The organism is Clavibacter sp. A6099 (genome assembly GCF_021919125.1).
Lineage (GTDB): Bacteria > Actinomycetota > Actinomycetes > Actinomycetales > Microbacteriaceae > Clavibacter > Clavibacter seminis.
In genome coordinates, this window is sequence record NZ_CP083439.1 from 2,882,970 (window position 1) to 2,940,170 (window position 57,201).

Annotated in this window: 49 protein-coding genes and 1 pseudogene (2 of these 50 running past the window's edge); 27 read left to right on the forward strand and 23 right to left on the reverse strand. The window is 71.3% G+C overall.

Annotation, left to right across the window (positions count from 1 at the left end):
* The 7 genes from KYT88_RS13640 to rpoB form a co-directional block, all read right to left on the reverse strand.
* Positions 1–629 carry the 5' portion of a hypothetical protein gene (locus KYT88_RS13640; protein WP_043584330.1) on the reverse strand. It extends 370 nt beyond the left edge of the window, so 629 of the gene's 999 nt are visible here — the first part of the coding sequence; it begins with the start codon at positions 627–629; its stop codon lies off the left edge, out of view.
* Between the two features lie 73 nt (positions 630–702).
* Positions 703–1,542 (reverse strand): amino acid ABC transporter ATP-binding protein, encoded by an 840-nt coding sequence (locus KYT88_RS13645; RefSeq protein WP_043584331.1) that lies wholly within the window; start codon positions 1,540–1,542, stop codon positions 703–705.
* Positions 1,529–2,194: an amino acid ABC transporter permease gene (locus KYT88_RS13650; protein ID WP_012039316.1), complete on the reverse strand. Its 666-nt coding sequence runs from the start codon at positions 2,192–2,194 to the stop codon at positions 1,529–1,531. The genes KYT88_RS13645 and KYT88_RS13650 overlap by 14 nt, the downstream gene beginning before the upstream one ends.
* A gap of 44 nt (positions 2,195–2,238) precedes the next feature.
* Positions 2,239–3,087, reverse strand: coding sequence for an amino acid ABC transporter substrate-binding protein (locus KYT88_RS13655; protein WP_043584333.1), 849 nt, complete (start codon positions 3,085–3,087; stop codon positions 2,239–2,241).
* A 205-nt stretch (positions 3,088–3,292) separates the two neighbouring features.
* Complete coding sequence (locus KYT88_RS13660) at positions 3,293–3,778, reverse strand: hypothetical protein (protein WP_237583843.1); 486 nt, start codon at positions 3,776–3,778, stop codon at positions 3,293–3,295.
* Between the two features lie 206 nt (positions 3,779–3,984).
* Complete coding sequence (locus KYT88_RS13665) at positions 3,985–7,884, reverse strand: DNA-directed RNA polymerase subunit beta' (protein WP_012039319.1); 3,900 nt, start codon at positions 7,882–7,884, stop codon at positions 3,985–3,987.
* Between the two features lie 48 nt (positions 7,885–7,932).
* A complete protein-coding gene (gene rpoB / locus KYT88_RS13670) occupies positions 7,933–11,421 on the reverse strand; it encodes a DNA-directed RNA polymerase subunit beta (protein ID WP_015491202.1) in 3,489 nt (1,162 codons plus the stop codon).
* 305 nt (positions 11,422–11,726) lie between these two features.
* On the opposite strand from rpoB, the gene KYT88_RS13675 reads away from it, so the two are divergent.
* Genes KYT88_RS13675 through KYT88_RS13700 form a run of 6 tightly spaced genes read left to right on the forward strand, consistent with a single transcriptional unit; the run spans position 11,727 to position 16,283 of the window.
* A complete protein-coding gene (locus tag KYT88_RS13675) occupies positions 11,727–12,395 on the forward strand; it encodes an MBL fold metallo-hydrolase (protein WP_043584337.1) in 669 nt (222 codons plus the stop codon).
* A 53-nt stretch (positions 12,396–12,448) separates the two neighbouring features.
* Positions 12,449–13,306 carry a spermidine synthase gene (locus KYT88_RS13680; RefSeq protein ID WP_043584338.1) on the forward strand — a complete coding sequence of 286 codons (858 nt, stop codon included), beginning with the start codon at positions 12,449–12,451 and terminating at the stop codon, positions 13,304–13,306.
* A 40-nt stretch (positions 13,307–13,346) separates the two neighbouring features.
* Positions 13,347–14,531 carry a PQQ-dependent sugar dehydrogenase gene (locus tag KYT88_RS13685; RefSeq protein WP_043584342.1) on the forward strand — a complete coding sequence of 395 codons (1,185 nt, stop codon included), beginning with the start codon at positions 13,347–13,349 and terminating at the stop codon, positions 14,529–14,531.
* A 10-nt stretch (positions 14,532–14,541) separates the two neighbouring features.
* Positions 14,542–15,072, forward strand: coding sequence for a hypothetical protein (locus KYT88_RS13690; protein ID WP_043584343.1), 531 nt, complete (start codon positions 14,542–14,544; stop codon positions 15,070–15,072).
* 36 nt (positions 15,073–15,108) lie between these two features.
* A complete protein-coding gene (locus KYT88_RS13695; RefSeq protein WP_043584344.1) occupies positions 15,109–15,609 on the forward strand; it encodes a SprT-like domain-containing protein in 501 nt (166 codons plus the stop codon).
* On the forward strand, positions 15,606–16,283 hold the full coding sequence (locus tag KYT88_RS13700; protein ID WP_119374024.1) for a CGNR zinc finger domain-containing protein: 678 nt from the start codon (positions 15,606–15,608) through the stop codon (positions 16,281–16,283). The genes KYT88_RS13695 and KYT88_RS13700 overlap by 4 nt, the downstream gene beginning before the upstream one ends.
* Before the next feature lie 28 nt (positions 16,284–16,311).
* Here the strand turns inward: KYT88_RS13700 and KYT88_RS13705 are convergent, their stop codons facing one another.
* The 3 genes from KYT88_RS13705 to KYT88_RS13715 all read right to left on the reverse strand — a co-directional run bounded on the left by KYT88_RS13705 (position 16,312) and on the right by KYT88_RS13715 (position 17,802).
* On the reverse strand, positions 16,312–16,662 hold the full coding sequence (locus tag KYT88_RS13705) for a DUF427 domain-containing protein (RefSeq protein WP_505542360.1): 351 nt from the start codon (positions 16,660–16,662) through the stop codon (positions 16,312–16,314).
* 65 nt (positions 16,663–16,727) lie between these two features.
* Positions 16,728–17,318 (reverse strand): 2-phosphosulfolactate phosphatase, encoded by a 591-nt coding sequence (locus KYT88_RS13710; RefSeq protein WP_043584346.1) that lies wholly within the window; start codon positions 17,316–17,318, stop codon positions 16,728–16,730.
* Positions 17,302–17,802 (reverse strand): EVE domain-containing protein, encoded by a 501-nt coding sequence (locus KYT88_RS13715; RefSeq protein WP_012039329.1) that lies wholly within the window; start codon positions 17,800–17,802, stop codon positions 17,302–17,304. Before KYT88_RS13715 ends, KYT88_RS13710 begins: the two co-directional genes overlap by 17 nt.
* 69 nt (positions 17,803–17,871) lie before the next feature.
* Between KYT88_RS13715 and KYT88_RS13720 the strand changes: the two genes are divergently transcribed.
* The gene (locus KYT88_RS13720) at positions 17,872–18,426 is read left to right on the forward strand and encodes a hypothetical protein (RefSeq protein WP_043584347.1); all 555 of its coding nucleotides are present in this window, start codon (positions 17,872–17,874) and stop codon (positions 18,424–18,426) included.
* A gap of 8 nt (positions 18,427–18,434) precedes the next feature.
* On the opposite strand, the gene KYT88_RS13725 is transcribed toward KYT88_RS13720, so the two are convergent.
* Positions 18,435–18,902 carry a hypothetical protein gene (locus tag KYT88_RS13725; RefSeq protein WP_156032183.1) on the reverse strand — a complete coding sequence of 156 codons (468 nt, stop codon included), beginning with the start codon at positions 18,900–18,902 and terminating at the stop codon, positions 18,435–18,437.
* Between the two features lie 161 nt (positions 18,903–19,063).
* Between KYT88_RS13725 and KYT88_RS13730 the strand changes: the two genes are divergently transcribed.
* From KYT88_RS13730 to KYT88_RS13740, 3 genes are all read left to right on the forward strand, one after another.
* Complete coding sequence (locus tag KYT88_RS13730; RefSeq protein WP_043584350.1) at positions 19,064–19,711, forward strand: DUF1684 domain-containing protein; 648 nt, start codon at positions 19,064–19,066, stop codon at positions 19,709–19,711.
* 235 nt (positions 19,712–19,946) lie between these two features.
* A complete protein-coding gene (locus tag KYT88_RS13735) occupies positions 19,947–21,488 on the forward strand; it encodes a DEAD/DEAH box helicase (protein ID WP_043584351.1) in 1,542 nt (513 codons plus the stop codon).
* 179 nt (positions 21,489–21,667) lie between these two features.
* The gene (locus KYT88_RS13740; protein WP_043584355.1) at positions 21,668–22,291 is read left to right on the forward strand and encodes a TetR/AcrR family transcriptional regulator; all 624 of its coding nucleotides are present in this window, start codon (positions 21,668–21,670) and stop codon (positions 22,289–22,291) included.
* Between the two features lie 57 nt (positions 22,292–22,348).
* Here KYT88_RS13740 and KYT88_RS13745 read toward each other — a convergent pair whose 3' ends face one another.
* Complete coding sequence (locus KYT88_RS13745) at positions 22,349–22,903, reverse strand: NUDIX hydrolase family protein (RefSeq protein WP_012039335.1); 555 nt, start codon at positions 22,901–22,903, stop codon at positions 22,349–22,351.
* A 193-nt stretch (positions 22,904–23,096) separates the two neighbouring features.
* On the opposite strand from KYT88_RS13745, the gene KYT88_RS13750 reads away from it, so the two are divergent.
* The 4 genes from KYT88_RS13750 (at position 23,097) to KYT88_RS13765 (ending at position 30,660) form a co-directional block, all read left to right on the forward strand.
* Positions 23,097–23,738, forward strand: coding sequence for an alpha/beta hydrolase (locus KYT88_RS13750; RefSeq protein WP_043584357.1), 642 nt, complete (start codon positions 23,097–23,099; stop codon positions 23,736–23,738).
* Positions 23,739–23,941: 203 nt separating this feature from the next.
* A complete protein-coding gene (locus KYT88_RS13755; RefSeq protein ID WP_255720126.1) occupies positions 23,942–24,814 on the forward strand; it encodes an HD domain-containing protein in 873 nt (290 codons plus the stop codon).
* 101 nt (positions 24,815–24,915) lie between these two features.
* Complete coding sequence (locus tag KYT88_RS13760) at positions 24,916–29,751, forward strand: DNA glycosylase AlkZ-like family protein (protein WP_043584359.1); 4,836 nt, start codon at positions 24,916–24,918, stop codon at positions 29,749–29,751.
* A 105-nt stretch (positions 29,752–29,856) separates the two neighbouring features.
* A complete protein-coding gene (locus KYT88_RS13765; protein ID WP_043584361.1) occupies positions 29,857–30,660 on the forward strand; it encodes a DNA-formamidopyrimidine glycosylase family protein in 804 nt (267 codons plus the stop codon).
* 18 nt (positions 30,661–30,678) lie between these two features.
* Here the strand turns inward: KYT88_RS13765 and KYT88_RS13770 are convergent, their stop codons facing one another.
* Complete coding sequence (locus KYT88_RS13770) at positions 30,679–32,211, reverse strand: amino acid permease (protein ID WP_043584363.1); 1,533 nt, start codon at positions 32,209–32,211, stop codon at positions 30,679–30,681.
* A 254-nt stretch (positions 32,212–32,465) separates the two neighbouring features.
* On the opposite strand from KYT88_RS13770, the gene KYT88_RS13775 reads away from it, so the two are divergent.
* Positions 32,466–33,491, forward strand: coding sequence for a sigma-70 family RNA polymerase sigma factor (locus KYT88_RS13775; protein WP_043584365.1), 1,026 nt, complete (start codon positions 32,466–32,468; stop codon positions 33,489–33,491).
* Between the two features lie 102 nt (positions 33,492–33,593).
* Here KYT88_RS13775 and KYT88_RS13780 read toward each other — a convergent pair whose 3' ends face one another.
* Positions 33,594–34,172 carry an ANTAR domain-containing protein gene (locus KYT88_RS13780; protein WP_043584366.1) on the reverse strand — a complete coding sequence of 193 codons (579 nt, stop codon included), beginning with the start codon at positions 34,170–34,172 and terminating at the stop codon, positions 33,594–33,596.
* Positions 34,173–34,358: 186 nt separating this feature from the next.
* Positions 34,359–35,171, reverse strand: a complete 813-nt coding sequence (locus tag KYT88_RS13785; RefSeq protein WP_043584368.1) for a hypothetical protein — start codon at positions 35,169–35,171, stop codon at positions 34,359–34,361.
* A 116-nt stretch (positions 35,172–35,287) separates the two neighbouring features.
* Between KYT88_RS13785 and KYT88_RS13790 the strand changes: the two genes are divergently transcribed.
* Both KYT88_RS13790 and KYT88_RS13795 read left to right on the forward strand, forming a co-directional pair.
* Complete coding sequence (locus KYT88_RS13790; RefSeq protein ID WP_012039344.1) at positions 35,288–35,470, forward strand: PspC domain-containing protein; 183 nt, start codon at positions 35,288–35,290, stop codon at positions 35,468–35,470.
* Positions 35,471–35,557: 87 nt separating this feature from the next.
* A complete protein-coding gene (locus KYT88_RS13795; protein ID WP_051629250.1) occupies positions 35,558–37,447 on the forward strand; it encodes an amidase family protein in 1,890 nt (629 codons plus the stop codon).
* 20 nt (positions 37,448–37,467) lie between these two features.
* On the opposite strand, the gene KYT88_RS13800 is transcribed toward KYT88_RS13795, so the two are convergent.
* Positions 37,468–38,979, reverse strand: coding sequence for an acid phosphatase (locus KYT88_RS13800; RefSeq protein ID WP_051629251.1), 1,512 nt, complete (start codon positions 38,977–38,979; stop codon positions 37,468–37,470).
* Between the two features lie 1,067 nt (positions 38,980–40,046).
* Complete coding sequence (locus KYT88_RS13805) at positions 40,047–41,429, reverse strand: serine hydrolase domain-containing protein (protein ID WP_043584370.1); 1,383 nt, start codon at positions 41,427–41,429, stop codon at positions 40,047–40,049.
* Positions 41,430–41,768: 339 nt separating this feature from the next.
* Between KYT88_RS13805 and KYT88_RS13810 the strand changes: the two genes are divergently transcribed.
* Positions 41,769–42,176 (forward strand): hypothetical protein, encoded by a 408-nt coding sequence (locus KYT88_RS13810; RefSeq protein ID WP_043584372.1) that lies wholly within the window; start codon positions 41,769–41,771, stop codon positions 42,174–42,176.
* 97 nt (positions 42,177–42,273) lie between these two features.
* Here KYT88_RS13810 and KYT88_RS13815 read toward each other — a convergent pair whose 3' ends face one another.
* From KYT88_RS13815 to KYT88_RS13825, 3 genes are all read right to left on the reverse strand, one after another.
* Positions 42,274–42,879 carry a nitroreductase family protein gene (locus KYT88_RS13815; protein ID WP_043584373.1) on the reverse strand — a complete coding sequence of 202 codons (606 nt, stop codon included), beginning with the start codon at positions 42,877–42,879 and terminating at the stop codon, positions 42,274–42,276.
* 114 nt (positions 42,880–42,993) lie between these two features.
* Positions 42,994–44,151 carry a Gfo/Idh/MocA family protein gene (locus KYT88_RS13820; RefSeq protein ID WP_237583685.1) on the reverse strand — a complete coding sequence of 386 codons (1,158 nt, stop codon included), beginning with the start codon at positions 44,149–44,151 and terminating at the stop codon, positions 42,994–42,996.
* Positions 44,148–44,879, reverse strand: a complete 732-nt coding sequence (locus KYT88_RS13825; RefSeq protein WP_043584374.1) for a ThuA domain-containing protein — start codon at positions 44,877–44,879, stop codon at positions 44,148–44,150. The genes KYT88_RS13820 and KYT88_RS13825 overlap by 4 nt, the downstream gene beginning before the upstream one ends.
* A gap of 176 nt (positions 44,880–45,055) precedes the next feature.
* Here KYT88_RS13825 and KYT88_RS13830 point away from each other — a divergent pair, with 176 nt between their 5' ends.
* From KYT88_RS13830 to drt3b, 3 genes are all read left to right on the forward strand, one after another.
* On the forward strand, positions 45,056–45,874 hold the full coding sequence (locus KYT88_RS13830) for a sugar phosphate isomerase/epimerase family protein (protein ID WP_043584376.1): 819 nt from the start codon (positions 45,056–45,058) through the stop codon (positions 45,872–45,874).
* Between the two features lie 106 nt (positions 45,875–45,980).
* The gene (gene drt3a / locus KYT88_RS13835; RefSeq protein WP_081840901.1) at positions 45,981–47,306 is read left to right on the forward strand and encodes an antiviral reverse transcriptase Drt3a; all 1,326 of its coding nucleotides are present in this window, start codon (positions 45,981–45,983) and stop codon (positions 47,304–47,306) included.
* The gene (drt3b, locus tag KYT88_RS13840) at positions 47,299–49,377 is read left to right on the forward strand and encodes an antiviral reverse transcriptase Drt3b (RefSeq protein ID WP_081840902.1); all 2,079 of its coding nucleotides are present in this window, start codon (positions 47,299–47,301) and stop codon (positions 49,375–49,377) included. The genes drt3a and drt3b overlap by 8 nt, the downstream gene beginning before the upstream one ends.
* 289 nt (positions 49,378–49,666) lie before the next feature.
* Here the strand turns inward: drt3b and KYT88_RS13845 are convergent, their stop codons facing one another.
* Positions 49,667–51,574, reverse strand: a complete 1,908-nt coding sequence (locus KYT88_RS13845; RefSeq protein WP_043584378.1) for an ABC transporter ATP-binding protein — start codon at positions 51,572–51,574, stop codon at positions 49,667–49,669.
* A 350-nt stretch (positions 51,575–51,924) separates the two neighbouring features.
* On the opposite strand from KYT88_RS13845, the gene KYT88_RS13850 reads away from it, so the two are divergent.
* Complete coding sequence (locus KYT88_RS13850; RefSeq protein WP_237583686.1) at positions 51,925–52,743, forward strand: ferritin-like domain-containing protein; 819 nt, start codon at positions 51,925–51,927, stop codon at positions 52,741–52,743.
* A 113-nt stretch (positions 52,744–52,856) separates the two neighbouring features.
* Here KYT88_RS13850 and KYT88_RS13855 read toward each other — a convergent pair whose 3' ends face one another.
* Positions 52,857–53,135, reverse strand: coding sequence for a GlsB/YeaQ/YmgE family stress response membrane protein (locus KYT88_RS13855; protein WP_043584380.1), 279 nt, complete (start codon positions 53,133–53,135; stop codon positions 52,857–52,859).
* 124 nt (positions 53,136–53,259) lie between these two features.
* Here KYT88_RS13855 and KYT88_RS13860 point away from each other — a divergent pair, with 124 nt between their 5' ends.
* The 3 genes and pseudogenes from KYT88_RS13860 to KYT88_RS13870 form a co-directional block, all read left to right on the forward strand.
* Positions 53,260–53,928: a response regulator transcription factor gene (locus tag KYT88_RS13860; RefSeq protein WP_119374044.1), complete on the forward strand. Its 669-nt coding sequence runs from the start codon at positions 53,260–53,262 to the stop codon at positions 53,926–53,928.
* Between the two features lie 68 nt (positions 53,929–53,996).
* Positions 53,997–55,079 (forward strand): hypothetical protein, encoded by a 1,083-nt coding sequence (locus tag KYT88_RS13865; protein WP_147362333.1) that lies wholly within the window; start codon positions 53,997–53,999, stop codon positions 55,077–55,079.
* 19 nt (positions 55,080–55,098) lie between these two features.
* Positions 55,099–55,311: pseudogene (locus KYT88_RS13870) on the forward strand (response regulator transcription factor); the annotation flags it as partial.
* Between the two features lie 51 nt (positions 55,312–55,362).
* Here KYT88_RS13870 and KYT88_RS15935 read toward each other — a convergent pair.
* A complete protein-coding gene (locus tag KYT88_RS15935) occupies positions 55,363–55,533 on the reverse strand; it encodes a type II toxin-antitoxin system ParD family antitoxin (protein WP_119374043.1) in 171 nt (56 codons plus the stop codon).
* A gap of 89 nt (positions 55,534–55,622) precedes the next feature.
* On the opposite strand from KYT88_RS15935, the gene KYT88_RS13875 reads away from it, so the two are divergent.
* Together KYT88_RS13875 and KYT88_RS13880 are read left to right on the forward strand one after the other, a co-directional pair.
* Entirely contained in the window at positions 55,623–56,687 is a 1,065-nt protein-coding gene (locus KYT88_RS13875) for a S66 family peptidase (protein ID WP_043586271.1), read from the forward strand.
* Between the two features lie 85 nt (positions 56,688–56,772).
* Positions 56,773–57,201, forward strand: partial view of a hypothetical protein gene (locus KYT88_RS13880; protein WP_147362332.1) — the 5' portion only. The gene runs 165 nt beyond the window's last position; only the first 429 of its 594 coding nucleotides appear in the window; its start codon is at positions 56,773–56,775; the stop codon falls past the right edge of the window.

Here is a 57,201-nt window from a genome sequence, read left to right on the forward strand (position 1 = left end):
GACGCGATGTAGCGGCCGAAGACGTCGCCGAACGCGTCGGGGTTGCGCACCGAGGCGAGGAGCGCGGTGCCCAGCGAGTAGAGCAGGGCGAAGAGGATGGCGGCGACGATCGCGATGAGCACGCCGAAGCCGCGGTTGCCGCGCTTCTCCGGCGGGACGGGGGCCTGCACGTAGATGGGCTGCGACTGCGACTGGCGCGCGGTCTCCTCGTCGCGGGCGCGGCGGTCGCGCTCCTCGCGCTCGCGGGCGTCGGCCTCGCGAGCCTCACGCTCGCGGCGCTCCCGGTCCTCGACGTCGCGCTGGCGGGCCTCGGCCTCACGGGCCTCCGCCTCACGCGCCTCCGCCTCACGCGCCTCCGCCTCGCGGGCCTCGCGCTCGCGGTCGTCGCGCGCTCGGGCCTCCGCCACGCGGGCCTCGGACTCGCGTCGCTCGCGCTCGCGCGCGTCGTGGTCCTCGTCGACCGGGGCGGCGAACGCCGTCTGGTCGAAGGTCGAGGTGTCGGAGTCGGCGCCCCGGTCGGCGGGGCCGTCGTCGAAGGCGGCTGCGGCGCGCTCGTCCGGGGTGCGGGGATCCAGCGGCTGGTCGGCCTCGTCGGGCTGTCGGTGCGGGGCGGGCCTGTCGTCGGTCATGGCACGAACCTACCTCGGCGGCGCTCCGCTGCCCGGGCGGCGTGCCGGGGAGGGGCGAGATGGGAGCGAGCGGCTAGAAGGGCTCGAGGAGCCGCTGCAGGAAGCGGCGCGTGCGCTCCTCGGTCGGGTGCTGCAGGACCTCGGACGGGTGCCCGCGCTCGACCACCACGCCGCCGTCCATGAACACGACCTCGTCTGCCACCTGGCGGGCGAAGGCCAGCTCGTGCGTGACGATCACCATCGTCCACGCCTCGTCGGCGAGCTCCTTGATGACGCTGAGCACCTCGCCCACGAGCTCGGGGTCGAGGGCGGACGTCGGCTCGTCGAACAGGAGGATCTGCGGCCGGAGCGCCAGCGCGCGCACGATCCCCACGCGCTGCTGCTGCCCGCCGGACAGCTGGAACGGGTGCTGGTCCCGCTTGTCGGCGAGGCCGACGCGCGCGAGGAGCTCCTCAGCCTCCCGGGTCGCCTCGGCGACGGGTCGTCGCTGGACCTGCACGGGGCCCTCGATGACGTTCTCCAGGACGGTCTTGTGCGGGAACAGGTTGTACTGCTGGAAGACCATCGCCGAGCGGTCGCGCAGGGCGAGCAGCTCGCGGTGCCTCGGCTTCGCGGCGAAGTCGACGCGGAGGGGGCCGGTCGTGCGGGATCGGGAGTCGGCGTCGGCCGCGGCGACCTCGACGACGCCCTCCTCGGGCACCTCGAGGCCGTTGAGGGAGCGCAGGACCGTCGTCTTGCCGGATCCGCTCGGGCCGATGAGCGCGGTCACGCCGCCGCGGCGGACCTCGAGGTCGATGGAGCGGAGGACCTCGTTGTCGCCGAACGACTTGCGGAGGCCGCGGACGGTGAGGACGGGTTCGCCGGGCGTCCGGTGCGGGGCGGGCGCGGGATCGACGGGATCAGTGGGCGACATACCGGTCGAGCCTCCTCTCGAGTCGGGTCTGCGCGAACGACAGCACGAGGCAGACGAGCCAGTAGATCAGCGCCGCCTCGAGGTACAGCAGCATGTACTCGAAGGTGGACGACGCGATGAGCTGCGCCTGCTTGAAGAGCTCGGTCACGAGGATCACCGAGGCGAGGGACGTGTCCTTCACCAGGCTGATGAACGTGTTCGACAGCGGCGGCACGGACACGCGGGCGGCCTGCGGCACGATGATGCGGCGCAGCGTCAGGGCGCGGGACATGCCGATGGTGTGGCCGGCCTCCCACTGCCCGCGCGGCACCGAGAGGATCGACGCGCGGATGATCTCCGCCGCGTACCCGCCGACGTTCACCGACAGGGCGATGACCGCGCTCGGCCACGGCGGCAGGACCACGCCGATGGACGGCAGGCCGTAGAAGATCACGAAGAGCTGCACCAGGAGCGGGGTGCCGCGCACGACCGAGATGTAGAAGCGCGCGATGCCGGACACGAGCCGGTTGCCGTAGAGCCGCATGAGCGCGAGGCCCAGCGCGATGGCGAGGCCGAGGGCGAAGGTGACGAGGGCGAGCGGGATGGTGCCGCGGATCGTCTCGAGCGCGAGCGGCCCGAAGGACGACCAGAACAGGTCCCACTCCCTCGACATGCGATCCCCTCGTCTCGTCCTCGTCCGTCAGCGTACGCGGCGGACTACTGCGAGACGTCCGCGCCGAAGTACTTCTCGGAGATCGACGCGAGCGTGCCGTCGGCGCGCAGGTCGGCGAGGGCCTGGTCGACCGCGGTCACGAGGTCGTCGCTGCCCTTGCGGAAGACGAGCGCGCTGAGCGACGGGTCGTCGGTCTCCGCGGCGACCTCCAGGTCGGAGTCGCCCTGCTGCTTCTGGTAGTCGAGCAGCGTCAGGCGGTCGTTGATCGTCGCGTCGACGCGGCCCTGCTGGAGGAGCGTCACCGCCTGCGCGAAGCCCTCGACGGCCTCGACCTTGGCGCCGCTCTGGGTCGCGAGCTCGTTCCAGTTGCTCGTGAGCGACTGCGCGGTGGTCTTGCCGGCGAGGTCGGCGAACGAGCTGATGCCCGAGTCGGAGCCCTTGACGATGATCACGCCGGGCGAGACCGTGTACGGCTCGGAGAAGTCGTAGACCGTCTTGCGCTCGTCCGTGATGGAGATCTGGTTGGCGATGACGTCCCAGCGCCCGGCCTCGAGGCCCGCGAAGATGCCGTCGAACTGGGTCTCCTCGAAGACCGGCTTCACGCCGAGCTCGTCGGCGACGGCCGTCGCGACCTCGACGTCGTAGCCCGTGAGGGCGCCCGAGCCGGATCCCTCGTGGAAGGAGAAGGGCGAGTACGTGCCCTCGGTGCCGATGACGAGCTCGCCCTTGGCCTTGACGTCGGAGAGGCTCGTCGCGGCGGCGGGGGTGCCGGAGGTGCCGCCAGCGGATCCGGTGCCCGCGTCGCCCGAGGCGCAGCCCGCGAGGCCGAGGGCGGCCACGGCCAGGAGGCCGGTGAGGGCGAGGGAGGGACGGATGCGGGAGCGGAGCGTCATGGGGGTCCTTGCGGTCACGGCGGATCCCCGGTGCGGGATCGCCTCGTGCGGGTGCTGGTGCTTGTGCTGTGTTCGCGGTGATGCGGCGCCCGATGCCCGGAACCCGTCCGGGTGCGCCGACCGCCATGGTCTCAACGCCCTCGCCGTGTCGGTATTCCCGTGTCGCCGGATGACGGACGGCGTCCGCCGGCCGCGCGCGCCGTGCCTAGAAGAGCGGCTCGGGTTCGGTCCCGTCGCCGCCGTCGGGGACCGGCCCGATCTCTCCCTCGAGCTCCTGGAGGCGCAGGGCCACGACCCGGTCGAGTGCCTGGCGGATGACGGGCGCGAGCGGGGCGAGCTCACGAGCCATCGCGTCGTCCACGACCCGCTGGATGTCGTCCTCGCGCTCCCCGTAGTCGACGAACGCGGGCATGCCGAAGGGGTGGTCGCGGTAGAGGGGGCCTCGGGTCTCGCGGTAGAGGCGCTCCGCGGCATCGCGGGCCGCCTCGGCGCGTGCGGCCTCGAGCGCGGCGACGAGCGGGTGGATCGCCGTGTGGGGCGCGTCCCGCGGGATCGCCTCCTGATCCGTGAACGGCGATGCGTCGCAGGCCGGGCAGGATCCGGATCCGGACCCGCTGCCCGACGAGGTCGAGGTGTCCGTGGCGTGGCGGAGCGCGTGCGCCCGCCATGCCAGGACCACGTCCTCCAGCATCCGCACGACGCCTCCTCGGGTCCCCGGGCGTCGGCCGGCACCGGGTCCGCCCACTGTATCGCCGGGAGGGGGCCCGGTCCGGGAGCCCGGCGGTGCGGGACGGGGGCGCGCGGCCCGCGCCCCCGGAGACGAGACGCCCCCCTGGGACGAGGAAGGGCCCCGCCGGAGCGGGGCCCTTCTCATCGTGCGCTCACGCGCCGGCGGTCCTAGTTGTAGGTGCCGGGCGTGTAGTCGTCCGAGCTGAAGCTGTCGAAGTCGACGAAGCTCAGGTCGGACTCGTTGAACACCGACTCATCCGTGAAGATGCGGTTCGGGTAGCGCTCGGCCTTGGCCTCCTCCGTCGCGGTGACGGTGACGTCGCGGTACTTCGCGAGCCCCGTGCCGGCCGGGATCAGCTTGCCGATGATGACGTTCTCCTTGAGGCCCATCAGCGGGTCGGACTTGCCCTCCATGGCGGCCTGCGTGAGCACGCGGGTCGTCTCCTGGAAGGACGCGGCCGACAGCCACGACTCGGTCGCGAGCGAGGCCTTGGTGATTCCCATGACCTCCTGGCGGGCGGAGGCGGTCTTCTTGCCCTCCGTCAGCGTGGCGCGGTTGACCTCGTTGTAGCGGGCCCGGTCGACGAGCTCACCGGGGAGGAGGTCCGTGTCGCCGTGCTCGACGACCGTGACCTTGCGCAGCATCTGCCGCACGATGACCTCGATGTGCTTGTCGTGGATCGGGACGCCCTGCGAGCGGTAGACGCCCTGGACACCGCCCACGAGGTGCTTCTGCACCTCGCGCACGCCCTTGACCCGGAGGACCTCCTTCGGGTCGATGGCGCCGACGTGCAGCTGCTGCCCGAGCTCGACGTGCTGGCCGTCCTCGACGAGGAGGGTCGCGCGCTTGAGCACCGGGTAGATGTGCGGCTCGTCGCCGTTGTCCGGGGTCAGGATCACCTTGCGGCTGCGATCCGTGTCCTCGATCGTGATGCGACCGGCGGCCTCCGCGATGGGCGACGCACCCTTGGGGGTGCGGGCCTCGAAGAGCTCCTGCACGCGGGGCAGACCCTGCGTGATGTCGTCCGCCGATGCCACACCACCGGTGTGGAAGGTGCGCATCGTGAGCTGCGTGCCGGGCTCGCCGATCGACTGGGCCGCGATGATGCCGACAGCCTCGCCGATGTCGACGAGCTTGCCCGTGGCGAGCGAGCGGCCGTAGCAGGCCGCGCACACGCCGACGGCGGACTCGCACGTGAGGACCGAGCGCACCTTGATCTCGTGCACGCCGGCAGCGATCAGGTGGTCGATCATGACGTCGCCGACGTCGCTGCCCGCGGGGGCGACGACCTCGCCTGCCTCGTTGACCGCGTCAGCGGCCAGCGAGCGGGCGTACACCGAGTTCTCCACGTTGGAGTCGCGGACGGACGAGCCGTCAGCGCCCTTCGTGGCGATCGGCAGGTCGAGCCCACGGCCGGTGCCGCAGTCGTCCTCGCGGATGATGACGTCCTGCGACACGTCCACCAGACGACGGGTGAGGTACCCGGAGTCGGCGGTGCGCAGCGCGGTGTCGGCCAGTCCCTTGCGAGCACCGTGGGTGGAGATGAAGTACTCCGCCACCGTCAGGCCCTCGCGGTACGAGTGGACGATCGGGCGGGGGATGATCTCGCCCTTCGGGTTCGACACGAGGCCGCGCATGCCGGCGATCTGGCGGACCTGCATCCAGTTGCCTCGTGCCCCGGAGGACACCATGCGGTTGATGTTGTTGTCGGCGGGGAGGTTGTCCTCCATCGCCTTGGCGACCTCGGCGGTGGCCTTGTTCCAGATCTCGATGAGCTCCTGACGACGCTCGGCGTTCGTCGTGAGTCCCTTCTCGAACTGGCCCTGGACCTTGGCGGCCTGCTTCTCGTAGCCCGACAGGATGGCCGCCTTGGTGGGCGGGGTCAGCACGTCGGAGAGGGCGACCGTGACGCCGGAGCGCGTGGCCCAGTAGAAGCCCGCGTCCTTGATCCGGTCGAGCGCTGCCGCGACCTCGACCTTGGGGTACCGCTCCGCGAGGTCGTTGACGATCTCGGAGAGCTTGCCCTTGTCGGCGACGGCCTCGATGTAGGGGTAGTCGACCGGCAGGGTCTCGTTGAACAGCGCGCGACCGAGGGTGGTCTCGAGCAGCACGGGGCCGACGGTCTTGCCCTTCTCGTCGAGCTCGACGCCCTCGGGCGCCTCGCCCTCGCCGAAGTAGATGTCGTGCAGGCGGATGCGCACCTTGGCGTTGAGGTCCAGCGAGAGCTGGTCCTTCGCCAGGATGGCCTCGGCCACCGAGCTGAACGCGCGACCCTCACCGGCGACGCCCTCCTTGAGGGTGGTCAGGTGGTGCAGGCCGATGATCATGTCCTGCGTGGGCAGGGTGACCGGGCGTCCGTCCGACGGCTTGAGGATGTTGTTCGAGGCGAGCATCAGGATGCGCGCCTCGGCCTGGGCCTCGACCGACAGGGGCAGGTGGACGGCCATCTGGTCGCCGTCGAAGTCCGCGTTGAACGCGGCGCAGACGAGCGGGTGCAGCTGGATGGCCTTGCCCTCCACGAGCTGGGGCTCGAACGCCTGGATGCCCAGGCGGTGGAGCGTGGGCGCGCGGTTGAGCAGCACGGGGCGCTCGCGGATGATCTCCTCGAGCACGTCCCAGACCTGTCCGCGGCTGCGCTCGACCATGCGCTTGGCGGCCTTGATGTTCTGGGCGTGGCTCAGGTCGATCAGGCGCTTGATGACGAACGGCTTGAACAGCTCGAGCGCCATCTGCTTGGGCAGACCGCACTGGTGCAGCTTGAGCTGCGGCCCGACGATGATGACCGAGCGGCCCGAGTAGTCCACGCGCTTGCCGAGCAGGTTCTGGCGGAACCGGCCCTGCTTGCCCTTCAGCATGTCGCTGAGGGACTTGAGCGCGCGGTTGCCGGTGCCCGTGACGGGACGACCGCGGCGGCCGTTGTCGAACAGCGCGTCGACGGCCTCCTGCAGCATGCGCTTCTCGTTGTTGACGATGATCTCGGGGGCGCCGAGATCCAGCAGACGACGGAGGCGGTTGTTGCGGTTGATGACGCGGCGGTACAGGTCGTTCAGGTCGCTGGTCGCGAAGCGGCCGCCGTCGAGCTGCACCATCGGGCGCAGCTCCGGCGGGATGACCGGGACGACCTGCAGCACCATCGCGGCCGGCGAGTTGCCGGTGGCGAGGAAGGAGCTGACGACGCGCAGGCGCTTGATGGCGCGGATCTTCTTCTGTCCCTTGCCGGTGGCGATCTGCTCGCGGAGCAGCTCCCCCTCGGCCTCGAGGTCGAAGGCCTCCAGGCGCTTCTGGATCGCCTCGGCGCCCATGTGTGCCTCGAAGTAGATGCCGAAGCGGTCCTGCAGCTCGTGGAAGACGGCGTCCTCGGGCTTGAGCTCGCCGACCTTGAGGCTGCGGAACTCCTCCCAGACGCGCTCGAGACGGGAGATGTCCTCGTCGAACGCCTTGCGCGTCTGACCCATCTCCTTCTCGGCGCCGTCCTTCGCGCGGCGCTTCTGGTCGCTCTTGGCGCCCTCGGCCTCCAGCGCGGCCAGGTCGGTCTCGAGACGCCCGAGGCGCTCGGCGATCTGGCTGTCGCGCTGGTCCTGCAGGGTCTTGATCTCGAGCCGGAGCTCGTTCTCGAGGCCCGGCATGTCCTCGTGGCGAGCATCCTCGTCCACGCTGATCACCATGTAGGCGGCGAAGTAGATGACCTTCTCGAGGTCCTTCGGCGCCATGTCGAGCAGGTAGCCGAGGCGCGACGGGACGCCCTTGAAGTACCAGATGTGCGTGACGGGCGCGGCGAGCTCGATGTGGCCCATGCGCTCGCGGCGGACCGCGGACTTGGTGACCTCCACGCCGCAGCGCTCGCAGACGATGCCCTTGAAGCGCACCCGCTTGTACTTGCCGCAGGAGCACTCCCAGTCGCGGCTGGGCCCGAAGATCTGCTCTCCGAAGAGGCCGTCCTTCTCGGGCTTCAGCGTGCGGTAGTTGATGGTCTCGGGCTTCTTGACCTCACCGTGCGACCAGCGGCGGATGTCGTCGGCCGTGGCCAGGCCGATCCGCAGCTCATCGAAAGTTGTTACGTCGAGCAATTTTCCTTCTCTCCTTGGAAAGCTTCGAGTCGAAAGTCTTGAGCGGGCTTAGATGTCGTCGATGCTGGACGACTCGAAGCGGGTGGAGATGTTGATGCCGAGCTCCTCCGCCGCGCGGAAGACCTCGTCATCCGTGTCGCGCAGGCTGACCGCCTGGCCGTCGGCCGAGAGGACCTCGACGTTCAGGCAGAGGGACTGCATCTCCTTGATCAGGACCTTGAAGGACTCGGGGATACCCGGTTCCTGGATGTTCTCGCCCTTGACGATGGCCTCGTACACCTTCACGCGGCCGAGGATGTCGTCCGACTTGATGGTGAGGAGCTCCTGCAGCGCGTACGCGGCGCCGTAGGCCTCGAGCGCCCAGACCTCCATCTCGCCGAACCGCTGGCCGCCGAACTGGGCCTTACCGCCCAGGGGCTGCTGCGTGATCATCGAGTAGGGACCCGTCGAGCGCGCGTGGATCTTGTCGTCCACCAGGTGGTGCAGCTTCAGGATGTACATGTAGCCGACCGAGACGGGCTCCGGGAACGGCTCGCCGGAGCGGCCGTCGAACAGGCGCGTCTTGCCACTGGACCCGATGAGGCGGTCGCCGTCGCGGGTGACCGTCGTCGAGTCGAGCAGGCCGGCGATCTCCTCCTCGAGCGCTCCGTCGAACACCGGGGTGGCGACCTTCGTGCCGGCCGGGGCCTGGCGCGCGTGGTCCGGCAGGCGCTCGGCCCACTTCGGCTTGCCCTCGACCTCCCAGCCCTGCTTGGCGATCCACCCGAGGTGGGTCTCCAGGACCTGGCCGAAGTTCATGCGGCCGGGGATGCCGAGCGGGTTGAGGATGACGTCGACCGGGGTCCCGTCGGCGAGGAACGGCATGTCCTCGACCGGCAGGATCTTGGAGATGACGCCCTTGTTGCCGTGACGGCCGGCGAGCTTGTCGCCCTCGGTGATCTTGCGCTTCTGCGCGATGAACACCACGACGCGCTGGTTGACGCCCGAGCCGAGCTCGTCGTCGCCGTCCTGCGAGTCGAAGACCTTGACGCCGATGATCGTGCCCTGCTCGCCGTGGGGCACCTTCAGGGACGTGTCGCGGACCTCGCGGCTCTTCTCGTTGAAGATCGCGCGCAGCAGGCGCTCCTCGGCGCTGAGCTCGGTCTCGCCCTTCGGCGTCACCTTGCCCACGAGGATGTCGCCGGGGCGGACCTCGGCGCCGATGCGGATGATGCCGCGCTCGTCGAGGTCGGCGAGCAGCTCCGGGCTGACGTTGGGGAGGTCGCGGGTGATCTCCTCCTTGCCGAGCTTGGTGTCGCGCGCGTCGACCTCGTACTCCTCGATGTGGATGGAGGAGAGGGTGTCGTCCTTGACCAGGTTCTGGCTCAGGATGATCGCGTCCTCGAAGTTGTGGCCCTCCCACGGCATGAACGCGACGAGCAGGTTCTTGCCGAGCGCGAGCTCGCCGTTCTCCGTGGCGGGGCCGTCGGCGATGACCTCGCCGGCCTCGATGCGGTCGCCGGCCGAGACCAGGACGCGGTGGTTGTAGCTCGTGCCCTGGTTGGAGCGGTCGAACTTGCGCAGGTAGTAGGTCTGCGTGCCGCCCTCGTCGAGCTGGATGGTGACGACCTCGGCCGACACCTCCTGCACGACGCCCGAGGCGTCGGCGGTGAGGACGTCGCCGGCGTCGATGGCCGCGTAGCCCTCCATGCCGGTGCCGACGAGCGGGCTCTCGCTGCGCAGCAGCGGGACGGCCTGACGCTGCATGTTCGCGCCCATGAGGGCCCGGTTCGCGTCGTCGTGCTCGAGGAACGGGATGAGCGAGGTCGCGACCGACACCATCTGGCGCGGGGAGACGTCCATGTAGTGGACGTTCTCCTTCGCGACGAGCTCCACCTCACCGCCCTTGGGGCGGACGAGGACGCGGTCCTCCGCGAAGCGGAAGTCCTTCGTGAGGGGCGCGTTGGCCTGGGCGACGAGGAACTCGTCCTCCTCGCTGGCCGTGAGGTAGTCGATCGTGTCCGTGACCACGCCGTCGACGACGCGGCGGTACGGGGTCTCGATGAAGCCGAACGAGTTGATGCGGGCGAACGACGCGAGCGAGCCGATCAGGCCGATGTTCGGGCCTTCCGGGGTCTCGATCGGGCACATGCGGCCGTAGTGCGACGGGTGGACGTCGCGGACCTCGACGCCGGCGCGCTCACGGGACAGACCACCCGGGCCGAGCGCCGAGAGGCGGCGCTTGTGGGTGAGACCCGCGAGCGGGTTGTTCTGGTCCATGAACTGCGACAGCTGGCTCGTGCCGAAGAACTCCTTGATCGCCGCGACGACGGGGCGCACGTTGATCAGGGTCTGCGGCGTGATGGCCTCGATGTCCTGCGTGGTCATGCGCTCGCGGACGACGCGCTCCATGCGGGACAGGCCGGTGCGGACCTGGTTCTGGATGAGCTCGCCGACCGCGCGGATGCGGCGGTTGCCGAAGTGGTCGATGTCGTCCACGTCGAGGCGCAGCTCGACGGGCTTGCCGTCGCGCGTGCCGTTCATCTTCGTCTCGTTCGCGTGCAGCGAGACGAGGTACTTGATGGTCGCGAGGATGTCCTCGACCGTGAGCACCGAGTCGGTGAGCTGCTTGTCGATGCCGAGCTTGCGGTTGATCTTGTAGCGACCCACCTTCGCCAGGTCGTAGCGCTTCGGGTTGAAGTAGAAGTTGTCGAGCAGCGCGCGGGCGGCCTCGGCGGCGACCTGCTCGCCCGGACGGAGCTTGCGGTAGATGTCCTTGAGGGCCTCCTCCTTGGTGAGGATGGAGTCCTTCTCGAGCGTGAGCTCGATGGACGCGACGCCCTTGAACTCCTCGAGGATCTGCTCGCTGGTGAGGCCGAGAGCCTTCAGGAACACGGTGACCGACTGCTTGCGCTTGCGGTCGATGCGCACGCCGACCTGGTCGCGCTTGTCGATCTCGAACTCGAGCCAGGCGCCGCGGGACGGGATGACGCGGGCGGAGTAGATGTCCTTGTCGGAGGTCTTCTCCTGCTGGCGCTCGAAGTACACGCCGGGCGAGCGGACGAGCTGGGACACGACGACACGCTCGGTGCCGTTGATGATGAACGTGCCCTTCTCCGTCATGAGGGGGAAGTCGCCCATGAAGACCGTCTGGGTCTTGATCTCACCCGTGAGGTGGTTCATGAACTCGGCCTCGACGTAGAGAGGGGCGGAGTAGGTCTTCCCGCGCTCCTTGCACTCGTCGATGGAGTACTTCTGCTCCTCGAGGTACGGGTTCGTGAACCCGAGCTGCATGGTCTCGCCCAGGTCCTCGATGGGGGAGATCTCCTCGAAGATCTCCTCGAGGCCGGAGTTGAGCGCCAGGTCGGTGCGACCCTGCGCGGTGCCCTCCTCGACGCGCTTCTTCCACGCGTCCGAGCCGACGAGCCAGTCGAAGCTCTCGGTCTGCAGGGCGAGGAGGTCGGGGACGGTGAGGGTGTCAGTGATCTTCGCGAACGAGAGCCGCGATGCGTCGCGACCGTTCTGGGGAGTGGGAGTTGCGTTGCGCGCAGCAGCCAAGGAAATTACCTCCGTGGGCCCCGTCGGGCTCCGATGTCGTCGATACGCCGAGACCGACCCGGGACGTGACCCGTGCCGATCCTGATGGAGTTGCTCGCCACACCTCGCGGGATGGGCTCGGGATGGACCCGAGCGCACACGATGACCGACCGCAATATGAAGGCAAAAGGGAGTGGGAGCGCAAAGGATCACCATACGGGTCGCGACGCGCCATGTCCAGCGGAATCTTGCATCCTCGGCGTGTCTCGGTGTATAACGTGCGGCTGCCCTGCCGGGCGACCCCTTCGGCCGCGTAGCGTCGGGGGATGAGCGCACCCTGGCACGTGTCCCCCGGCGGCCCCTCGCACGTGCACGTGGCGGGCGACGTGGAGATCCGGAAGGCGTCCGTCGGGCCCATGGACAACGACGCGTACCTCCTCACCGACCTCGACTCCGGCGAGCGCCTGCTCGTCGACGCGGCGGCCGACGTCGACCGGCTGCTCGCCCTCGTGGAGGAGCCGGATCCCGTGGGCCGCCTCGCCGTCGTCGTCACGACGCACGGGCACGCCGACCACCACGGCGCGCTCGCGGCCGTGCTCGACGCGACCGGCGCATCCTCGGCCGTGGGCGACGCGGACGCGGGCGACCTGCCCGTTGACGCCGACCGGCGGCTCGCGGACGGCGACCGGGTGGCGTTCGGCGGCGTCACGCTCGAGGTCGTCGCCCTCCGCGGCCACACGCCGGGGAGCGTCGCGCTCGTGCTGCAGCCGGGCGACGGCAGCACGCACCTCTTCACGGGCGACTCGCTCTTCCCCGGCGGCGTCGGGAACACACAGGGCGACGCCGGCCGGTTCGCCCAGCTGCTCGACGACGTGGAGGAGCGCCTGTTCGCGCGCTTCTCGGACGACGCGCACGTGCACCCCGGCCACGGCGACTCGACGACGCTCGGGGCGGAGCGCGGATCCCTCGCCGCGTGGCGCTCGCGCGGCTGGTGACGGGTCGCCCGGTGGCCGGGTCCCGGCGCCGGACGGACGCCTAGGCTGAGGAGATGCCCGAGCACCCGTCGACCGTCCTGTCCCTGAGCGGGCACCGGGCCGTCATCGAGCCCGACAGGTTCGTGCCGGGCGCGTACCAGCTCGTGGTCGACGGCACCCCCCAGTCGCACGTCAACATGGACGACCCGGGCGAGCTCTTCTTCGAGTACGTGCAGCGCATGGGGCACGTCATCGACCTCGTCGGGGATCCCGGACAGCCGATCACCGCTCTGCACCTCGGCGCCGGCGCGCTCACCATCCCGCGGTACGTCGAGGCGACCCGGCCGGGATCCCGCCAGCAGGTCATCGAGCTCGAGCAGGACCTCGTGGACCTCGTGCGCGAGCACCTGCCCTGGTCGCGGAAGGCCTCCATCCGGCTCCGCTACGGCGACGCGCGCGAGGTGATGGGGCGGCTGCCGGAGGGCCTCCGCGGAGCCGTCGACCTCGTCGTGGTGGACGTCTTCAGCGGCGCCCGCACACCCGCCCACATCACGAGCCGCGACTTCTACGCGGACGCGGCGGCGTTCCTCGCGCCCGGCGGGATCATGACCGTGAACGTCGCCGACGGCCACGGCCTGCGCTTCGCGCGCGGGCAGGCCGCCACCATCCAGGACGTGCTGCCGCACGTGGCCGCGCTCGCCGAGACACAGGTGCTGAAGGGCAGGCGGTTCGGCAACGTCGTGTTCGCCGCGTCCGCGACGCCGCTGCCCTTCGACTTCGTGCCGCGCCTGCTCGCCGGGGGCCCGCACCCCGCCAAGGTCGTCGAGGGCCGCGAGCTCGCCGACTTCATCGCCGGCGCGTCCGTGGTGACCGACGCCACGGCCGTCCCGTCCCCCTCCCCCGCCCGCAGCGTCTTCCAGACGAAGCCATGACCGGCCGGGCACCGAGGCCCGCCGAACCACCGGAGTCCCCATGAACCGCCGCTCCCGCACCCGCCCGGCGCGCGTCGCCGCGCTCGGGTTCGCCGCCCTCGTCGCCCTGACGGGATGCACGAACGACGACGGCTCGCCCGTGGACATGCGCGCCACCGAGCCGCCAGCGCCCTCCCCCACCAGCACCGACGCCGCGCCGGCCGGCGTCGCGCCGTCGGGCACGCCGACCGCGCTCGCGTCCGACCTCGTCTCGCCGTGGTCCGTCGCCGAGCTGCCGTCCGGATCCCTGCTCGTCAGCGAGCGCGACACGTCGCGCATCGTGGAGGTGCTGGCCGACGGGACGACGCGGGTCGCCGGCACGATCGCGGGCGTCGGGCCGCAGGGCGAGGGCGGGCTGCTCGGGATCGCGGTGCGCGAGGCCGACGGCGGCACGCAGCTCTACGCCTACTTCACGAGCGCCACCGACAACCGCATCGTGCGCATGGACGTGACGGGCGACCCGGGATCCCTCGGGCTCGGCACGGCCGAGGACGTCGTCACGGGGATCCCGCGTGACACGACCCACAACGGCGGCCGCATCGCGTTCGGCCCCGACGGCATGCTCTACGCCACCACCGGCGACGCGAACCTCCGCGACGCCGCGCAGGACCCGATATCGCTGGCGGGCAAGATCCTCCGCCTCACGCCCGACGGGCAGGGGCCGCAGGACAACCCGACGCCGGGGTCGCCCGTGTACTCGATGGGGCACCGCAACCCGCAGGGGATCGCGTGGGACGCCGAGGGGAACCTCTGGGCGGCGGAGTTCGGGCAGGACACCTGGGACGAGCTGAACCTCATCGAGCCCGGCGGGAACTACGGCTGGCCGGTCGTCGAGGGCGCGACGGACGACGCAGCGGACGACGCGTACATCGACCCCGTCCGCCAGTGGGCCACCGACGACGCGAGCCCGAGCGGCATCGCGATCTCCGGCGACACGATCTTCATGGCGGGCCTCGGCGGCCAGCGCCTCTGGGTGATCCGGCCGGGCGCCGTGGTCACCGACCCCATCCCCGACGACCGCGTCACCGAGTTCTACACGCGCGAGTTCGGCCGGATCCGCGACGTGCAGGCCGCGCCCGACGGCTCGCTGCGCATGCTCACCGGCAACACCGACGGCCGCGGGACGCCGCGCGCGGGCGACGACAAGCTGCTCCGGGTCGAGCTCATGCCGATCCAGGCGGGATAATCTCTACCTCGTGACAGGCACCGCGATCATCATCGGCTACGACAGGGACACCCTCCGGGAGAAGGTGGACCTGCGGGCGGCCGGCGAGCGCCTGGACGAGCTGGAGGTGCTCCGGAGCCTCTCCGCGATCACCGAGAAGGTCGCGCTGCTGCGCATGCTGGGCCGGCTCGACGAGGCGTGGGACATGGCGAACGCCGCCGTGCGTCAGGCGCGCTTCACGGGCGACCGGGAGACGCTGCTCGCGTGCCGCATCCGCCGCGCGCAGGTGCAGCAGTACCAGGGCAAGCTCGACATCGCGCTGCAGGACCTCGGCGGCTGCGTCGACGAGGCCCGCGCGCACGAGTGGTACGCGCTCGAGGCGTTCGCGCTGCAGCATCGCGGCAAGGTGCACTTCGACCGGGGCGACTACCGCCTCGCGCTCTCCGACTTCGAGGACGCGTACACGCTGCGCACCCGCGAGGGCCTGCCGAGCGACCAGCTCGAGAGCTCGGCGCTCGCCATCGACGTCGCCAAGGAGCGCATCGCCGCCCAGCCCGCGTGATGGGCCCGCTCGCTCCCCGGCCGACGGCGGCCGGCCGTGGCTGACCTCGCCCGCGTGCGGATCTGGGCCGATGCCCTGATCGCGCTGCACCTCGACCCCTCGTGGACCTTCGCGTTCGACCACGCACGCACGCGCGCCGGCGCCTGCCACTACGGCGACAAGCGCATCACGGTCTCCCGGCACCTGGCGGGGCGGTTCGAGGACGACGAGATCCACCAGGTGCTGCTGCACGAGGTCGCGCACGCGCTCGCCGGATCCCGCGCGGGCCACGGGCCGAAGTGGAAGAAGGTGGCCGCCGAGCTCGGCTACGAGGGATCCCGGCTGCACTCGGGCGCCGTGGCCGAGGAGCTCGCGCCCTGGGTGGGCGCCTGCCCGGCCGGCCACGCGCACTTCCGCTACCGGAAGCCGACGCGGCCGCTCGCCTGCGGGCTGTGCTCGAAGCGGTTCGACAGGGCGCACCTCATCGCGTGGACGAAGCGCGAGGTGCCGTCGGGCGCCGCCGCGTCCGCCGCCGGCCGGCGTGAGGGGGCCGCGTGAGCCGGGCGCCGGGATCCGAGCGGCCCACCGGCCAGTGGATCACCGACCCCGACGGGCTGCGCTGGTTCCTCGACACGGGCGCCGTGAGCCTCGACCTCGCGTACACGGGCGCGCTCGGGGATCCTGAGCCGCGCGAGACGCTGCCCGACGCGGCGGCGCTCGGCGCGTGGCTGAGCGAGCATCTCGCGCCCGTCTCGGAGCCCGGCGAACGCGACCTCGCGGACGCCCGCACGCTCCGGCAGGCGATCGGCGACATCGCGGCGGCCATCGCCGACGGCGGCGAGCCGTCGCCGCGGGACGTCGACGTGCTCAACCTCTACGCGGCCACGCCCGACCTGCCGCCCGCGCTCAGCGGCGGATCCCGCCAGGCCGGCCGCGCGCTCGCCCGGCCCGCGCAGGCGCTCGCGTCGGCGGCGCGCGACGCGGTGGCCGTGTTCGGGGCGGGATCAGAGCGGATCCACCGCTGCTCCGCCGACGACTGCACCGTCCTCTACCTCGACACCACGCGCTCGGGCACCCGGCGCTGGTGCTCGATGCGGCGCTGCGGCAACCGCGCGAAGGTGCGCGCCCACCGCGCCAGGCAGCTGCGGGAGCGGCGCACGGGAATCCCGGCGCGCGTGGCGCCGGTGCGTCCCGCGACCTCCCCCGGGTACGACGACGGCCCGGGAGCCTGAGCTCCCGGGCCGTGCGCGCGGATCCGCGTCACTCGCTGACGCGGACCTCCTTCCAGAACGCGACGTAGCCGCTGTAGTCGCGGCCGACGCGGTCGAACGACGACGGGATGGGCGTCGGGTACGACCAGGCGCGATCCTGCAGGACGGTGTCGCCGTCCTTGACGGAGTAGTACTGCGTGTCGCCCTTCCACGGGCAGTGGTACGGCGTGCTGGTCTCCGCGAGGAGCGACATGTCGACGCTCTGGGGCGGGAAGTACCAGTTGCCCTCGATCTCGATGAGCTCGTCCTCGGGGGCCTCCGCGACGGTGACGCCGTTGATGAGTGCCTTCATGTGATGACCTTCCGGTTGCGTGGCGTCGTCACGGGTGCGGCGCCTGATGCACAGGGGAACACGCGCTCCTGGACGCCCATTCCGCGGGTACGGCGACCGGATCCTGCGCGGACTCAGGCGTCGCGGTGCAGGCGGTGCACGACGACGTCGACGGGGCCTGCGGCGAGCGCCTGGGCGACCAGCCCGTCGTGTCCCGCGGCGTCGAGCCGACGCGCGGAGACGCTCGCGGTGACCAGGTGCCCGACGGCCGGCCGGAGCTGCTGGTACGCGGCGCACGTGACGGCGGCCTCGGGCGACGCGGCGTCGATCCCCAGTGCGGCGAGCGCGTCGACCACGGCGCCCGCGGCGAGCTGGTCCTCGGCGCAGGCGCGCCAGGATCCGTCGGCCTCCACGGCGCCCGCGGCGACGACGGCGACGTACGCGCGGCGGCCGAGCGCGGTCTGGAGGGCGAGGATCCAGTCGGCGACGGCCGGGGCGTCGGCGAGCCCGGCGCTCACGACGGCCGGGCGCGCGGGCATGGTCGCGAGGACCTCGTCGCGTCGGGCGGCCGTGGGCGGCGGGACGGAGGGCAGGGCGTCGACCCAGACGATGACGTCGGCCCCTGCCGCGATGCGGCGGGCGCCGGCCACGCCGCCGTCGAGCCGGACCTGGTAGCGGGCCTGCGTCGACGGGTCGGGGTGCGCGGCGTCAGCGGAGGAGGTCACGATCCGATGCTACGGGCGTCCACGGGCCGGATCCTCCGCGGATGACGCGCCGCGACGGCTCGGGCGCCCCGCGGCGCATCGCCTGGCGGATCACCTCGAAGTCGTCGCGCGTGATCTCGAGGAGCCCCGGCGCGAGCTTCCGGCCCCACTCGAGGGAGTCGCGCGTGAAGTCGAGCACGGGGACGAGCGGGCGGATGGGGGCGTCGACGGCGCCGAGGTCCCAGTCCATCCGCCGTCGCCACGGCCGCCACTCCCCCACGCGACCCTGGTAGGGCGCGGCGTCGGCGACCCGGCCGATCGCGGTGAACGCGCGGAGGAGCTGCCCGTCGGGGTACGACTCGCGCGGCGAGTAGTAGACGAACCCGTCGGCCTCGCCGAGCCGCTCGACCGGCTCGCGCGCGCCGCGGTTGACCTGCGCGATGCCGAGGTCCAGGCCGTCGAGCACGCGGTCGCGCGAGACGACGCCCACCCAGTACCTGATCATGTCCGTCCCATCCTGTCCCACGGCGGGCGGACGCCGGGCACGCCCAGCCGCGCGGAGCACACTGGGGTCATGCGCGTGCTGCTGAAGACCATCCTCGACTGCGATCCCGACGCCGCCTGGCGCGCGCTCCACTCGCCCACCGTGATGCGGGAGGTCGCGGGCCCGCTCGTCGACTTCGTGCCGCTCGAGGACGGCGGCTTCCCCTCCAGCTGGGACGGCCGCGAGCACGTCGCCGCGATGCAGACCGGACCCTTCACGGCGGGACGCCAGAGCATCCGGCTCCGCGACATGAGGCCGCGCGTCGAGGGCGTGCGCATCGTGCGCGACGACGGCCACGGGCTCTCCGGGCTCATGTCGATCCCCACGAGCATGCGGCACAGCATGGCCGTCTCGGCGGATCCCGCCGGCCCCGACGCCGACGGCCGCGTCAAGACCCTCTTCCGCGACCAGCTCGAGTTCGAGGCCGGGCTCCTCGGCCCGGCGATGTGGCCGACCTTCTGGGCCTTCTGGCAGTGGCGCGCGTTCCGCCTGCGCCAGCTCGCGCCGACGTGGGCGTACGACTGGGAGCCGGAGCCGGATGCCTCCGACGACGACGCGGCTGCCGGCAGGACGCCCGCGGCCTGACCCCCGGCTCAGCCCGCGGGCGGGGCGTGCTGCAGGAGCTCCCGGTCGCCGAGGGGCTCGGCCAGCGGGATGCGCGCCGTCCGGAGGCTCTGGGAGTCGCCGCACTCGATGCCGTCGTCGACGTCCGCTCCCTGCTGGAGGTCGACGACGACCCGCGTGGCCGTCTCATCCACGCGCACCCGGTCGACGGCGTGGTCGCATTCGAGGGCGGCGTCCGCCCAGGAGATGTCGACGTGCGCGTCGGCCACGGGGGCGTCCGACGGGGACCACGCGACGAGCGACCCGGGGTCCAGCGGGATCGCCGCGTCCTCGACGGGCAGCGTCTCCGGCGCGTCCTGGTACGCGGGCTCGGCGCCGCGCTCGACGAGCGGCCGCGCCTCATCCGCGGGTGACGTGGGTGACGCGGGTGACGCGGCCGAGCACGCGGCGAGCGCCGCGACCAGCGCCGGGACGAGCAGCAGGCGGGGAGCGCGCATGGCCGGCATCCGATCCGTAGGGCGGCGCCGCGCGGGTCGACGGCGTCCGTGACGACGACGCTACGTCGGCGGGCGCATCCGCGACAGGGCCTGCCCGCATCCGGACATCCGCGGCACGACCTCCCGCGGACCAGCGCCGCCCGTCCGCGTACGGTGGGCGCATGCCCTCCGCCGTCACCGCCCTCCACGTCGCCGACTGGCGCCGCCGCACGCACGAGATGTACGCGGAGGTGCGCTGGGTCGCGCAGACGGATCCGGGCGCCGCGCACGACCTCTGGCGCCGTACGCGTGACGACATGTTCCGCAGCCACCCCGCGACGCCGCTCCTGCCCGAGCACCGCGACGGCTTCGACCGCCTGGACGTCAAGGACTACGACCCGGCCTGGCGGTTCGAGCTGGAGATCCAGGACGACCGCGGCGTCGAGCGCCACGACGTCGAGACCGGCACCGACGGCGTCGTCCCGTTCGAGCTGCTCGGATCCGTGCACCTGCCCGCCACCGAGGGCCGCGACGCCGGCAGCCTCGACGTCTGGCGCCTCGCCAGCTACGGCGGCGGCCTGCACCTGCCCGTCAAGGACGCGTCGCACCGGCGCGAGGGCGGCACCTACGGGGGCGGCCGCTACCTGCTCGACACGGTCAAGGGATCCGACCTCGGCCCGGGCGCGCCGGGCTCGATCGTGGTCGACCTCAACTTCGCCTACAACCCGTCCTGCGCCTACGACCCGGCCTGGGCCTGCCCCCTCGCGCCGGCCGGCAACGTGCTCGGATTCGAGGTCCCCGTCGGCGAGATGGGCTTCTCCCCGGCCTGACCTGCTACGGTGGCACCACTTGCGAGCACATCACCGTGCTCCCTGCGTCGAGAGAACGCGTTCCCTCCTCACCCCGATCAGATCGCCGAACAGGCCGACGGGGTCGAGTGACATCTTTCTTTTGGCGAACGGATGCGCCCATCGGCGCCTTCGCCATCCTCCGCTTCCGTGCGTCGTCGCACATCCCGAGAACGCACACCGGGGCGGACCCCTGCCTGGAAGGCAACTCCCCCGCATGACCACTGACACCTTCGGCGCGCTCGGCGTGCCCGCCCCCCTCGTCTCCGCCCTCACGGCGAACGGCATCACGACGCCGTTCCCCATCCAGGTGGACACGCTCCCCGACACCCTGAACGGCCGCGACGTGCTCGGCCGCGGCAAGACGGGCTCCGGAAAGACGCTGGCGTTCGCCATCCCGATGATCGCGCGCCTCGGCGGCGGTCTCGCCGGCGGCCGTCGTCGTCCGGGCCGCCCGCTCGGCCTGATCCTCGCGCCGACCCGCGAGCTCGCCACGCAGATCACGGCCGCCATGGCGCCGCTGGCCGAGGCGTACAACCTCACCACCACCACGATCTTCGGCGGCGTCTCGCAGCAGCGCCAGGTCGCGGCCCTCAAGGCCGGCGTCGACGTGGTCGTGGCCTGCCCCGGCCGCCTCGAGGACCTCATGAAGCAGGGCTTCGTGAACCTCGACGCCGTGGAGATCACCGTGCTCGACGAGGCCGACCACATGGCCGACCTGGGCTTCCTGCCCGTCGTCACGCGGATCCTCGACAAGACCCCGAACACCGGCCAGCGCATGCTGTTCTCCGCCACGCTCGACAACGGCGTGGACAAGCTCGTCCGCCGCTACCTGCACGACCAGGTGCTGCACTCCGTCGACGAGGCGAACTCGCCCGTCGCCGCCATGACGCACCACGTGTTCGAGGCGACCGACGTCGAGGCCAAGCGCCTCCTCGTCCAGAAGCTCGCCGGCGGCACCGGCCGTCGCATCCTCTTCATGCGCACCAAGCACCACGCGAAGAAGCTCGCGAAGCAGCTCACCGACGCGGGCATCCCGTCGGTTGACCTGCACGGCAACCTGTCGCAGGTGGCCCGCGACCGCAACCTCGCGGCGTTCTCCGCGGGCGACGTCAAGGTCCTCGTGGCCACCGACGTCGCGGCGCGCGGCGTGCACGTCGACGACATCGAGCTCGTGATCCACGTCGACCCGCCGGCCGAGCACAAGGCGTACCTGCACCGCTCGGGACGCACGGCGCGCGCGGGCTCCGCGGGCGACGTCGTCACGATCATGCTGCCGGCGCAGCGCAAGGACGTGCAGCTCCTGATGCGCAAGGCCGACATCCACGTCACGCCGCAGCAGGTCACCGAGTCCTCCCCCGCCGTGGCCGAGCTGACGGGCGCCGTCGCGGCGTACGTCAAGCCCGCGCCGCGCGAGACGAAGTCGGTCCGCGAGTCCACCCAGCGCCAGTCGCAGGGCGGCCGCGCGAACGGCGGCGGACGCTCGCAGGGCGCCAACGCGCAGCGCAAGCGCGCGGCCCGCGACGGCGCGCCCGTCGGCGGCGGCCGTCGCGAAGGTGCCGCATCGGGTCGCCGCGACGGCGCATCGGGCGGACAGCGCGGAGGCGCGCCCCGGAACTTCAGCACCTCGTCCGAGGGCTTCGGCGGCGGCTCGTCCGTCGGCACCGCGCGTCCCCGCCAGGAGCGCCCCGCCGCGTCCGGCGGCGCCTCGGCCGGCGGCCGCGAGCGCACCCACCGCCGCGTCTCCAGCGGACGCTAGACCGCGCGGCGCGCACCGCGCGCCGGCATGACATCGAGGGCCCCCGTCCACGGACGGGGGCCCTCCGTCGTCCCGGGAGGGACACACGACGACGCGTCCGTGCCCCGAGTCTCCACAGCTGAGGCAGTGCCTGTTGACGGTCGCGCGGGCCCTCGGCGGCATCCGGTTACGGTGAGCCAATGACTCGTGCCGCCCTCGCCACCCGTGGCCCGTACCGCAAGGGCGTGGAGCGCAGAGAGCTCCTCATCCGCACCGCCATCGAGGTCTTCGCCGAGCAGGGGTACCGCAGCAGCTCGCTGCGCGAGATCGCGTCCCGGGCCGAGATCACGCCGGCCGGCCTGCTGCACCACTTCAGCGGCAAGGAGGAGCTGCTGCTCGCCGTGCTCGAGCGCCGCGAGGAGCGCCTCGCCGCGGCCATCGAGCTGCACCGGCCGCGGAGCGTCGCCGAGCACGCGGCCGTGGTCATCGCGGACGGAGAGCAGAGCGCCTGCCTCACGCGCGTCATCGCCGTCGTCTCGTCGGAGGCCTCGGCCGCCGGCCACCCGCTGCACGAGCTCTTCCGCGAGCGCCGCGCGCGCGAGCTCGAGCGCATCACCGCGGGCGTCGTCGTCGACCAGGCGCGCGGCCTCATCGACCCCCACCTCGACCCGGAGGCGGCGGCCGCCGTCGTGCTCTCCGCCATGGACGGCCTGCACGTGCAGCGCTGCTACGGCGTCGGCGCGGGCGCCAGCCAGGCCTTCGAGGACCTCCGCCGGCACTACCTCGAGCCGCCGCAGTTCGCGGAGCGGGCCGCGGCCGTCTGACCCGACAGGCCGCGGTCCGCGGTCCGCGCCCGCCGCATCCCGGCTGGCGCGACGCGACTAGGGCAGCACGCCCACCGAGGCGAGGGCCGCGCGGAGCAGCGCGCCCCGGCCGCCCTCCATGTCGGCCGAGACCGCGTCGGACGCCGCCTCCTCGGGCGTCATCCACGTGATCTCGAGCGCGTCCTGGCGCGGATCGCACGTGCCGGTGACCGGCACCACGTACGCGAGCGACACGGCGTGCTGCCGGTCGTCGGTGTACGGGCTCGCGCCGGGGAACGGGAAGTACTCGGCGACCGAGAACGGCGTCGGGCTCGCGGGGAGCTGCGGGAACGCCATCGGCCCGAGGTCCTTCTCGAGGTGACGAAAGAGCGCGTCGCGCAGGGTCTCGCCGTACATCACGCGGCCGGAGACGAGCATGCGGGTCATCTGCCCGGTGACCGTGGCGCGCAGCAGCACGCCGATGTCCTTCACCTGGCCCATGCCGTCGACCCGCACGGGCACGGCCTCCACGTAGAGGAGGGGCAGCCGCTGCCGGATCTGCGCGAGCTCCACGTCCGACAGCCAGCCGGAGTTCGGGTCGGGGATGTTCGGGTCCGGGGTGCGAACGGTCATGGTCCATTGTGACCCACGGCCGGAGCGCGGCCGCCACCCGGCGCGCTGGGCGGGGCGGCGCGTGGCGCCAGCGCGGCCCGTCGACGGGTGCCGCCGGACCGGCGCCGCCCAGGGGCGGATGCGAGGATGGGCGCGCCGGCCGATCCCCGCGTCCGCGCATCCGCCGCCGCCCGGCCCGTCGACGAGGACACCCGTGACCGCTCTCCCGCTGGATCCCGACGCCGTCCTCTGGTCGGCCTCCACCGCCGAGCTCGCCGACCGGCCGCTGCTCGTGCTGCTGCACGGCTACGGATCGCACGAGGGCGACCTCTTCGGGCTGTCGCCGTACCTGCCGCTCGGGCCGGTGGTCGCGTCGCTGCGCGCGCCGATCGCGCTGCAGGGCGGGTTCGCGTGGTTCCCGATCGTGCCCGGATCCACCGGCGACCCGGATCCGGACGCCGCCGACGCCGCCGCCCAGGGCGTGCTCGACTGGCTCGACGCGCTGCCGGTGCCGCCGCGATCCGTCGGCCTCCTCGGCTTCAGCCAGGGCGGCGCGACCGCGCTCCAGCTGCTGCGGCTCGCGCCCGGCCGGTTCTCGTACGCGGTGCAGCTCAGCGGGTTCTCGGTGCGCGGCGAGCACGCGGGGGACGCGACGCTGACGGCCGCGCCGACGCCGGTGTTCTGGGGCCGCGGCACGGCCGACCAGGTGATCCCGGACGCGGCCGTCGCGCGCACGAGCGCGTGGATCGGCACCCACACCGACCTCACCGAGCGCATCTACGAGGACCTCCCGCACTCGGTCTCGGCGCCGGAGCTGCGGGACGTGTCGGCGTTCATCCGGGAGCACGCGGGCTGATCGTGAATCGCGACACGGATGGCGACGGCGCTCGGCTCGCTCGGGAGAACGCGGCGGGCGATGCCGTCATCCCGCGCGCGGACGTGCCATTGCTCGGAGACGCGGACACGTACTTTGACGCCGTCTGGCAGGTGCAGGTCGCGCTCACCCCGCTCGAGTTCGCGCTCCTCCGGCGTCCCGAGATCAGGCGCCTCTTCCGCATCGTGCACGCCGGGGCCTCCTCGATCTACTCCGTCCAGACGTACTCACGACTCGAGCACTCGCTCGGACTCCTCGCCGTGTTCAGCGTCCTGCAACCGCAGCAGCCCCTGCTCCGGATCGCCGCGCTCGTCCACGATGTCGGCCACTCGCCTCTCAGCCACTCCCTCGAACACGCCATGGGCGAGGACCACCATCGCGTCGGCGACAGGATCATCCGGAGCCTGGCCCCTCTCCTCACCGAGCATGGCGTCGACGTGGACGACGTGCTGGCTTCCGTGAGCGGAAGGGGGCCGACGCCCCTCGGGAGGCCGGGTGCGATGCAGCCGGATCATCTCGAGTCGTTCGTGCGGAGCGCGCACGTCCACGGCCGGTCGCGCCTGTGGCCACGCGAGCTGCTGGGCAGGGTGTCCATCGTCGACGGGCAAGTGGCGACCGACCGGGAGACGGCGACGTACCTCATCCACCTGGCGCGGGAGGAGGCGACGCGGCAGACGTCCCCGCAGAACGTGGCGGCGAACGCGGCCGTGCGAGGACTCGCCGCCGCCGGACTGCACGGGTCGACCGCGGCCGGGACCGGGCTGGAGGCCATGACCGATGACGAGCTGTGGGCCCGGCTGCTGCGGCATCCGCGCACCGGTGCGCATGCCGGACTGCTCCTGACGACGCCGGAGGCATGGCGCGCCGATCCGGACACCGGGGCTCCGATTCCGGTTCCGCGGGAAGGGTCCGCGGCGTGGCCGTCGCAGGAGATCACCCGGCTGTACGTCGAGCCGCCCCTGGTGGACGGCCGTCCGGCGGCGCTGCCCGACGAGGTCCTCCGCATGAGGGAGCGGCTGCCCCTGCGATACCGCGTGACCGGACCGCCGGTCCCGTGAGCGTCCCCGCGGCCCAGCCGCGCGGATCCGGCCGTCTCGGCGGTCGTCCGGCGAGCGTCCGGCCAGGCGCGGATGTCGGTGGTCCGGAGGAGGATGAGCAGATGGATCCCGTCCTCGCGCGCTTCTCCCCGGCCACCCGGGAGTGGTTCCAGGGCGCGTTCCCCGGCCCGACCGCCGCGCAGGTGGGCGCGTGGGAGGCCGTGCAGAAGGGGTCGCATGCGCTCGTCGTGGCGCCCACCGGATCCGGCAAGACGCTCGCGGCGTTCCTGTGGTCCATCGACCGGCTCGCGTCGCGGCCCGCGCCGGAGGATCCGATGCGGCGCACGCGCGTCCTCTACATCTCGCCGCTCAAGGCGCTCGCGGTCGACGTGGAGCGCAACCTCCGCTCGCCGCTCGTGGGCATCGTGCATACGGCGAAGCGGCTCGGTGCCGAGCCGCCCGAGGTCACGGTGGGGGTGCGCTCGGGCGACACCCCGGCGGGCGACCGGCGGGCGCTCGCGAAGACGCCGCCCGACATCCTCATCACCACGCCCGAGTCGCTGTTCCTGATGCTCACGTCCGCCGCGCGGGAGACGCTCGCGGGGGTCGAGACGGTCATCGTCGACGAGGTGCACGCGGTCGCGGCCACCAAGCGCGGCAGCCACCTCGCGCTCTCGCTCGAGCGGCTCGACGCGCTGCTGGAGAAGCCGGCCCAGCGGATCGGCCTGTCGGCCACCGTGCGGCCCCCCGAGGAGGTGGCGCGGTTCCTCGGCGGGCGATCGCCCGTGTCGATCGTGTCGCCGAAGAACACGAAGGAGTTCGACCTGCGGGTCATCGTGCCGGTGGACGACATGACCGAGCTCGGCACCACGGCGCCGCTCGAGGGGTCGGCGGCGCAGGGCGACCAGCCGCAGCAGGGGTCGATCTGGCCGCACGTGGAGGAGGGCATCGTCGACCTCGTGCTCCAGCACACGTCGTCCATCGTCTTCACGAACAGCAGGCGGCTCGCGGAGCGGCTCACGGCCCGGCTCAACGAGATCTACACGGGGCGCATCGAGGAGGGGCGGATCGACGCGGAGGGGCGGGCGATCGCGTCCGGCTCCGCGGGGGTGGGGGCGGGGGCGGAGGCCGTGCCCGTGCTCGCGGGGGCCGCGGCGCTCACGTCGGCGACCTCCACCGCATCGGGCGGCGGGGCCGACGCCACCGCCTTCTCCGCCATGCGCCGCACCGCCGCGCGCCCTCCCGCCGAGGTCATGGCGCAGGCGGGGAGCACCGAGGGCGCGGATCCCGTGCTCGCCAAGGCGCACCACGGATCCGTCTCCAAGGAGCAGCGCGCGCTCATCGAGGACGACCTGAAGTCCGGGCGCCTCCGCTGCGTGGTCGCCACCTCGAGCCTCGAGCTCGGCATCGACATGGGCGACGTCGACCTCGTGGTGCAGGTGGAGGCGCCGCCGTCGGTGGCGAGCGGCCTGCAGCGCGTCGGCCGCGCGGGGCACCAGGTGGGCGAGGTCTCCCGCGGCGTCATCTTCCCCAAGCACCGGGCCGACCTCATCCACTCCGCCGTCGCCGCCGAGCGCATGGCGAGCGGGCAGATCGAGTCGCTGCGCGTGCCGGCCAACCCGCTCGACGTGCTCGCGCAGCAGACGGTCGCGGCCGTCGCGCTCGAGTCCGTGGGCGTCGAGGAGTGGTTCGACATCGTGCGGCGGAGCGCGCCCTTCGCCACCCTGCCGCGCTCCGCGTACGAGGCCACGCTCGATCTGCTGAGCGGCCGCTATCCGTCCGACGAGTTCGCGGAGCTGCGGCCCCGCATCGTGTGGGACCGCGACGAGGGCACCATCGAGGGGCGGCCGGGCGCGCAGCGGCTCGCGGTCACGTCCGGCGGCACCATCCCCGACCGCGGCCTCTTCGGCGTGTTCATGGTGGGCGAGAAGGCGTCGCGCGTGGGCGAGCTCGACGAGGAGATGGTCTACGAGTCGCGCGTCGGCGACGTGTTCGCGCTGGGGGCCACGAGCTGGCGGATCCAGGAGATCACGCACGACCGCGTGCTCGTGACGCCGGCGTTCGGCGAGCCCGGCAAGCTGCCGTTCTGGAAGGGCGACGGGCTCGGCCGGCCGCTGGAGCTCGGGCGCGCCATCGGGGCGTTCGTGCGGGAGCTGTCCGGATCCGCGGTGGACGACGCCCGGGCGCGCGCCGGCCGCGTGGGCCTCGACGGCCGCGCCGTGAACAACCTGCTCGCGTTCCTCGACGACCAGAAGAAGGCCACCGGCCACGTGCCGAACGACCGCACCCTCGTGGTCGAGCGCTTCCGCGACGAGCTGGGCGACTGGCGCGTGGTGCTGCACTCCCCCTACGGGATGCAGGTGCACGCGCCGTGGGCGCTCGCGGTCGGCGCGCGGGTCACCGAGCTGTACGGCATCGACGGCGCCACCATGGCCAACGACGACGGCATCGTCGTGCGCATCCCGGAGACCGACGGCGAGCCGCCGGGGGCCGACCTGTTCGTGTTCGAGCCGGACGAGCTCGACGCGATCGTCACGCGCGAGGTGGGCGGATCCGCCCTGTTCGCGTCGCGCTTCCGCGAGTGCGCGGCCCGTGCGCTGCTCCTGCCCCGCTACAACCCCGGCCGCCGCTCGCCGCTCTGGCAGCAGCGCCAGCGCGCGTCGCAGCTGCTCGACGTCGCGCGGAAGTTCCCCGCGTTCCCGATCGTGCTCGAGACCGTGCGCGAGGTGCTGCAGGACGTCTACGACCTGCCCGCGCTCACGTCGCTCGCGAAGGACATCGAGGCGCGGCGCATCAAGATCGTCGAGACCACCACGGAGGACGCGTCGCCGTTCGCGCGCAGCCTCCTCTTCAGCTACGTCGGCGCGTTCATGTACGAGGGTGACAGCCCGCTCGCCGAGCGCCGGGCCGCCGCGCTCTCGCTCGACGCCGGGCTGCTCTCGGAGCTCCTCGGGCGGGCGGAGCTGCGCGAGCTACTGGATCCGGCGGTCATCGCGCGCACCGAGCTGGAGCTGCAGCGCACCGCGCCCGACCGGCGGGCGAAGGGCCTCGAGGGCGTGGCCGACCTGCTGCGGATCCTCGGGCCGCTCGACGCCGAGGAGGTCGCCGCGCGCCTCGAGCCCGAGGAGGCCGGATCCGCGGCAGACCACCTCGACGCGCTCGTCGCGGGCCGACGGGCGCTCCGGGTGTCGTTCGGCGGGAAGCCGCGGGTCGCCGCCATCGAGGACGCCAGCCGCCTGCGCGACGCGCTCGGTGTGCCGCTGCCCATCGGCACGCCGATGGCGTTCGTCGAGCCGGTCGCGGATCCGCTCGGCGACCTCGTCGGCCGGTACGCCCGCACGCACGGGCCGTTCACCATCGCCGACGCGGCGACCGGCATCGGCCTCGGATCCGCCGTCATCGCGGACACGCTCGCCCGGCTCGGCGCGCAGCGGCGCGTGGTCGAGGGCGAGTTCCGACCGGGCGCGTCCGGCAGCGAGTGGTGCGACGTCGAGGTGCTGCGGCGCCTGCGCAGCCGCTCGCTCGCGGCGCTCCGCAGCGAGGTCGAGCCCGTGGAGCGCGCCGCGTACGCGCGGTTCCTCCCGGCGTGGCAGCACGTGGCCGGTGCGGATCGCGAGCGCGGGCTCCGCGGGGTCGACGGCGTGCTGCAGGTCATCGAGCAGCTCGCGGGCGCGCCCGTGCCCGCCTCCGCGTGGGAGACGCTCGTGCTGCCCGCGCGGGTACGCGACTACACGCCCGCCATGCTCGACGAGCTCACGTCGACGGGCGAGGTGATCTGGTCGGGCGCCGGCACGCTCGCGGGCGCCGACGGCTGGGTGAGCCTGCATCTCGCCGACCAGGTCGCGCTCACGCTGCCCGAGCCCGACGCGCACGACACCGACGAGCTGCAGCGCGAGATCCTCACGACGCTCGGCACGGGCGGCGGCTACTTCTTCCGGCAGCTGAGCGACGCCGTGGGGTCCACGGACGACGCGGCCCTCGTCACCGCGCTGTGGGACCTCGTGTGGGCGGGCCTCGTCACGAACGACACCCTGTCGCCGCTGCGGGCGCTGCTCGCCGGCGGATCCACGGCGCACAAGACGCCGCAGCGGGCGCCGCGCGGGCGCATGTACCGCGGCGGGCGCATGCCGCGGCCCGACATGCCCACCCGCACCGGGCCACCGACCGCGGCCGGGCGCTGGTCCATCGTGCCGCTCGCCGAGACCGACGCCACCGTGCGCGCGGCGGGCACGGCCGAGCTGCTGCTCGAGCGGTACGGCGTCGTCACGCGAGGATCCGTCATGACCGAGCGGGTGCCCGGCGGCTTCGCGCTCACCTACAAGGTGCTCGCCGGGTTCGAGGACACCGGGCGCGCGCGCCGTGGCTACTTCATCGAGACGCTCGGCGCGGCGCAGTTCTCGACCGGCGGCACGGTCGATCGGCTGCGCGGCTTCACGCGGGATCCGGACGCGGGCGAGCGGCCGCTGGTCGCGCTGACGCTCGCGGCCACGGATCCGGCGAACGCGTACGGGGCGGCGCTGCCCTGGCCGCGGCTCGACGGGTCGTCGCCCGACGGGGACGGCGGCGCGGTCACGGGCGCTGGCACGGAAGTGACCGGCGACGCGGGAGTCAGCGATGCGGCGTCCGCGATCGCGGAGTCCGGCAGCGTCGACGCGCGCGGCGAGCGCCCCACCGGGCATCGCGCGGGCCGCAAGGCGGGCGCGCTCGTGGTGCTGGTCGACGGCGAGCTCGTACTCTACGTGGAGCGCGGCGGCAAGACCGTGCTGCTCTTCGACGACGACGAGGCGGTCATCCGCGCGGCGGCCGAGTCGCTCGGCGGCGTCGTGCGGCGCGGCGGGGTCGCGAAGCTCGCGATCGAGAAGGTCAACGGCGCCTTCATCCTCGGCACGCCGCTCGGCACCGCGCTCCAGGAGCACGGGTTCTCGGCGACGCCGCGCGGGCTGCGGATGCGGTCGTGAGCGCACGCAGCGAGGCGCGCACCGGCACCGCGGCGCGCACGGGCACCACGGCGCGCACGGCCGCGAGCGCGGACGGCCGTTCCGCCCCCGCGCCGGGATCCGCCCGTGCCTGAGGGCGACACCGTCTGGCGCACCGCGTCGCACCTGCACGAGGCCATCGGCGGCCAGGTGCTCACGCGCAGCGACTTCCGTGTGCCGAAGTTCGCGACGCTGGATCTCGCGGGCCAGGAGGTCGACGAGGTGGTGAGCGTCGGGAAGCACATCCTGCACCGCGTCGGCGACCTCACGATCCACAGCCACCTCAAGATGGAGGGCTCCTGGCACATCTACCAGCACGGCACCGCGTGGCGGCGGCCGGCGTTCGAGGCGCGCGTCGTGCTCGAGACGGCGGAGCGCGTCACGGTGGGGTTCTCGCTGGGGGTGCTCGAGGTGTTCCCGCGCGACCAGGAGCACACGGTCGTCGGGCACCTGGGGCCGGACATCCTCGGGCCGGACTGGGGCGACGCGGCGGCCGAGGAGATCGTGCGCCGCATCTCCGCGCAGCCGGAGCGGGCGATCGGCCTGGCGCTGCTGGACCAGCAGAACGCCGCCGGGATCGGCAACGTCTACCGGGCCGAGCTCTGCTTCCTCCGCGGGGTGCTGCCCACGCGGCCCGTCGCCGAGGTGCCGGACCTGCCCGCGATGGTCGCGCTCGCGCGTCGCACCATGCGCGCCAACCGCGACCGCATCGAGCGCACCACCACGGGCGACCTCCGCCGCGGCCGCACCGACTGGGTCTACGGGCGCAAGGGCAAGCCGTGCCTGCGGTGCGGCACCAGGATCCAGCAGGGCCAGCTCGGCGACCCGGTGCGCCCCGGCATGGGAGCGCAGGACCGGGTCACCTACTGGTGCCCGCGCTGCCAGACCTGACGCGCGGGCACCGGGGGATCAGTCCCGCGGCGTCGATGCCGACGGCAGCTCGGGCGCGGGTGCGCCGCCCGCCGCGATCCGCGCCTCCTCCTTGCCGACCAGCGAGTGGCGGCGTCCGTAGAGGAAATAGACCGCGAAGCCGAGCGCGAGCCAGACGACGAAGCGGACCCAGGTGAGGGTCGTGAGGTTGAGCATCAGCCACACGCAGAGCACGGCCGAGAGGATCGGCAGCCACGGCATGAGCGGCACGCGGAACGACGCGCGGATGTCCGGGCGCTTCTTGCGCAGCACGATCACGCCGATGCTCACGAGCACGAACGCGGACAGCGTGCCGATGTTGATCATCTCCTCGAGCACGCCCACGTCGGTGAACCCGGCGAGGGCCGCGACGACCACGCCCGCGATGATCTGCACGCGCACGGGCGTGCGGCGCTTCGCCGAAGTGCGGCTGAGGCCGCGCGGCAGCAGGCCGTCGCGGCTCATCGCGAAGACGACGCGGGCGAGGCCGAGCAGCAGCACCATCAGGACGGTCGTGAGGCCGAGCAGCGTGCCGATGGAGATCACCTGCGCCGCCCATCCGGCGCCGACCGCGGTGAAGGCGGTCGTGAGCGACGGCTCCTCCGCATCCGCGAGCACCGTGTAGGGGACCATGCCGGTGAGCACGAGGGTCACGAGCACGTAGAGCACGGTGACGACCGCGAGGCCCGCGAAGATGCCGCGCGGCAGCGTGCGCTGCGGGTCCTTGACCTCCTCGGCGCTCGTGGCGACCACGTCGAAGCCGATGAACGCGAAGAACACGAGCGACGCCCCGGCGAGCAGGCCGTAGAGGCCGTACTGCGTGGGCTCCTGGCCGCTCGCCCAGGAGAAGAGGGACTGGGTCCAGACGTCGGCGGATCCGCCCTCGGTCGGGCGCTGCGGCGGGATGAACGGCGAGTAGTTCTCCGCCTTCACGTAGAACGCGCCGACGACGATCACGAACAGGACGACCCCGACCTTGAGCACGGTGAAGACGCTCGAGACGCGGCTGGACAGCTTCGTGCCGAGCACGAGCAGCACCGTGAAGATCGCGGTGATGAGGACGGCGCCCCAGCTGATCCCGAGGCCGAAGACCGTGATGGTGGACGGGATGTCGAGCCCGGCGAGCTCGAGCGCCGACTCCAGGTAGATGCCCCAGTACTTCGCGATGACCGCGGCCGCCGTGAGCATCTCGAGGATGAGGTCCCAGCCGATGATCCACGCGAGCAGCTCGCCCATGGTCGCGTAGGTGAACGTGTACGCGCTGCCCGCGACGGGCACGGCGGAGGCGAACTCGGCGTAGCACATGATCGCGAGGCCGCACGTGACGGCGGCGAGCACGAACGCCAGCGTGACCGACGGGCCCGCGTAGTTGCCGGCGGCCTTCGCGCCGACGGAGAAGATGCCGGCGCCGACCGCGACGGCCACGCCCATGAGCATGAGGTCCCAGGTGCCGAGGGAGCGGGTGAGGCTGCGTTCGCCTCCCGCGGCGTCGGCGAGCGACGACTCGATGCTCTTCGTGCGGAACAGGCTCATGGGGCGTCCGTTCGGTAGGCGGGCTCGGGGAACGGGGATCGAGCCTACCGGCGGGTGGGGGAATGCCCCCGACCGGGGGCGCTGCTCCGTGCTGGTGCGGATGCGCGGGCCCTCGACACGCCCGGCCCGCGGAGAAGCGTGAGAAGCGCCGAGGAGAAGTGATCGGAGGACCTAGGCACCCATGAGGAGCAGTGCTTCTCTGGAGGAGCGGTCAAGCAGCGTGCCGCATCCGACACGAGTCCGGAAGGTCCTGAGTGACCGGAACGCTGCGCACGCGCGCCCTCGCCACCGCCCCGCCCGCCTCGCGCGGATCCACCTCCCGCGCATCCGCGTCGGCGATCCCGCGGGCGTCGCGCCTCCCCCGACCGACGCCGCTCGCGCCGGAGGTCCTGCCCCAGCGCGCGACCGTCCTCGCACCCGATGTCACGGCGGCGCGGGACGAGAAGCGCCGGGTGACCCACGAGCGCTTCGTCCGCGCCGCAGCCGCGGCCGAGGATCCCGCGGGCGACGCCGAGCGCCGCCGCCTGCACGACCAGATCGTGCTCGACCACCTCGAGCTCGCCGACCAGCTCGCGCGCCAGCACTCGGGCCGCGCGCACGACTGGAGCGACCTGCGCCAGGTCGGCTACCTCGGCCTCGTGAAGGCCGCGCGCCGCTACGACCCGGGCTTCGGCGCGCCGTTCGTGTCGTTCGCGATCCCCACCATCTCCGGCGAGATCAAGCGCCACCTGCGCGACAACGGGTGGGTGGTCCGCCCGCCCCGCCAGATCCAGGAGCTCCGGCACGCGCTGCTCGCGGTCGTGCCCGCGCTCACCCAGCGACTCGGCCGCACGCCCACCGACGCCGAGCTCGCGGCGCACACCGGGCACGCCCGCGAGGAGGTGGCCGAGGCGCTCGCCGCGCACTCCAGCCTCCGGCCCGCGTCGCTCGACTTCACGGTGCACGAGGACGAGGGCATCTCCCTCGCGGACACCCTCGGCGCCGACGACCCCGGCTACGCGCGCGCCGAGCGCACGGTGCTGCTGGACGCGGCGCGCGGGGTGCTCAGCGATCGCGACCGGCGGATCCTGCACCTGCGCTTCGTCGACGAGTGCAGCCAGAGCGAGATCGCGGCCGAGCTCGGCGTGACGCAGATGCAGGTGTCGCGGCTGCTCGCGCGGATCCTCGGGGCGTTGCGCGCCGAGCTGACCCGCGGCGAGGCGGAGGCCCTGCCCGAGGTCGCCCCGCTGGCCGCCGTGTCGCCGATCCGCGTGCGCGAGGCCGACCGCCGCACGGCCTGAGCGGATCCCGCCGTCGCGGCTCGGCGGCTCCGCGCCGCCGCGCCGCCGCGCCTCGGAGGGGACAACGACGGCGACGGCTGCGACGACGACGTCGCGATCCGCTCAGGCGCGGGGCAGCGCGCCCGTCTCCACCACGCGGCGCGCGACCTCGACGAGCTTCACGTTGCCGTCCTGCGAGTAGCGGCGCAGCACCTGGAACGCGCGGTCCGCGTCGAGCGAGAAGCGCTCCATCAGGATCCCCTGGGCCTGCCCGATGACGGATCGCGAGGCGAGGCCCAGGGCGAGGTCGTCCGCGGCGTCCCAGGCGGCGAGCGCGATGCGCGCGTGCACGGCGACCTCCTCGGCCACGGCGCTGTCGGCCGTGCCGAGCGCGCCGGTCGCGCGGTGGAGGGCGACAGCGCCGCCCGCATCCGGGCGCGCGTCGGCGGCGGCGTCCAGCGCGACGAGCAGCAGCTGGGAGCCGACGGGCGGGACGGGCTCGGCGAGGAGCGCCCCGAGGGCGGCGCCGCTCTCCCCCGCGACCGCGACGCCGGACGCGCGCGGCAGCACCACGCCGGCACCCGTCGCGGTCGAGGCGTCGAGGAGCGCGGCCAGCAGGAGGTCGACGCCCGCGGCGCGGCTCGGGGCGGCGTGGAACGCCGCGACGACGCGGGCGGGCAGGGCCGACCGGTGCTGCTCCATCCCGTCCTCCGCTGCGATCAGGGGGCGTCGGCGGCTCCTCGGGCGTTCGCGTGCCCGACCCGCCGCGTCGCGGGGAGACGCCGAGCCCGGCTCGACCGTTCGAGTATCGCACCATGGGTTTGTACCCAAAGCGTTGGGCGCGACAACTCACGGGGAGCCGTTCGCAGGCGACGCGAGGCCGGCGGATCAGGCCGCGACGGTCGTGCTGCGCCATGCAGGCGAGTCGCCGCCGACCTGCCACACGAGCGTGACCGCATCCGGGGCGTCGTCGCCGTCCGTCCAGGCGGAGGTGTCGAGCTCGAGCAGACGACCGGATCCCGCGGCGGCGAGCCCGACCGGCACCTCGGTCCCGTCGATCCACGCCCACGCCGTGTCCGGGTAGCCGACGAGCCCGCCGTCCTCCGTGCCGCCCTCGGGTGCGGCGAACGCGACGGACATCGGGCGCGAGGTGTCGACGTCGGGTGCCGGGTCGGCCGATCCCTCGGGTCCGGCGGCCGGGTTCCGCCACTCGTAGGGCGTCGCGCCGGCCGCGGGCACGACGTGGTCGTCGAGCAGGAGCCCCTGGCCGGTGTCGCGCACGATCCAGGCGTCGGCCACGTCGCCGTCCACCGCGGAGACGAGCGTGAACGCACCCTCGGGACCCTCGGCCGCGACGGGCTCCACCGTGCGGAGGCGCTCCGCCTCCTCCGGGGAGACGGTGCCCGCCCGGCCGAACGAGGCGACGTAGGACTCCCGGGATCCGGCCGACTCCTGCGCCTCGGGCGTGAGCATGGCCCACGCCGCGTCGGCGTCGCCGGCCGCGACGGCGTCGAGGTACGCGGCGACGAGCGCGACCTCCGCGCTCGGGGCCGCGGCATCGTCGCCGTCGCCCGCGGGCGACGTCTCGACGGACTCGGGGACCGGCAGCGGGACGGGTCGCCCCTCGTCCGAGCCGGTGCACGACGTCATGACGACCGCGGACGAGGCGATCAGGACCAGGGGCAGCAGGCGGATCCTCATCCCCTCACGCTAATTCCGGCAGGCGAGGGAATCCAGGGACTCCCACGGGCTGCCCAGCTGCGGATCACGGGCCGCGCGTCCGGTGCCGACGCAGGCGCGCCTGCCATGCTCGACGCATGGCCTCCCTCACCCGTCCCCGTCGCGGCAAGATCATCGCCGGCGTCTGCGCCGCCCTCGCCGACCGCTTCGGCATCAGCCGCTTCCTCGTCCGCCTGCTGTTCGTGCTCTCCATCGTGCTGCCGGGCCCGCAGGTGCTCCTGTACCTGATCCTCTGGATCGTCTTCCCCAAGCAGCGCTGACCCGGGATCGTCCCGCGACCGAAACGCCCCCGCAACACCTGATTCCCAGACTGGGGAGACACCTCTCCCCCGCCTGGATGGAATCGCATGCCCGCTCGTCGCCGCGCCCGTGCCCGGATCCACGCCGGCGGTCGCGCCCTCGCCACGGCCGCGCTCGCGGTCGGGCTGGCGGCGGGCGGCGGGGTCGTCGCGGAGCCCGCCCGGGCAGACGCCGACGCCGCGGCACCGGCAGCTCCCGCCGTCGTCGACCTGGGCGTCGCCGACGCGGTCGCGCTCCTCGACGCCGGATCCACCACCTCCGTCGCGCTGACCCGCGCCTACCTCGCGCGCATCGACGCGTATGACGACCGGGGCGACGACGGGCCGGGCCTCCAGGCCGTCATCACCACGAACCCCGAGGCGCTCGCGACCGCCGCCACGCTCGACGCGGAGCGCGCGGCCGGCACGATCCGCGGCCCCCTGCACGGCGTGCCGATCGTCGTGAAGGACAACCACGCCACAGCCGACATGCCCACCACGGTCGGCAGCGCGGCGCTCCGCGACTACCGCACGACGGCCGACTCCACCGCGGTCGCGCGGCTGCGGGCGGCCGGCGCGATCATCCTCGCGAAGACGAACATGTCCGAGTTCGCGTGGCACGGCACCTACACGCTGGGCTCCGCGCGCGGCCGCACCGCGAACCCGTACGACCGGTCGTGGAGCGCGAGCGGATCCAGCGGCGGCACGGGCGCGGCGGTGGCTGCCGCCTACGCGCCTGCGGGCCTCGGCACGGACTCGTGCGGATCCATCCTGGGACCGGCCGCGCACCAGTCGCTCGTCGGCTTCCGGCCGACGATGGGCCTCACGAGCACGGCCGGCATCGTGCCGCTCTCGCCTCGGCAGGACGTGTCCGGGCCGATGACCACCACGGTCGCCGACGCCGCGCTCCTCACCGAGGTGCTCGCGGGGCGCGACCCGGCGGATCCGCTCACCGAGATCGCCGACCAGCAGGCCACCGACGCGTACGTCGCCGGCCTGTCGACCACCGCCCTCGCCGGGAAGCGCATCGGCTACGTCCGCTGGGACATCCCGGAGGATCCCGAGCGGCCGGGCCTCGCCGAGACGAGCGCCCTCATGGACCGGGCCGTCCGCGACCTCGAGGCCCAGGGCGCCGAGGTCGTGGACGTTCCGCTCACGCAGGAGTTCGTGGAGGGGACGCTGCAGAGCGGCGGATGGCGCGACATGCGCCCGGCGATCGACCGCTTCCTCCGCGAGACCCCGGCCACCTGGCCGGCCCGCGTCGCGGCTCGCACGGAGCCCGCCGACGTGCTCTCCTTCGCCGACGTGATGGCCGACCGGCCGAGCGCCCTCACCGACTCCGACATCGCGTACTTCCTCAGCCAGGAGGACGTCCCGAACCCCGACCACGACCGGTCGATCGCGGAGCAGGACGCGGGCAAGGCCGCCATGGACGCGTTCTTCGTCGAGCAGGGCATCGACGCGCTCGCGATGCCGACGAGCGCCACCACCGCCACGCCGACCTGGGCCGGCACCACGTTCTGCGACGTCGGCGCGAACACCGGGATCCCGACGATCTCCGTCCCTGCCGGCTTCACCTCGACGGGCGCTCCCGTCGGCCTCGAGCTCGCCGCGCCCCGCAGCCACGATGGCGACCTGCTCGCGATGGCCTTCGCGTACGAGCAGGCGACCCGGCACCGGGTCGCGCCGGGGACGACGCCGGAGCTGGTGGCGGATGCGGCGCCCGAGGTGGCACCCGAGACGGGAGACGAGGAGGCGGACGCCGACGGGACGACGACCGGAGCGGGGTCCCCGGGATCCGCCCCGCAGGCCGCCGGCGCTGCGCGCATCGCCGGGGTCGGCGTCAACACGCTCGCGCAGAACGCCGTGATCGCCGCGTGCCTCGCGCTCGTCGGCGGGGCGGTCATGGCGGTCGGCGTCCTGCGTCGCCGCCGGTCTCCCGGCGACCGCGACGGCTGAACCCGCGACGCGCGCCCGCGTCAGCCGCGCGCGCTCCGTCGCCGGCGCCGACGCACGAGCACCAGTCCCCCGCCGGCGACCAGCAGGCCGAGGGCCGCGGCGACGGCACCGGGAGCGAGGTCGGATCCGGTGCGGGCGAGCGTCGCAGCGTGCGCGGTGCCGCGGGTCGCGGGGTGCGCCGCTGCGGCGGATCCACGTGTCGTCGCGCCGGGGTCCGCCGCGGCGGCCGAGGACGCCGAGCCGGGCGACGGATCCACGGTCGCGGCGCCCGCGAGGGAGACGGTGCCGTCAGCGGCGACCGTCACCTTCGCGGTCATCGCGGCCGCGAGGTCGATGCGCTCCCAGCTGCCTGCCGTGCCGAGGTCGAGCGGCTCGCCCGAGTCGATCGCGGTGAGGGCGAGCACCTGGCGGCGCTGCGCGTCGGTGAGGTCGGGGTGGCTGGTGCGGAGGAGCGACTCGGCGCCGTCCGGCACGGTCATCGGCTGGCCGGCGGTGCCCACGAGCGGGAAGCCGTACGTCAGCCGCTGGCGGTAGACCGCGAGCGCCTGGTCGGTCGGCAGGTAGGGGGTGTCCGCGGCGATGCAGACCGCGAGCGTCGCGCCGCATCCGGCCTCGAGCACCTGCCGCAGCTCCGTCGTGGCCTGGGCGAAGAGATCGCGGAACTCGGGGTCGGCCCAGCGGCGCTGCACGATCTTCTGGCCCATCATGTGGCCGGCCATCACGTCGATCGGGTAGTGCGCGCCCATGACGATGCGGTTGTTCCCCGCGTCGGACGCGCGGGCGAGGATCTGCGGGGCGAGCTCCGGCAGCATCGTCGCGAGCGAGACGCCCTGCCAGAACGCCTGCGACGTGTGGCCGCTCGGGTAGGAGCCGTCCTGCCCGGCCCACGCGTTGCCGCCGGGCTTGTCGCGGTACTGGAGGCGCTCGGGGAAGCGGACGTAGGGGCGCGGGTTCGCGTAGTGGTTCTTGGCCGGGCCCGTCGACCCGCCGCGGCCGACGAGGCCGTTCTCCTTGTTGAGGAGCGCCGCCGTCTTCGGCAGCTGCCCGGCATCGCGCGCGGACTTGTAGATCGCACCGAGGCGGGCGCCCAGGCCGTCGGACATCGACACGGACATGTCGGCGTACTGGTCGATGATCGCGCGGTCCGACTGCGCCTTCGGAGCGGTCTGGTTGATCTGCACGGTCATGTCGTCGTTGAGCTGCATGATGTCCGGCCGGCCGCTCTTCAGCGCCGGGAACGCGTCGAGCATGGGGACGAAGTCGTAGGTCGCGTCCGACGCGTAGACGTGGTCGATCGTGGCCTGGTCGAAGTGTGCGGGCGAGGTCGCCGCCTGGGCCGAGGACGCACCCGGACCCGCGAGCACGACCGCGAGGATCGCGGTGGCGGAGAGGATCGCGGCGATGCGGGCGCGCGGACGGACGGTCGTGATGGCGGGGATGATGGTGCCTTCCGTGGGGTCGTCGGCCGATCGGCCTCCCGCACCGTAGGGAGGGGCCGTGGCCGCGCGCCCTCCGCCGGGTGAACCGCGCATGGACGTCCGGCGAGGGGGAGGGATCGTTCCCGGCGGCCCTTGCGTCAGCGCCCAGAACCTCGCCATCTCGGCGGCCTGGCTGTCGCGGGCGAGATCGTCATCCCCGCAGGCCGCGCGCGGCAGGCGCCGCCTGCCGCGCCTCGCCACCTGAACGGCGCCTTCACCAACCTCTGCCCTGCCGCTGCGGTACGGACCCTATGGGACCGGCTCGACGCCTCATGCCCGCATCACGGCGCCCCGATTCCACAGCGCGAGCGATGCCCAGGACCTGCTTGCAGACGACGACAAAAGAAGAAGCTTCACCACTCGGCCCCCATTGACGCTGGAGTCATCCACACGTTGCCTCCTGTCCCGGATTCTGCTCGGATGAGGCATCCGAACCTCCGCGAGAAGGGAAGCACCATGCACGCTCCGACGCGACGCACCTGCTCCATCGCTGCCGCGATTCTCCTGTACATCACTTCGATGACCACCGCTACCGCCGCGCAGGCGGATGAAGTCGCTCATCTCGATGCGCCTCCGCCCGCGGGGGGAGAAGGAGGAGGGGGCACGACGCCCTGGTACATCACGGCAGTGTGCGGTGGCGAGAACTTCAAGGACAGGAACCCGAGTGACTGCCATAGCGATTACACGGTCTACGACATCCGTGGCGATCGGCCTACTGTCCTCCTGCGTCTCGAGGGGCCGAGGCAAGACGCATGGGCTGCGATAGAGCAGGGATATCAAGCTGCCCAAGACTGGTGCGCGACCAACAGTCTCACCTGCTCAGTCGTGACTTCCGTCGGTGTCAGCCTGGCGCTCGGGTGGCTGGGTCCGACGAATGGCTAGGAATCTGAGAACCGCCATCGCGACCGCGTTCGCCTTCCTCATCTCCACCGTCGTCTTCATGCTCCTGGGAGGTCATGTCGATGCGCTGACCCTGAGTGTGATCGCGGCCGTGTGCGCCAGCGCCGCGCTGATCCGGAGATGGACGCGGAACAAGACGAGAGCGAATCCGCCGCCTACGGGATGAGCCCCCGTGCGGCGGCGGATAGCGCACGCCACCGCTGAGCCGAGCAGCCGGCGCGTCAGCCGCGCGACCGCGGCACCATCACCCGGGTCCAGCGCTCGAGCGTCATGCCGCCGCCCGCGCGTATCCGGTCGACGGAGCCGTCCGGCGCTCGGTCGACCGTGACCTCCTCGCCGACGGATCCGAACCCGTCGCCCTCCACGATGCGCGCCGACGAGTCGCCCGTGCGCTCGAGCACGTCCACGGAGTCGAGCGGGTGCTCCGCGGTCGGGTCGATGCGGAGGAAGCGGTCGCCGATCACCTGGAAGTCCTGAAGGCCCCAGACGTTCGCGAAGCGGCCGGCGAAGGGGGCGTCGACCGCGGCGCGCTGCTCCTCGGTGGCGGCGGAGTCGGCGAGCAGCAGCTCGAGGATGCCCGTGCTGAGGGCCGTGGCCGGGCCGTCGATCGCGTTGGTGAGGACGGTGACGGCCCAGCCGCTCACGGGATCCACCGCCGTGCGCGTGATGTGGCCGGGGTACCCGCCCGAGTGGCCGATGACCGTGGCCTCGTGGGCTCCGGATCCGACGCGCTCGATGATGAGGCCGTAGCCGTAGCGGCGGGTGCCCGCGGGATTCGCGCTCGTCGTGTAGCGCGGCCGCTGCTGGACGCGCTTCGACGCGGCCGAGATGAGCCGCTCGTCGTCCGGCAGCACGAGCGCGGAGAAGAAGGAGACGAGCTCGGACGCGGTGCTCGTGACACCGGTGGCCGCGGCCATCGCACGCGTGTCGACGTGCGGGAGGACGCTGCGCTCGCGCGACGTGCGTAGCGAGGTGGACGCCGCCGCGTACTCGTCAGCGCGCTCCGGGACGTACTCGGCGGTGGTGTCGCGGAGGCCGAGAGGCGCGGCGATCCGCTCGGCGAGGTAGTCCGCGAAGGACAGGCCGGACGCCGCCTCGATCACGAGGCCGAGCAGCGAGTACCCGATGTTCGAGTAGTTGAACGCGGTGTCGGGCGCGACCTTGGCGATGCCGGGCGAGGTCGCGATGGCGATCAGGTGCGCGCGGTCGGGGAACGGGCCGGAGTGCTGCCAGTGGTCGCCGTCGAACCCGTCGCGGAGGACGCCCGCGCCGTGCTCGAGGAGGGCGGCGATCGTGACGTCGGCGAGCTCGGATTTCGCCTCGGCCAGCTCGGGCACGTGCTGGCCGAGCCTGTCGTCGAGGCGGAGGGCACCCTGCTCCACGAGCTGGAAGACGGCGGTGGCGGCGAACGACTTGGAGTGCGACGCGACGCGGAAGAGGTGGCCGGGAGTGAGCGGCGCGTCGGTGGTGGGATCCGCGACGCCGAACGCCTCCGACAGCACGACCTCGCCGTGCCGGGCGATGGCGACCTGGGCGCCGGGGACGCGGGTCTGCCAGACGCGGTGGTCGAGCCAGGTGCGGACGTAGTCGAGGATCTCGCTCATGGGGGCGCTCCGGGGATCGGGGACGGCGGGCGTGCCGGACTCTACGCGACCCGCGCTCGCCCCCGCCTGATCCGCCGAGCGAACCGCGAGGACCCGGCCGCATCCGCGGAGCGAACGTCTGGCGCTCCTCGCTGGGTGCCTCCTGGACGGGCGGGACGATCGACGGGCCCGTCCCGTCTCCTGGGTGACGCACCACCCGACAGGAGCAGCCATGGACGACCCGACCCGCGGATCACGTGCCGCGCAGACCGCATCCGCACCCGCCCGCGCGGCCCGAGCGCACCGCCCCGCCGGAACCGCGCGCCCGACCGGAGCCGCCTCCGTCCGAGGAGCCGCGCGATGAGCGCCCGCTCGGCCGGCCCCGTCCTCCGCCGCCGCCCGCGGGCCACGCGCGCGGCCGCCGTCACCGGGCTCGTCGTGGCGATCGTGGTCGTGGTCGTCGTGCTGCTGCCCGTGCTGGGCTTCATCGGCGCGGCCGACGCGGCCACCGCCGGCCAGCTCGACGTGCCCGTGACCCTCATCGCCCTCGGCGTGGGCGTGTCCCTCGTGGTCGCGGTCGTGATGGTCGGCATCGCCGCCCGCACCCGGGACGGCCGTGTCGCGTGGATCGCGGCGGTGTCGGCAGTGGTCGCGACCCTCGTCGGATCCGTCTGGCCGCTCGTCGCCACCACCATCGCGAGCGTCGACCAGGTGCAGGACGCGATCCCGTTCGTGCAGGACCTCATCGGGCGCGTGCTGGGGAGCTGACGCATCCGCCTGACCCGAGGCGCCTCCCCGGCTCCGGCTCCCGGACGCACCAGCGGCCGCCGACCCGTGGGTCGGCGGCCGCCGTCGTGCAAGGGGACTACTCGCGGACGAGCACCAGCTCGGAGAGCGGCAGGCGCGAGCGCGGCGCGGTCTCGCGCTCGGCGAGCGGGCCCTCGAGCGCGTCGGCCGGGGCGACCGTGCCGACGGCCGTGACCGTGAGCGGCTGCAGGTTCTCGGGCAGGTCGAACGCGGCGGACAGCTTGTCGAACTCGACGCCGGCCATCTGGTGCGTGTGCAGGCCCTCGGCCTGCGCCTGGACGGAGAGGTGGGCGACGGCCTGGCCGAGGTCGTACGCGGCATAGGGGCGCTTCTCGCCCTCGACGGTGGAGGTCTCGGCGATGGCGACGACGAGCGCCGAGGCGTTCACGGCCCATGCGGCGTTGAAGCCGACGAGCGAGTCGACGATGGTGTCGAACGCGTGCGTGCCGCGGCGGGCGGCGATGAAGCGGCGCGGCTGCTGGTTGCTGGCGGACGGCGCCCAGCGCGCGGCCTCGAGGAGGGCGTCGAGCTGCTGGTCGGAGACGGTGGCGTCCGTGTCGAAGGAGCGCGGGCTCCAGCGGGCGTCGAGCTCGCGCACGATCGGCACGGCGGTGTCGGCGGTGCGGGCGGTGGAGGGGGTGGTGGCGTCCTCGGTGAGGGTCATGGCGGATCCTTCTGTCGATGTCGGGGATGCGGCACTCCGTCGGGCCTCGCGGATCACAATGCGGGACGCGGCCCGGCTATTCCTGGGCGTCGCCGGGCCGGTCCCGCGGGCGGGCTACTCGGCGAGCGGATCCACCACGTCCTCGAAGCGGCCCGACTCCGCGGAACGGCCGGCCGCCTCCATCAGCGCGAGGCTGCCGAGGTTGTCTCGGCCGCTCGTCTCGGGCGGCGGGCCGCCGAGGATCGAGAGGGCGAACGCGCGCAGGCCCGCGGCGCGGCCGATGAGCGGCAGGGTCTCGAGGTCGAGCTCGCGCTCGGCGCCGTCGGCGTCGCGGATCCCGACCCGGTCGGCCGAGACGCCCTCGCCGCGGCTCGTGAAGGTCAGCTCGCCGTCCTCGCCGGAGATGCGCCACTCGCCCGACCACGGAGTGACCGGCCCGCGGTGCAGCCAGCTGCCGCGGTAGTCGACGATCAGGCCGCCCTCCAGCTCGATGACCATGGAGGCGACCGCGGGGTCGCGGTAGTGGCTGAACGACGGGCGGCTGGTGCGCGCGAACACGCGCACGGCCTCTCGGCCGGTGACCATGCGGATCAGGTCGAAGTGGTGGATCGCCATGTCGTTGATGATCGGCTGCGGGAACCGGTAGTGCGGGTAGTCGTCGGGCTCGTCGTTGTCCCACTGGCGGAAGTCGATCTCGATGGTCGCGACCTCGCCGAGCGCGTCGGCCGCGAGCAGCTCGCGCACGCGCCGCGGCGCCGGGTACCAGCGGTAGTTCTGGCTGACCTGCACGATGAGGCCGAGCTCCTCGCCGCGGCGGACCACGGCGGCGGCCTCCGCGGTCGAGTTCGCGAACGGCTTCTCGACGATCACGTGCTTGCCGGCCTCGAGCGCCTCGAGGGCGAGCGGCGCGTGCGTGACGGCCGGCGCGGTGACGATGACGGCGTCCGCCTCCACCGCGGCGAGCGCGTCGGCGAGCGAGGCGAATGCGGCGGACGCGGGGAGTCCGAGCAGGGCGCGGACCCTCTCGCGGGTGGGCTCGCTCGGATCCACGATCGCAGCGACCTCGATCTCGGCGACCGCCGGGACCGCGTTGCGCGCCCAGTCGCCGCCCCAGCCGCCGAGGCCCACGTGGATCACGCGGACGCGGGGGCCGGAGTAGGCGGGCGGGGTCGGGTCGGTCGCCGACGCGGGAGCGGCCTGGGCCGCCGGCGTCCCCGGTGCGGCGGGCGCGGCGGGCGTCGCCGCTGAACCTGCTCGATCGGTGGCGCTCATCGGGCGAGGAACCAGTCGCGCGGGTGCTCGTCGGCCGTCAGGTCGGCGCGGCCGTCCGTCGGCGCGACCCAGCGGGCGGCGTTCGCGAGCACGCGGCGGATGTCGGGGTGGTGGTACACGGGGTACTCCTGGTCGCCGGGCGAGAAGTAGAAGACCCGTCCGCGGCCGCGGTGGTACGCGACGCCCGAGCGGAAGACCTCGCCGCCCGCGAAGGTGGAGAGGAACACCTCCTCGTCGGGACGCGGGATGTCGAACTGCTCGCCGTACATCTCCTGCCGGTCGATGACGATCGGGTGCGGGATCCCGGCGGCGATGGGGTGCTGCGGCGCGATGGTCCACACCAGCTCGCGCTCGCCGTCGTTCCGCCACTTCAACGAGCACGTCGTGCCCATGAGGCGCGTGAAGACCTTCGAGTAGTGACCGGAGTGCAGCACGACGAGGCCCATGCCGGCGTGCACGTGGCGGATCACGCGTGCGACGACCTCGTCGGACACCTCGCCGTGCGCGACGTGGCCCCACCAGTAGAGGACGTCCGTGGCGGCTAGGCGCTCCTCGGTGAGGCCGTGCTGATCCTCCTGGAGGGTCGCGGTGCTCACGCGCGCGTCGTCGCCGAGCAGCTCGCGGAGGCCGTCCGCGACGACGGCGTGGATCCCGTCCGGGTAGTGCGACAGGACCGTCGCGTCCCCCCGGCTCTCGTGCACGTTCTCGTTCCAGACGACGATGTCCATGGCGCTCCTCGTTCGGCGGTGATCGGGGGTTCGGGACGTGCGCCGGACGTCTCCGGCCCGAGATCGGCCGTGACGCGGCGGATGCCCGCGCCTACGATCGTACGCATGCCCCGCGCCGATGCGGGCGACCCGGGAGGCCGCATGACCGCCAGCGACGACGACCGCGGAGCGATCCGATGATCGGCCCCACCGACAAGGCCGTCCACGCCTGGTCCCTCGACGGGACGCTCGGGCATCCCCGCGTCCCCGGCCCGGACGGATCCGGCGCCGTCACCCGCGCGGCCGGCGCCCTCGACCTCCTCGACCTGCCCGCCGAGCTCGCGCGCCGCGGGTACGCGGGCGTGCAGCTCGCCCACTTCCAGCTGCCCACGCGCGACGCGTCGTACCTCGCGGAGCTGCGGGCCGCGCTCGCGTCGTCCGGCGTCGTGCTCGACGCGTTCCTCGTCGACGACGGCGACCTAACGCACCCCACCGACGCCGACCTGCACGAGCGGTGGATCTCCGGGCAGCTCGACGACGCCCTCGCCCTGGGCGCCGACCACGCCCGCGTCGGCGCCGGCCGCAGCGCGCCGACGCCCGAGCTGCTCGCGTCGAGCGCGCGCCGGCTGTCGCGGCTCGCGCACGACCACCCGGGCATCCAGGTGGTCGTCGAGAACTGGCGCGAGATGATGACCGACGCGGACGCCGTGCTCGCCCTGCTCGCGGACGCCGGCGAGATCCGCCTCCTCATCGACCTCGGCAACTGGACCATGCCCGACAAGCACGAGCAGCTCGCCCGCATCGCCGAGTTCGCGGTCACGTGCCACGCCAAGGCCCACCGCCACGACGACGGCCGCCTCGACGACGTCGACTACGCCCGCTCCCTCCGCGTGCTCCAGGACGCCGGCTTCACGGGGGCGCTCGCGATGGTGAACGAGTCGAGCCGGCCCGACGGATCCGACGACTGGGACGGCCTCGAGCAGGAGCACGAGGTGGTGCGGCGCGTCTTCGATTGACGAGCGAGCAATGCGGCCAACCTAGCCAGGAAAAGGGACCTCTGCGCCAGCAGACCAATATGCGGCTCGACATTAGTTCAAACCGACCGTTTTTTGAAATGAGTCAATGCACCAGTCATTCGCCCCTCAACACCTTCGGGCCATTTGGGACGCGCAAACGCGCAAGGGAGATAAGCTACTAGTCTTCTACCCTACCGTCGCCCTTCTCTTCAAAGATCGACGCAAGGCTCACGATGAACCCTTCCTTCGGCGCTCCCCTATGGACCCAGCGCCCAAGAACATACAGGAGCACTATGCTTACGTAAGCGAGAAGGCAGAAAAGGCGCTGACGGCAGCCCTGCAGATAACGAGCGCCAGTATTGTGAACCAGGTTTCGCAAGGGACGTTCTCGTGGAATCTACAAGTGAGCCGGCAACTGAAGGGGCGTCAACTCTACAAGACGGGCGACACAGCCGAAGCCTTTTTTGTAGACAAGCAGCTGCAATACATACTGCGAAAACTTCTCCGCAACAGATCCGATTCGCGACAGGCGGCGGTAGCTGGCCTCATACAAACTCTAGGCAACCATATGCCAAAGTTAGTGGTTCGAACGGACATACATAGTTTTTACGACAGCATTGATCACGACATACTTCGAAAGCTGATCGATCGCCAACCACTTACGCCGACGATTAAGACGCTGCTACACGCATTCCTCCGTGAGATGTCAACTTTGACCGGGAGGGACACAGGTATCCCCGCCGGGGTAGGGCTTAGTGCGACGCTCGCTGAGCTATATGTTCAAGATCTTGACGAAACACTCCGCAAACTGCCCCGAGTGTTGTACTACGCTCGATACGTTGACGATATTGTGCTCGTATTTGGCGAGACATATTACAACGAATTGGATGCGAGCAGACAGTTAGGGCTGATTGACGCCGGCTTGACGAGCATATCCCTAATGCGATCGTCCGATAAGACGCACTGCTCTTCAATGCAAAGCATCCAAGTGTTGCCGCGATTCGACTTTCTCGGCTACGAAATATCGTACTCAGGCTCAATAAAAGTAAGATTGTCGCACGTGCGCAAGCAGACCCTGCACGACAGAGTAAAAAGCACGTTCGACGTCTGGGACCGCGAGCCCACCCCATCGGACGGTGCTCAGAAGCGGCTTGCGGATCGGGTAAGATTTATCACAAGCAATACAAGACTGGCCAACAATAAGCGCAACGCAATGATTGGCGTGTACTTTAGCAACCCCCATTTGACCGACTTGGATCAGCTGCGAGGGCTAGATCGGTATCTCCAGCGTCGCCTAGATACCGCCAGAATCTCCGCTCCCCTGAAGGATAAACTCATGCAGTGCAGCTTTGAACAGGGGTACAAAACCCGTGAGATGCGCCGCTGGACCCAATTTGAGACTGATCGCATTAAGCGAGCCTGGAATGCCTAAGCGGACTCAAGGAATACGCAAGGTTGACGCTCGAGTTCTACTTAGCGACATACTGCCGTATGAAGTGCCGCCAAGCTTCAACAACCGTGGCTTTTATGATTTTGTGCACAAGCACAAATTGTACGTGAATGACGACGGTCCGCATGCCCGCGTAGGAAGCACCCATCTTCAGTCTCTGCTTGCCATCATCTTAGGGAGAAGCGTCTCTTATCCCAGTGGCGCTAACGAGGGAGATCGAGTAACACTCGAAAAAAGTGGCGACATAGCGCGCATTTCGACCGTTCCTTTCCAATACACCGTGAGACACCGCTCGAATGATTACCGGACTCTTACCATCCCCCATCCGGCAGCTCAACTCGATATTGTTGATTTCTATCGGCAGCATTCAGATTTGATCCTTTATCACACCAACAAGAGCAACTACACGCTCCGGCGCCCGACGAGGGTCGCGCGATACTCAAATACGCGCGATTGGCTATTTGAAAGCAAACTCACTAAAGAGCTGGGAACAGTCGAAGAGGACAACAAGGAGTCGGACTGGATCCGCTCATACTTTACGTACAAGCAATACTCGAACATCTATAAATTCTACGACTCTGCAGAATATCGAGCCTGTGAGCGACAATATGGCTACTTAGTCAAAGTAGATATTGCGAAATGCTTTGATAGCATATACACACATTCGATTTCGTGGGCGACAGAAGGGCATGACGCCGTCAAAGCCGCCCTTATGCACCACCGCCATGCCCTGAAGAAGACCTTTGGCGACAAGTTCGACACACTCATGCAGCGACTTAATCACAACGAGACAAGTGGCATAACAACTGGTTCTGAAGTATCTCGCATTTTTTCCGAAGTGATCCTTCAGGCCGTGGATGTTTCAGTAGAAGCAGACTTGCTTGCGGCACATCTTCGGCAGGGGATTGACTATCAGATCCTACGTTACGTAGATGACTACTTTATTTTTCTCGCCAAAGCAGACGACCGCGAGCGAGTGATACAAATTCTTGCCGACCATCTTCGCAAGTACAAGTTGCGGTTGAACGCGGCGAAAGAACAAGGTGAGCACACGCCTTGGCTATCTCCTCTTTCTATCGCCAAAGACAGAGTGCGGCGGCTCATTCACGAACACGCGTCCCTCGGCGATAAGGACATGAAACCAGGCGCCCTTCCAAGCCCATACATCGACACGGCCGCATTGATCGTTGGCTATAAGGCGATTTTGATGGACACAGGCGTGAGTCACTTTGATCTTGCCAATTATGCCCTTTCACGGTGCGAAAGACGAATGGAAGCACTATTTCGCCCAGCGCTATCTATCATGCAGGACGACGTCGGCAGCGACATCGGGGTTGGCGACAGCTATAGTGAAGAAGAACGCAGCCGGCACCTGCAGCGGGTGTCTAACGCATTAGTTTACTTACTCGATTTCTCGTTCTTTGTGTACTCAGGTGCGCCGCGGATGAGCCCCGTTGTGAAGTTGGCTCGCATCGTAAGTAGCGCCTTACGCTTTTGCCGATCTTTGCCTGTCAAGTTCGATGATCGCGAACGACTTGAACTTATTATTCACCGAGAGCTGTCACAGCAGTTAACTCGTACCGCAGAAGCCGCCTGGCCAGGGCCAGTAACAGCTACCCTGTTAGATTGCATGGCAGATTTGGGGCCGCGCTACTCAGATACTCAGGAACAGGTGGCGACTTGGTGCGGCTTCGAGTCGAAAGACACCGGATATCTCCCACCGAAGCATATGAATGCCCTTCTTCTTTTTAGCATGATGTTGTACATGCGAGACACAATCAAGTACAAGGAGCTAGCGGATTCGTGTAACGACTGGATAATGCTTGTGCAAGTGAAGGATCAGAATGATGCCGAACGTGCTCTGGTCGCATTGAACGTCGTAACGTGCCCCTGGATGTCGCAGTTAATGAAGGACAACGTACTGAGGTCCTACGGCTCTCCCTCTGGCACACGGATGACAGCAGGAGGAGACGGGGAGTACTGGAACGTGAACTGGGAAGGGTTCGATCTGTACTCCGCTCTACAGGGCAAGCGACTTTATGAGGTTTACTAAGGGTGCGCACGGCAAGCCCTTCGGGGCCACACACCAGCGCGGAGCGTGATGCCGCATAAATCGCCAGCTGGCCCGGAGTCGACTTAGTCGACCCGGGCCAGTGGCATGCGGCAGGGTGTTGCTTGTCGACCGACGTTCGAGCGCCCGCGGCGGGTGCCGACGCATCCTCCTGGTGCCCGTACGAACAAGGGCTCGCATCGCTGCTGTGCTTCGACGGCCGATTCCGGCCTCAGTCAGCGTTTTTGGCAGAACTTGCCTGCGGGATGCGCGCGCCGGCGGGGCACCGATCTCAGCGCCCGGGCGCGCCCAGCGCCTCCTCCTCCGCCACCACGGCCTTCTGCACCGCGAACTGGGTGCGGTGCAGCTCCTCGTACCGGCCGCCCGCGGCCAGCAGCTCCTCGTGCGTGCCGCGCTGGACGATCGTGCCGTCCTCCACCACCAGGATCAGGTCCGCGTGGCGGATGGTGGAGAGGCGGTGGGCGATGACCAGTGCCGTCCGCCCCTCGAGCGCCTCGCTCAGCGCGGCCTGCACGGCGGCCTCCGACGTCGAGTCCAGCGCCGCCGTCGCCTCGTCGAGGATGACGACGCGCGGCTGGGCGAGCAGGAGCCGCGCGATGGTCATCCGCTGGCGCTCGCCGCCGGAGAGCCGGTAGCCGCGCTCCCCCACCATGGTGTCGAGCTGGTCGGGCAGGGAGCGGATGAGCGGCTCGAGCCGCGCGCGCCGGACGGCGTCCCACACCTCGTCCTCGGTGGCCTCCGGCCGCGCGAGGCGCAGGTTGGACAGGATCGTCTCGTGGAAGAGGTGGCCGTCCTGGGTCACCATGCCGAGCGTGTGCCGCATGGACGCGAAGGTGACGTCGCGCACGTCGGTCTCCGCGAGCCGCACGGCGCCGCTGTCGACGTCGTACAGGCGCGAGAGGAGCTGCGCGATCGTCGACTTGCCGGCGCCTGACGTGCCGACGAGCGCGACGGTCTGCCCGGGCTCGATCCGGAAGGACACGCCGTGCAGCACCTCCTCGCCGCCGCGGGTGTCCAGCGTCGAGACCTCCTCGAGGGAGGCGAGCGACACCTTGTCGGCGGACGGATAGGCGAAGCGGACGTCGTCGAACTCGACCGCCACCGGGCCATCGGGGACGCGGACGGCGTCGGGCTTCTCCTGGATGAGCGGCTCGAGGTCCAGCACCTCGAAGACGCGCTCGAAGCTGACCACCGCGCTCATGATCTCGACCCGCGCGTTCGCGAGGCCGGTCAGCGGCGCGTAGAGGCGCGTGAGGAGCAGCGCGAGGGTGACGACCTCGCCGGTGTCCAGCTGACCGCCGAGCGCGAGGGCGCCGCCGAGCCCGTAGACGAGCGCGAGCGCGAGGGCGGAGACGAGCATCAGCGCGGTGACGAAGACGAACTGCAGCATCGCCGTGCGGACCCCGATGTCGCGGACGCGGGCGGCGCGGACCCGGAACTCCGCGGACTCCTCGTCGGGCCGGCCGAACAGCTTCACGAGGGTCGCGCCGGGAGCCGAGAAGCGCTCGGTCATCTGCGTGCTCATGGCGGAGTTGTGGTCGGCGGCCTCGCGGCGGAGCGCGGCGAGACGACCGCCCATGCGGCGCGCGGGCACGAGGAACACGGGCAGCATGATCACGGCGAGGACGGTCACGAGCCACGACGTGCTGAGCATGACGATGAGGGTGAGGATCAGCGCCACGACGTTCGTGACCACGCCCGACAGCGTGCCGCTGAAGGCCTGCTGCGCGCCGATCACGTCGTTGTTGAGGCGGCTGACGAGGGCGCCCGTGCGCGTGCGGGTGAAGAACGCGATGGGCATCTTCTGCACGTGGTCGAAGACGGCGGTGCGGAGGTCGAGGATCACGCCCTCGCCGATGCGCGCCGAGAACCAGCGCGTCACGAGCGACACGGCGGCGTCGGCCACGGCCACGAGGGCGATGACGACGGCGAGGCGGACGATCGTGGCGGTCTCGCCCCGGGCGACGATGACGTCGACCACCTGGCCGGCGAGCACCGGCGTCGCCACCGCGAGGAACGCGCCGACGACGGACAGCCCGATGAAGACGAGCAGCTTCACCCGATACGGCACCGCGAACGTCATGATGCGACGGACGGACTCGCGGGAGATGCCGCGCGACCCGTCCTGCGCGCTCGAGATCTTGTAGAGCGAGCTCCAGGCGACGCTGTCCATGCTCATGGTGGTTCCTCTCGTGGACGGCCGCTCGGGGCGGACGGGGGTGCGTGCGAGTCGGGTCCTCCGCGGCGGATCGGGCATCCGCGTCGATGCTCCTACCGCGACGTCGTCGTCGTGACCGGATCCGCGGACGGGCCGGGAGGGATCGTCCCGGTGGGCGCATGCCCATCATGAGCCACGGACGGACGCGATCGCGCCCAGCGGGCGAAGCGTCACCGGATGGCCGTCGGGCGGAGGACGTACCCGGGTCCGCCTCGCGGACCACATCGCCCCTGCGGAATGCGACGGGGCGACCCCCGGAGTCCGTCCTGCGCCCGGCGAGGCCGGCGCATGGTCGTTCCTAGCGTGAGGGCATGACCTCGATCACGCAGACACCGACGCCCGCACGCCCCGCCGCGGCGCACGCCCGCATGGGCACCGCCGCCGACTGGATCGCCCACTTCCACGCCAACGCCGACCGGCACCTGAGCCCCGAGCAGCTGATCCCGTCCGGCACGCCCTCGCCGATGGACGCCCGCACCCGCCGGGCGTTCGTCCGATCGTTCCAGCGGTTCGCGCTCGGGGAGAGCGGCGACGGCGCGCACCTCCTCCGGATGGCGACCGCCGCTGGCGATCCCGCGTACACGCACGCGCTCGCCCTCCTCGTGCAGGAGGAGCAGAAGCACGCAGCCCTGTTCCTCCGCGCGCTCGACTACATCGACGCGCCCGCGCTGCCCGCGCACTGGACGGACGCCGCCTTCACCCGCCTGCGGCACCTCATCGGGCTGCGGACGGAGATCAGCCTGTTCCTCATCGCCGAGACGGTCGCGACGGGCTACTTCCACGCCCTTGCCGACCACGCCCCGGATCCCGCGCTGCGCGCCCTCGGGCGGCGGATCGCGGACGACGAGCGGAATCACGTCCGCTTCCAGATCGACCGCCTCCGCACCGGCTTCCGCGAGACGCCCGCTCCGGTGCGCGCGCTCATCGGCGGCGCGTGGACGGTCGTCGCCGCGGGCGCGGCGACGGTGATCGTGGTCGACCACCGTGCTGCACTGCGTGCGTGCGGGGTCGCGCCGCGCGCGTACTGGCGGCGGGCGATGCGCGGGTTCGGGGCTGCCGCGCGGTCGGTGCTGGTGGATCCGCGGGCGCCGCTGCTGGGGCCGACGGACGGCGCGCCCGCCCGCGCCTGACCCGCACACGCCGGAGGGGCGGGCCGCCTCCTCGGCGACCCGCCCCTCCACTGCTTCCACTACCGGCTGTCGTCAGACGCGCGCCAGCGCATCGACGGGTCGCCCGGTCGTGTTCAGCGACGCACGGACTTGCGGCCGCCGACCTTCACGTAGATGAAGAGCACGATGATGGCGCCGATGATCGAGCCGATGATGCCGGCGGGCTGGAAGAAGCCGTCCATGGCGTCGCGCTGGAACAGCAGGAAGGCGAGGAACCCGCCGACAAAGGAGCCGACGATGCCGAGCACGATGGTCATGAGGATCGACATGCTCTGGCGTCCGGGGATGACGGCCCGGGCGATGAAGCCGGCGATGAGGCCGATGACGATGAGGCTGATGATGAGTCCGAGCATGGTGATCTCTCTTCTGTGCGAGCACGTCAGGAAGACGCGCGGTGATGCCCGTTCGGGGCGATGACCTCAATCAACCACCCTGCGGGGTGTGGGAGCACACCCCTGGGGGTGGGATCCTGGATCCATGCCCAGCACCCGCACCCGCCCCGTCACGATCGCGCTCGTCGACGACTACGACGTGGTGCTGAAGGGCCTCGCCCACATGTTCGACGACTACCGCGACCGCGTGCTGGTCGCCGAGATCGACGCGAATGCCGCGCTCTCCGACGAGATCGACATCGTGCTCTACGACTCGTTCGCGCAGCCGGAGTCCGACCACCACGAGATCGCGGAGCTGGTGCGCAACCCGCGCGCCCGCCGCGTGGTCGTCTACACCTGGAACTTCCAGCCCGAGCTCGTCGCGGACGCCCGCCGGCAGGGCGTGCACGGCTACCTCTCGAAGGCGCTGCCGGCGCGCGAGCTCGTGGAGGCGCTCGAGAGGATCCACTCGGGCGAGGAGCTGTTCAACCAGGCGCCGCTGCGGGCCGCGAGCGCGCCGTCGCTCGACTGGCCGGGCAAGCGCGAGGGGATCACGGACCGCGAGTCGGAGATCCTCGCGCTCATCACGCAGGGCAAGAGCAACCAGGAGGTCGCGGCGCTCACGTACCTCTCCCCCAACACGGTGAAGAGCTACATCCGCTCGATCTACCGCAAGATCCAGGTGCAGAGTCGCACCCAGGCGGTCATCTGGGGCGTGGGGCACGGGTTCAGCCCGGACCACCACCGGATCGACCATTGGCTGGGTGGGCCGTAGGGCAGCGAGGTGCGCGAGCGGCCTGCTTGACTTTACACATCGACTTAACTGTTGCTTAGGATCCTATCGTGAACGATGGCATTGGCCCGAACTCGCTCGATGACGAGCGGAAAGCTTTTGGTGATTTGGGCCAGACCGCTCGGCAAAACCTCTTGAGTATTCAAAATAATACGGGTTCACTGCACGCGCAGATCTCAGCCAATCTCATTCTGCCGGCCAGTACGTTGGCATCCATCGGGGCAGTGGCTTCTATAGTTCGTAGCCAGCAGTCCTCGATATTGGGCCTTGCGTCTGCCGTCGCCGGCTTGCAGTCAAGCCTAAGTCGCAGTGCCGCCCAAGCCAATCTAGGCCTACTGAATCTTCAAAAAATTGTAATGCCATCGCTGGACGCTCAGATCAGAAGCCTTGTCAGCGGGTTGGACTTGCGCGGCTTTTCTACGGCCATTCAGGGTGTGGCGGAACTTGCAGCCCGTCAATCAGCATTTATTTCCAACATCGCGCCGTCCATTGCCGTCGCGTACGCCAACATGTACCCGAAAAACCTGCGATCCATCGACGGTATTCGCATGAGCAGGGTGGACGCGGTAGTGATGCAGGAAGGCCTCCCTCTCTATGGGATTCCACGAGCTTCGACATCAGCGGCGCTACTTGTCGCTCCCCATTATCGCGCCAGGCGCGACATCATAGGGCGAAAATGGACGAGTATTGCAGTTGACTGCCGAGAACTCCTACTTGAAAGTACGTCTAAGGAGACTGCGGCCTACGCGCTATTCGCTCATGAGGCACTGGATGCACTGAAATCCGGACATACGCGCGCTGCCCAAGCTCTGGCTGGGACGCTCATAGATTCGTTTCTCACTGATTATTTCGGCGAGTATAGAAGGTCTTTCACACCCGACCGCAAAGGCAAACGAACCACGACGGCTTACGACGATCTGGGTGTAAAACAGTTCATTGCCCTTGCCCCCATCTGGCGCTCGTACCAGCAATTTGTTCCGAGCGAAGGAGACGTAGTACCGAGGGCCTTCAGCCGCCACGCGACAGCACACACCATTAGTCCGCAACAATTTTCGCGGCGAAACGCTGTGCAAGGCATCATGTTGGCGACTAGCTTAATTTACCGACTCCACGAGGAATTACAGAGTCACTAAGTCAATTAGCTGAATCCATGAGTCGGAGATCCTCGCGCTCATCACGCAGGGCAAGAGCAACCAGGAGGTCGCGGCGCTCACGTACCTCTCCCCCAACACGGTGAAGAGCTACATCCGCTCGATCTACCGGAAGATCCAGGTGGAGAGCCGCACCCAGGCGGTGATCTGGGGTGTGGGGCACGGGTTCAGCCCGGACCACCACCGGATCGACCACCGGCTGGGTGGGCCGTAGGGCATCCATCCGATCCCGCCGCGGTCGCCACGAGCCTGAACCGGCAGGCGGTCAGGCGCGCTTGGCCGCCATGAACGCTTCCACGTCGAATGGTGCGGCGTCGCCGCTCGCTTCCCCCACGACCAGCGCGGCCCGCAGCACCTCCCTTGCGGACCGGTCTCGCCCGGATACCACCTGTCGGGAGAGGGACGCGTCCCGGCCGCTCAAGCTGTCTTGTGCCATGGACCATGGATACCGAGGATCGGCTCAGGAGGGAAGCGCCGCGAGGACCGCGCCCTGCACTCCCGGCCGCCTCTGGGAGCATGGCCCGCATGATCCCCTCCACCTCGTCCCGGTTCCGCAAGTCCGTGCCCAAGGCGGAGGCGGGAGATCGGGTGGCGGTGCTGAGCCCCGCGTTCGCCGCGCCCGGCATGGCGCCCGAGGTGCACGAGCAGGCGATGCGGAGGCTGCAGGAGGCGACCGGGCTGGTCCCCGTCGAGTACCCGACCACCCGGCGGCTCGGCGCCAGCGCCCGCGATCGCGCCGCCGACATCACGGCCGCGTTTGCCGACGACTCCATCCGCGCGATCGTCTCGACCATCGGCGGGGACGACCAGGTCACGGTGATCCCGCACGTCGACATCGAGGAGCTCGCCCGGAACCCCAAGCCGTTCCTCGGCTACAGCGACAACACGAACCTGCACAACCTGCTCGCCGGGCTCGGCATCCCGAGCTTCTACGGCGGATCCACCCAGGTGCACCTCGGCGCCGGACCCGGCATCGACGACGTGCACCTGCGCTCGCTGCGGGCGGCCCTGATCGAGGGCGGGAAGCTCGAGATCACGGAGCCCGGGGAGTCGGAGGACTTCGGGATCGACTGGACGGATCCTCGCGCGCTCACCGAGTCCGGCGAGCGTCACGCGACCGAGCCGTGGAAGTGGGCCGGGCCGGCGCGCACGGTGGAGGGGCCGACGTGGGGCGGCTGCATCGAGGTGATCGACCAGATCGCGATGGCCGGGCGCATGCCGGAGGTCGCGAAGCTCGAGGGCGGGATCCTGCTGCTGGAGACGAGCGAGGAGGTGCCGTCCGCCGACAGCGTGAAGCGGTGGGTGCGGGGGCTGGGCGAGCGCGGGATCCTCGACGTGGTCGCGGGCGTGCTCGTCGCCCGGCCGGTGACCGTCGTCATGGGCGGGCCCGTCCCGTCGCCCGAGGAGCGCGCGCGGCTGCGGGCCGAGCAGCGCGACACCGTCATCGAGCAGGTCGCCCGCTACAACCCGCGCGCCGTGGTGTGCGTGGGCGTGCCGTTCGGGCACACGCGGCCGCAGTGGATCCTGCCCCACGGCGGCACGGTGCGGCTCGACGGGGCGGCGAAGACGGTGCACGCGGACTACAGCTGAGGGCGACGTGGACGAGGTGGACGGTGACCAGGCGCGAGCGACGGACGGCCGCGCCGTCGTCATGACGGCGGCCATGCACGCGCGGATGACCTCGACCGCATGGAGCGCGGGCCCGCCGCACGGGCAGCATGGCGATGAGGCCGTCTCGTCGGCCGGGACCTCGGATCCGCCCGCGCCGCCCGAGCACTCGAACCTGCCGCGCGGCGCGACGTTCCGCGGCAACCTGCTGTCACGGCTGACGCTCGTGGAGCGGTCGCAGCCGGAGGGCGTCGCGATCGTCGAGGGCGTCGAGTTCGCCGAGGATTCGACGACGCTGATCACGACCTCCGGGCACCGGATCCGCGTGCCGGCCTGGTCGACGAGCGAGGAGATCCATGAGGCACTCGCCGCCGTGATGCTGCTCGCGCCGCTGGACACGGACTGCTGGCAGAGCTTCCCGTACGACATGACGCCGTGGGCGATCTGGCTGACGCTGCACTACGACCTCGCTTCGCTTGAGGGTCACCTCGATGAC

What these genes read in the sequence shown, in the direction of transcription:
- KYT88_RS13645 (WP_043584331.1), bottom strand. Translation starts at nt 1,542, where the DNA reads ATGTCGCCCACTGATCCCGTCGATCCCGCGCCCGCCCCGCACCGGACG.
- KYT88_RS13650 (WP_012039316.1), bottom strand. Translation starts at nt 2,194, where the DNA reads ATGTCGAGGGAGTGGGACCTGTTCTGGTCGTCCTTCGGGCCGCTCGCG.
- KYT88_RS13655 (WP_043584333.1), bottom strand. Translation starts at nt 3,087, where the DNA reads ATGACGCTCCGCTCCCGCATCCGTCCCTCCCTCGCCCTCACCGGCCTC.
- KYT88_RS13660 (WP_237583843.1), bottom strand. Translation starts at nt 3,778, where the DNA reads ATGCTGGAGGACGTGGTCCTGGCATGGCGGGCGCACGCGCTCCGCCAC.
- KYT88_RS13675 (WP_043584337.1), top strand. Translation starts at nt 11,727, where the DNA reads ATGAGCGCACCCTGGCACGTGTCCCCCGGCGGCCCCTCGCACGTGCAC.
- KYT88_RS13680 (WP_043584338.1), top strand. Translation starts at nt 12,449, where the DNA reads ATGCCCGAGCACCCGTCGACCGTCCTGTCCCTGAGCGGGCACCGGGCC.
- KYT88_RS13685 (WP_043584342.1), top strand. Translation starts at nt 13,347, where the DNA reads ATGAACCGCCGCTCCCGCACCCGCCCGGCGCGCGTCGCCGCGCTCGGG.
- KYT88_RS13715 (WP_012039329.1), bottom strand. Translation starts at nt 17,802, where the DNA reads ATGATCAGGTACTGGGTGGGCGTCGTCTCGCGCGACCGCGTGCTCGAC.
- KYT88_RS13720 (WP_043584347.1), top strand. Translation starts at nt 17,872, where the DNA reads ATGCGCGTGCTGCTGAAGACCATCCTCGACTGCGATCCCGACGCCGCC.
- KYT88_RS13725 (WP_156032183.1), bottom strand. Translation starts at nt 18,902, where the DNA reads ATGCGCGCTCCCCGCCTGCTGCTCGTCCCGGCGCTGGTCGCGGCGCTC.
- KYT88_RS13730 (WP_043584350.1), top strand. Translation starts at nt 19,064, where the DNA reads ATGCCCTCCGCCGTCACCGCCCTCCACGTCGCCGACTGGCGCCGCCGC.
- KYT88_RS13735 (WP_043584351.1), top strand. Translation starts at nt 19,947, where the DNA reads ATGACCACTGACACCTTCGGCGCGCTCGGCGTGCCCGCCCCCCTCGTC.
- KYT88_RS13740 (WP_043584355.1), top strand. Translation starts at nt 21,668, where the DNA reads ATGACTCGTGCCGCCCTCGCCACCCGTGGCCCGTACCGCAAGGGCGTG.
- KYT88_RS13745 (WP_012039335.1), bottom strand. Translation starts at nt 22,903, where the DNA reads ATGACCGTTCGCACCCCGGACCCGAACATCCCCGACCCGAACTCCGGC.
- KYT88_RS13760 (WP_043584359.1), top strand. Translation starts at nt 24,916, where the DNA reads ATGGATCCCGTCCTCGCGCGCTTCTCCCCGGCCACCCGGGAGTGGTTC.
- KYT88_RS13770 (WP_043584363.1), bottom strand. Translation starts at nt 32,211, where the DNA reads ATGAGCCTGTTCCGCACGAAGAGCATCGAGTCGTCGCTCGCCGACGCC.
- KYT88_RS13780 (WP_043584366.1), bottom strand. Translation starts at nt 34,172, where the DNA reads ATGGAGCAGCACCGGTCGGCCCTGCCCGCCCGCGTCGTCGCGGCGTTC.
- KYT88_RS13785 (WP_043584368.1), bottom strand. Translation starts at nt 35,171, where the DNA reads ATGAGGATCCGCCTGCTGCCCCTGGTCCTGATCGCCTCGTCCGCGGTC.
- KYT88_RS13790 (WP_012039344.1), top strand. Translation starts at nt 35,288, where the DNA reads ATGGCCTCCCTCACCCGTCCCCGTCGCGGCAAGATCATCGCCGGCGTC.
- KYT88_RS13795 (WP_051629250.1), top strand. Translation starts at nt 35,558, where the DNA reads ATGCCCGCTCGTCGCCGCGCCCGTGCCCGGATCCACGCCGGCGGTCGC.
- KYT88_RS13800 (WP_051629251.1), bottom strand. Translation starts at nt 38,979, where the DNA reads ATGCGCGGTTCACCCGGCGGAGGGCGCGCGGCCACGGCCCCTCCCTAC.
- KYT88_RS13805 (WP_043584370.1), bottom strand. Translation starts at nt 41,429, where the DNA reads ATGAGCGAGATCCTCGACTACGTCCGCACCTGGCTCGACCACCGCGTC.
- KYT88_RS13810 (WP_043584372.1), top strand. Translation starts at nt 41,769, where the DNA reads ATGAGCGCCCGCTCGGCCGGCCCCGTCCTCCGCCGCCGCCCGCGGGCC.
- KYT88_RS13815 (WP_043584373.1), bottom strand. Translation starts at nt 42,879, where the DNA reads ATGACCCTCACCGAGGACGCCACCACCCCCTCCACCGCCCGCACCGCC.
- KYT88_RS13820 (WP_237583685.1), bottom strand. Translation starts at nt 44,151, where the DNA reads ATGAGCGCCACCGATCGAGCAGGTTCAGCGGCGACGCCCGCCGCGCCC.
- KYT88_RS13825 (WP_043584374.1), bottom strand. Translation starts at nt 44,879, where the DNA reads ATGGACATCGTCGTCTGGAACGAGAACGTGCACGAGAGCCGGGGGGAC.
- KYT88_RS13830 (WP_043584376.1), top strand. Translation starts at nt 45,056, where the DNA reads ATGATCGGCCCCACCGACAAGGCCGTCCACGCCTGGTCCCTCGACGGG.
- drt3a (WP_081840901.1), top strand. Translation starts at nt 45,981, where the DNA reads ATGCACCAGTCATTCGCCCCTCAACACCTTCGGGCCATTTGGGACGCG.
- drt3b (WP_081840902.1), top strand. Translation starts at nt 47,299, where the DNA reads ATGCCTAAGCGGACTCAAGGAATACGCAAGGTTGACGCTCGAGTTCTA.
- KYT88_RS13845 (WP_043584378.1), bottom strand. Translation starts at nt 51,574, where the DNA reads ATGAGCATGGACAGCGTCGCCTGGAGCTCGCTCTACAAGATCTCGAGC.
- KYT88_RS13850 (WP_237583686.1), top strand. Translation starts at nt 51,925, where the DNA reads ATGACCTCGATCACGCAGACACCGACGCCCGCACGCCCCGCCGCGGCG.
- KYT88_RS13855 (WP_043584380.1), bottom strand. Translation starts at nt 53,135, where the DNA reads ATGCTCGGACTCATCATCAGCCTCATCGTCATCGGCCTCATCGCCGGC.
- KYT88_RS13860 (WP_119374044.1), top strand. Translation starts at nt 53,260, where the DNA reads ATGCCCAGCACCCGCACCCGCCCCGTCACGATCGCGCTCGTCGACGAC.
- KYT88_RS15935 (WP_119374043.1), bottom strand. Translation starts at nt 55,533, where the DNA reads ATGGCACAAGACAGCTTGAGCGGCCGGGACGCGTCCCTCTCCCGACAG.
- KYT88_RS13875 (WP_043586271.1), top strand. Translation starts at nt 55,623, where the DNA reads ATGATCCCCTCCACCTCGTCCCGGTTCCGCAAGTCCGTGCCCAAGGCG.